The organism is Nocardia flavorosea NBRC 108225 (genome assembly GCF_001613385.1).
Lineage (GTDB): Bacteria > Actinomycetota > Actinomycetes > Mycobacteriales > Mycobacteriaceae > Nocardia > Nocardia flavorosea.
This window is the reverse complement of record NZ_BDCG01000010.1, coordinates 1-57,671: the sequence shown is the minus strand read 5'-3', so window position 1 is coordinate 57,671 and position 57,671 is coordinate 1. Positions and strand designations below refer to the sequence as shown.

Annotated in this window: 48 protein-coding genes and 4 tRNA genes (1 of these 52 running past the window's edge); 35 read left to right on the top strand and 17 right to left on the bottom strand. The window is 68.5% G+C overall.

Going from position 1 to position 57,671, the window contains the following annotated elements:
* Nucleotides 1–733: the final stretch of a 1-deoxy-D-xylulose-5-phosphate synthase gene (gene dxs, locus NFL01S_RS11530; protein WP_062974301.1), read on the top strand. The gene continues 1,166 nt to the left of window position 1, outside the view; 733 of the gene's 1,899 nt are visible here — the last part of the coding sequence; its start codon lies off the left edge, out of view; the stop codon is at nt 731–733.
* Between the two features lie 7 nt (nt 734–740).
* Here the strand turns inward: dxs and NFL01S_RS11525 are convergent, their stop codons facing one another.
* Together NFL01S_RS11525 and NFL01S_RS11520 are read right to left on the bottom strand one after the other, a co-directional pair.
* On the bottom strand, nt 741–2,111 hold the full coding sequence (locus NFL01S_RS11525; RefSeq protein ID WP_084492601.1) for a ribonuclease D: 1,371 nt from the start codon (nt 2,109–2,111) through the stop codon (nt 741–743).
* Nucleotides 2,112–2,149: 38 nt separating this feature from the next.
* The gene (locus tag NFL01S_RS11520; protein WP_084492600.1) at nt 2,150–2,785 is read right to left on the bottom strand and encodes a DUF3000 domain-containing protein; all 636 of its coding nucleotides are present in this window, start codon (nt 2,783–2,785) and stop codon (nt 2,150–2,152) included.
* A 197-nt stretch (nt 2,786–2,982) separates the two neighbouring features.
* Here NFL01S_RS11520 and hemE point away from each other — a divergent pair, with 197 nt between their 5' ends.
* The 3 genes from hemE to hemQ all read left to right on the top strand — a co-directional run bounded on the left by hemE (nt 2,983) and on the right by hemQ (nt 6,808).
* Complete coding sequence (hemE, locus tag NFL01S_RS11515) at nt 2,983–4,038, top strand: uroporphyrinogen decarboxylase (RefSeq protein ID WP_062974299.1); 1,056 nt, start codon at nt 2,983–2,985, stop codon at nt 4,036–4,038.
* A 545-nt stretch (nt 4,039–4,583) separates the two neighbouring features.
* A complete protein-coding gene (locus NFL01S_RS11510; RefSeq protein WP_062974297.1) occupies nt 4,584–5,951 on the top strand; it encodes a protoporphyrinogen oxidase in 1,368 nt (455 codons plus the stop codon).
* Nucleotides 5,952–6,112: 161 nt separating this feature from the next.
* Nucleotides 6,113–6,808 carry a hydrogen peroxide-dependent heme synthase gene (gene hemQ / locus NFL01S_RS11505; RefSeq protein ID WP_062974295.1) on the top strand — a complete coding sequence of 232 codons (696 nt, stop codon included), beginning with the start codon at nt 6,113–6,115 and terminating at the stop codon, nt 6,806–6,808.
* Between the two features lie 93 nt (nt 6,809–6,901).
* On the opposite strand, the gene msrB is transcribed toward hemQ, so the two are convergent.
* The 4 genes from msrB to NFL01S_RS11485 form a co-directional block, all read right to left on the bottom strand.
* Nucleotides 6,902–7,354, bottom strand: a complete 453-nt coding sequence (gene msrB / locus NFL01S_RS11500) for a peptide-methionine (R)-S-oxide reductase MsrB (RefSeq protein WP_084492599.1) — start codon at nt 7,352–7,354, stop codon at nt 6,902–6,904.
* 43 nt (nt 7,355–7,397) lie between these two features.
* Complete coding sequence (locus tag NFL01S_RS11495; protein ID WP_245670633.1) at nt 7,398–8,738, bottom strand: glycosyltransferase family 87 protein; 1,341 nt, start codon at nt 8,736–8,738, stop codon at nt 7,398–7,400.
* A 95-nt stretch (nt 8,739–8,833) separates the two neighbouring features.
* Nucleotides 8,834–10,384 (bottom strand): alpha/beta hydrolase, encoded by a 1,551-nt coding sequence (locus NFL01S_RS11490; RefSeq protein WP_062974293.1) that lies wholly within the window; start codon nt 10,382–10,384, stop codon nt 8,834–8,836.
* Nucleotides 10,385–10,656: 272 nt separating this feature from the next.
* The gene (locus tag NFL01S_RS11485) at nt 10,657–11,421 is read right to left on the bottom strand and encodes a pyrimidine reductase family protein (RefSeq protein ID WP_062974291.1); all 765 of its coding nucleotides are present in this window, start codon (nt 11,419–11,421) and stop codon (nt 10,657–10,659) included.
* 35 nt (nt 11,422–11,456) lie between these two features.
* Here NFL01S_RS11485 and zapE point away from each other — a divergent pair, with 35 nt between their 5' ends.
* On the top strand, nt 11,457–12,473 hold the full coding sequence (zapE, locus tag NFL01S_RS11480) for a cell division protein ZapE (protein WP_062974289.1): 1,017 nt from the start codon (nt 11,457–11,459) through the stop codon (nt 12,471–12,473).
* Nucleotides 12,474–12,577: 104 nt separating this feature from the next.
* A complete protein-coding gene (locus tag NFL01S_RS11475; protein WP_062974581.1) occupies nt 12,578–13,387 on the top strand; it encodes a tyrosine-protein phosphatase in 810 nt (269 codons plus the stop codon).
* Between the two features lie 11 nt (nt 13,388–13,398).
* On the opposite strand, the gene NFL01S_RS11470 is transcribed toward NFL01S_RS11475, so the two are convergent.
* Complete coding sequence (locus NFL01S_RS11470) at nt 13,399–13,932, bottom strand: GNAT family N-acetyltransferase (RefSeq protein ID WP_062974287.1); 534 nt, start codon at nt 13,930–13,932, stop codon at nt 13,399–13,401.
* A gap of 175 nt (nt 13,933–14,107) precedes the next feature.
* On the opposite strand from NFL01S_RS11470, the gene NFL01S_RS36440 reads away from it, so the two are divergent.
* The 3 genes from NFL01S_RS36440 (at nt 14,108) to NFL01S_RS11455 (ending at nt 19,378) form a co-directional block, all read left to right on the top strand.
* Complete coding sequence (locus NFL01S_RS36440; RefSeq protein WP_062974285.1) at nt 14,108–17,347, top strand: FAD-dependent oxidoreductase; 3,240 nt, start codon at nt 14,108–14,110, stop codon at nt 17,345–17,347.
* Nucleotides 17,348–17,356: 9 nt separating this feature from the next.
* Complete coding sequence (locus NFL01S_RS11460; RefSeq protein ID WP_062974283.1) at nt 17,357–18,310, top strand: LysR family transcriptional regulator; 954 nt, start codon at nt 17,357–17,359, stop codon at nt 18,308–18,310.
* A gap of 150 nt (nt 18,311–18,460) precedes the next feature.
* Nucleotides 18,461–19,378 (top strand): hypothetical protein, encoded by a 918-nt coding sequence (locus NFL01S_RS11455; RefSeq protein WP_245670631.1) that lies wholly within the window; start codon nt 18,461–18,463, stop codon nt 19,376–19,378.
* Here NFL01S_RS11455 and NFL01S_RS11450 read toward each other — a convergent pair.
* Nucleotides 19,368–20,618 carry a sigma-70 family RNA polymerase sigma factor gene (locus NFL01S_RS11450; protein WP_245670629.1) on the bottom strand — a complete coding sequence of 417 codons (1,251 nt, stop codon included), beginning with the start codon at nt 20,616–20,618 and terminating at the stop codon, nt 19,368–19,370. The genes NFL01S_RS11455 and NFL01S_RS11450 overlap by 11 nt on opposite strands.
* Before the next feature lie 311 nt (nt 20,619–20,929).
* Between NFL01S_RS11450 and NFL01S_RS11445 the strand changes: the two genes are divergently transcribed.
* The gene (locus NFL01S_RS11445; RefSeq protein ID WP_062974576.1) at nt 20,930–22,036 is read left to right on the top strand and encodes a baeRF11 domain-containing protein; all 1,107 of its coding nucleotides are present in this window, start codon (nt 20,930–20,932) and stop codon (nt 22,034–22,036) included.
* 77 nt (nt 22,037–22,113) lie between these two features.
* Here the strand turns inward: NFL01S_RS11445 and NFL01S_RS11440 are convergent.
* From NFL01S_RS11440 to NFL01S_RS11430, 3 genes are all read right to left on the bottom strand, one after another.
* A tRNA-Val gene (locus NFL01S_RS11440) sits at nt 22,114–22,188 on the bottom strand.
* Nucleotide 22,189: 1 nt separating this feature from the next.
* Nucleotides 22,190–22,260 (bottom strand) — tRNA-Cys (locus NFL01S_RS11435).
* A gap of 44 nt (nt 22,261–22,304) precedes the next feature.
* Nucleotides 22,305–22,377 (bottom strand) — tRNA-Gly (locus tag NFL01S_RS11430).
* Between the two features lie 312 nt (nt 22,378–22,689).
* On the opposite strand from NFL01S_RS11430, the gene NFL01S_RS11425 reads away from it, so the two are divergent.
* A tRNA-Val gene (locus tag NFL01S_RS11425) sits at nt 22,690–22,761 on the top strand.
* A gap of 690 nt (nt 22,762–23,451) precedes the next feature.
* On the opposite strand, the gene NFL01S_RS11420 is transcribed toward NFL01S_RS11425, so the two are convergent.
* Nucleotides 23,452–23,871: a MerR family transcriptional regulator gene (locus NFL01S_RS11420; protein ID WP_062974281.1), complete on the bottom strand. Its 420-nt coding sequence runs from the start codon at nt 23,869–23,871 to the stop codon at nt 23,452–23,454.
* A gap of 1 nt (nt 23,872) precedes the next feature.
* On the bottom strand, nt 23,873–25,393 hold the full coding sequence (locus tag NFL01S_RS11415; protein WP_062974279.1) for a SulP family inorganic anion transporter: 1,521 nt from the start codon (nt 25,391–25,393) through the stop codon (nt 23,873–23,875).
* Nucleotides 25,394–25,887: 494 nt separating this feature from the next.
* Between NFL01S_RS11415 and NFL01S_RS11410 the strand changes: the two genes are divergently transcribed.
* The 11 genes from NFL01S_RS11410 (at nt 25,888) to NFL01S_RS11360 (ending at nt 37,259) form a co-directional block, all read left to right on the top strand.
* A complete protein-coding gene (locus NFL01S_RS11410) occupies nt 25,888–26,871 on the top strand; it encodes a substrate-binding domain-containing protein (RefSeq protein ID WP_062974277.1) in 984 nt (327 codons plus the stop codon).
* A gap of 44 nt (nt 26,872–26,915) precedes the next feature.
* Nucleotides 26,916–28,430, top strand: a complete 1,515-nt coding sequence (locus NFL01S_RS11405; protein WP_062974570.1) for a sugar ABC transporter ATP-binding protein — start codon at nt 26,916–26,918, stop codon at nt 28,428–28,430.
* A 32-nt stretch (nt 28,431–28,462) separates the two neighbouring features.
* Nucleotides 28,463–29,479, top strand: a complete 1,017-nt coding sequence (locus NFL01S_RS11400) for an ABC transporter permease (protein WP_084492597.1) — start codon at nt 28,463–28,465, stop codon at nt 29,477–29,479.
* Nucleotides 29,480–29,541: 62 nt separating this feature from the next.
* A complete protein-coding gene (locus tag NFL01S_RS11395; protein ID WP_245670627.1) occupies nt 29,542–30,636 on the top strand; it encodes a zinc-dependent alcohol dehydrogenase family protein in 1,095 nt (364 codons plus the stop codon).
* On the top strand, nt 30,633–31,847 hold the full coding sequence (locus NFL01S_RS36870) for a DUF4380 domain-containing protein (protein ID WP_157116466.1): 1,215 nt from the start codon (nt 30,633–30,635) through the stop codon (nt 31,845–31,847). The genes NFL01S_RS11395 and NFL01S_RS36870 overlap by 4 nt, the downstream gene beginning before the upstream one ends.
* Before the next feature lie 55 nt (nt 31,848–31,902).
* Nucleotides 31,903–32,658, top strand: coding sequence for an SDR family NAD(P)-dependent oxidoreductase (locus NFL01S_RS11385; RefSeq protein WP_062974273.1), 756 nt, complete (start codon nt 31,903–31,905; stop codon nt 32,656–32,658).
* 52 nt (nt 32,659–32,710) lie between these two features.
* Nucleotides 32,711–33,430, top strand: coding sequence for a FadR/GntR family transcriptional regulator (locus NFL01S_RS11380; RefSeq protein ID WP_062974271.1), 720 nt, complete (start codon nt 32,711–32,713; stop codon nt 33,428–33,430).
* Nucleotides 33,427–34,575, top strand: coding sequence for a galactonate dehydratase (gene dgoD / locus NFL01S_RS11375; RefSeq protein WP_062974269.1), 1,149 nt, complete (start codon nt 33,427–33,429; stop codon nt 34,573–34,575). The genes NFL01S_RS11380 and dgoD overlap by 4 nt, the downstream gene beginning before the upstream one ends.
* A gap of 52 nt (nt 34,576–34,627) precedes the next feature.
* On the top strand, nt 34,628–35,254 hold the full coding sequence (locus NFL01S_RS11370; RefSeq protein WP_062974267.1) for a bifunctional 4-hydroxy-2-oxoglutarate aldolase/2-dehydro-3-deoxy-phosphogluconate aldolase: 627 nt from the start codon (nt 34,628–34,630) through the stop codon (nt 35,252–35,254).
* 71 nt (nt 35,255–35,325) lie between these two features.
* Complete coding sequence (locus NFL01S_RS11365; RefSeq protein WP_062974266.1) at nt 35,326–36,270, top strand: sugar kinase; 945 nt, start codon at nt 35,326–35,328, stop codon at nt 36,268–36,270.
* A 5-nt stretch (nt 36,271–36,275) separates the two neighbouring features.
* Entirely contained in the window at nt 36,276–37,259 is a 984-nt protein-coding gene (locus tag NFL01S_RS11360; RefSeq protein ID WP_210745130.1) for an SMP-30/gluconolactonase/LRE family protein, read from the top strand.
* A gap of 59 nt (nt 37,260–37,318) precedes the next feature.
* On the opposite strand, the gene NFL01S_RS11355 is transcribed toward NFL01S_RS11360, so the two are convergent.
* Entirely contained in the window at nt 37,319–37,999 is a 681-nt protein-coding gene (locus NFL01S_RS11355; RefSeq protein WP_062974261.1) for a helix-turn-helix domain-containing protein, read from the bottom strand.
* A gap of 227 nt (nt 38,000–38,226) precedes the next feature.
* Between NFL01S_RS11355 and NFL01S_RS11350 the strand changes: the two genes are divergently transcribed.
* Complete coding sequence (locus tag NFL01S_RS11350; RefSeq protein ID WP_062974259.1) at nt 38,227–39,429, top strand: cytochrome P450; 1,203 nt, start codon at nt 38,227–38,229, stop codon at nt 39,427–39,429.
* Nucleotides 39,430–39,434: 5 nt separating this feature from the next.
* Nucleotides 39,435–39,632 (top strand): ferredoxin, encoded by a 198-nt coding sequence (locus NFL01S_RS11345; protein ID WP_062974257.1) that lies wholly within the window; start codon nt 39,435–39,437, stop codon nt 39,630–39,632.
* Nucleotides 39,633–39,749: 117 nt separating this feature from the next.
* On the opposite strand, the gene NFL01S_RS11340 is transcribed toward NFL01S_RS11345, so the two are convergent.
* On the bottom strand, nt 39,750–40,532 hold the full coding sequence (locus NFL01S_RS11340) for a GTP pyrophosphokinase (protein WP_307615070.1): 783 nt from the start codon (nt 40,530–40,532) through the stop codon (nt 39,750–39,752).
* A 138-nt stretch (nt 40,533–40,670) separates the two neighbouring features.
* On the opposite strand from NFL01S_RS11340, the gene NFL01S_RS11335 reads away from it, so the two are divergent.
* Nucleotides 40,671–41,582 (top strand): D-alanyl-D-alanine carboxypeptidase family protein, encoded by a 912-nt coding sequence (locus NFL01S_RS11335; protein ID WP_062974564.1) that lies wholly within the window; start codon nt 40,671–40,673, stop codon nt 41,580–41,582.
* A 402-nt stretch (nt 41,583–41,984) separates the two neighbouring features.
* On the opposite strand, the gene NFL01S_RS11330 is transcribed toward NFL01S_RS11335, so the two are convergent.
* Entirely contained in the window at nt 41,985–42,737 is a 753-nt protein-coding gene (locus NFL01S_RS11330) for an IclR family transcriptional regulator (RefSeq protein ID WP_062974256.1), read from the bottom strand.
* A gap of 163 nt (nt 42,738–42,900) precedes the next feature.
* On the opposite strand from NFL01S_RS11330, the gene NFL01S_RS11325 reads away from it, so the two are divergent.
* From NFL01S_RS11325 to NFL01S_RS11315, 3 genes are all read left to right on the top strand, one after another.
* Nucleotides 42,901–43,716: an SDR family NAD(P)-dependent oxidoreductase gene (locus tag NFL01S_RS11325; RefSeq protein WP_062974254.1), complete on the top strand. Its 816-nt coding sequence runs from the start codon at nt 42,901–42,903 to the stop codon at nt 43,714–43,716.
* 27 nt (nt 43,717–43,743) lie between these two features.
* Entirely contained in the window at nt 43,744–44,655 is a 912-nt protein-coding gene (locus NFL01S_RS11320) for an NAD-dependent epimerase/dehydratase family protein (protein ID WP_062974252.1), read from the top strand.
* Nucleotides 44,656–44,744: 89 nt separating this feature from the next.
* The gene (locus tag NFL01S_RS11315) at nt 44,745–46,100 is read left to right on the top strand and encodes an MFS transporter (RefSeq protein WP_062974250.1); all 1,356 of its coding nucleotides are present in this window, start codon (nt 44,745–44,747) and stop codon (nt 46,098–46,100) included.
* 47 nt (nt 46,101–46,147) lie between these two features.
* On the opposite strand, the gene NFL01S_RS11310 is transcribed toward NFL01S_RS11315, so the two are convergent.
* Nucleotides 46,148–48,481, bottom strand: a complete 2,334-nt coding sequence (locus tag NFL01S_RS11310) for a molybdopterin-dependent oxidoreductase (RefSeq protein WP_062974562.1) — start codon at nt 48,479–48,481, stop codon at nt 46,148–46,150.
* A gap of 634 nt (nt 48,482–49,115) precedes the next feature.
* Here NFL01S_RS11310 and NFL01S_RS11305 point away from each other — a divergent pair.
* The 7 genes from NFL01S_RS11305 (at nt 49,116) to NFL01S_RS11275 (ending at nt 57,548) form a co-directional block, all read left to right on the top strand.
* Entirely contained in the window at nt 49,116–49,700 is a 585-nt protein-coding gene (locus NFL01S_RS11305) for a biotin transporter BioY (protein ID WP_245670625.1), read from the top strand.
* On the top strand, nt 49,693–50,814 hold the full coding sequence (locus NFL01S_RS11300; RefSeq protein WP_062974248.1) for an AMP-binding protein: 1,122 nt from the start codon (nt 49,693–49,695) through the stop codon (nt 50,812–50,814). The genes NFL01S_RS11305 and NFL01S_RS11300 overlap by 8 nt, the downstream gene beginning before the upstream one ends.
* On the top strand, nt 50,811–51,938 hold the full coding sequence (locus NFL01S_RS11295) for a thiolase family protein (protein ID WP_062974246.1): 1,128 nt from the start codon (nt 50,811–50,813) through the stop codon (nt 51,936–51,938). The genes NFL01S_RS11300 and NFL01S_RS11295 overlap by 4 nt, the downstream gene beginning before the upstream one ends.
* A gap of 51 nt (nt 51,939–51,989) precedes the next feature.
* Nucleotides 51,990–52,670 (top strand): energy-coupling factor ABC transporter ATP-binding protein, encoded by a 681-nt coding sequence (locus NFL01S_RS11290; protein ID WP_062974244.1) that lies wholly within the window; start codon nt 51,990–51,992, stop codon nt 52,668–52,670.
* Nucleotides 52,667–53,269 (top strand): energy-coupling factor transporter transmembrane component T family protein, encoded by a 603-nt coding sequence (locus NFL01S_RS11285; protein WP_062974242.1) that lies wholly within the window; start codon nt 52,667–52,669, stop codon nt 53,267–53,269. The genes NFL01S_RS11290 and NFL01S_RS11285 overlap by 4 nt, the downstream gene beginning before the upstream one ends.
* Nucleotides 53,262–54,821: an AMP-binding protein gene (locus NFL01S_RS34340; RefSeq protein WP_062974240.1), complete on the top strand. Its 1,560-nt coding sequence runs from the start codon at nt 53,262–53,264 to the stop codon at nt 54,819–54,821. Before NFL01S_RS11285 ends, NFL01S_RS34340 begins: the two co-directional genes overlap by 8 nt.
* 420 nt (nt 54,822–55,241) lie before the next feature.
* Nucleotides 55,242–57,548 carry a SulP family inorganic anion transporter gene (locus NFL01S_RS11275; protein ID WP_062974238.1) on the top strand — a complete coding sequence of 769 codons (2,307 nt, stop codon included), beginning with the start codon at nt 55,242–55,244 and terminating at the stop codon, nt 57,546–57,548.
* Nucleotides 57,549–57,671: the final 123 nt, after the last annotated feature.

Here is a 57,671-nt window from a genome sequence, read left to right as displayed (position 1 = left end):
CTATTCGACCTTCCTCAACCGCGCCTTCGATCAGTTGCTGATGGATGTGGCGCTGTTGAAACAACCGGTCACCCTGGTCCTGGACCGCGCCGGTATCACCGGCGCGGACGGTGCCAGCCACAACGGCATGTGGGACCTGTCGCTGCTGGGCATCGTGCCGGGAATGCGGGTGGCCGCACCCCGGGACGCCGCCACCCTGGCCGAGGAACTGACCGAGGCCCTCGCGGTCGACGACAGCCCCACCGCCCTGCGGTTCCCCAAGGACAGCGTCGGCGCCGATATCCGGGCCGTGGAACGTCTCGACGGGGTGGACGTGCTGTGGCTGCCGGACCGTGAGGGGCCTTCGGCGCGGGCCCAGCGTGGTGATGTGTTGTTCGTGGCGGTCGGCTCGCTCGTACCGGCCGCGTTGCAGGCGGCCGAACTGCTGGAGGCCGAGCAGATCAGTGCGACGGTGATCGACCCCCGCTGGGTGCTGCCGGTCTCGGACACCATCGTGAAACTCGCGGAGAACTATCGGCTGGTGGTGACCCTGGAGGACGGCGGTCTGCACGGTGGGATCGGTTCGACCGTATCGGCCCGCCTGCGTGGTGCCGGACTCGATGTACCGGCCCGGGATATCGGTATTCCCCAGGAATTCCTGGACCACGGCAGTATCGCCCAAGTACGTCAGGACCTGGGGTTGACGGCCCCCGATATCGCGCGCCGCGTCGCCGGCTGGCTGAACGCCGGCTGACAGCGGTTCACTGCGCCGGGGCCTCCGTGAGGGCCCCGGCGAGCGCGGCCGCCGTGAGTTCGCGCTGCCACGGCCGGGCGCCGTGCGATTTCAGGAAACCGTCGATCGTCGTGGCGACCTCGCGCGCCGACTCCGGTCCGAGCCGGTAATCGGGCAGTCCGTCCCAGCACAGGCGTCGCACCAGATCGGGTGCGAGCAGATTCTCGACCGGTACCGTGACTCGTTCCGAGATCTCTGTCATCGCCGCCCGGGCGCGGGTGAGCCGGGCGGCCGCGGCGGGGTCGCGGCGTTCCCAGCGGTTGACCGGCGGCGGGCCCTCATAGGGCTGACTCATCCGTGGCAGTTCCTCGTCGGAGAGGGCGCGGGCCCGTTCCACCGCCCCCAGCCACTCGCGTGAGTAGCGGCGCTGCCGCGGCCCACCGAACACCGGTAACTCGCGCAGTTGCCCGATGCTCTTCGGGTCCGCGTTCGCGGCGGCGATGATGGCCGAATCCGGGAGGATCCGCGACGGCGCGATATCGCGCCCGCGTGCCAAGGTGTCCCGGGTGGTCCAGAGTTCCCGGACGATCGCGAGCTGGCGGGCCCGGCGCAGGGTGTGGATTCCGGAGGTGCGCCGCCAGCGGTCCGGTTTGGGCGCCGCGGGTTCGGCGAGCCGGATATGCTCGAATTCCTGTGCTGCCCAGTCGGTTTTTCCCTGGTCGGCGAGGTCGGCGGCCACCGCTTCGTGGAGTTCGGGCAGTAGTTCGACATCCAGAGCGGCATAGTTCAGCCACGCTTCCGGCAGCGGCCGGGTCGACCAGTCCGCGGCCCCGTGTCCCTTACGCAGGGCCCGGCCGAGCAACTGCTCGACCATGGCGGCCAGACCGACGCGCGGAAATCCGGCCAGCCGCCCACCCAGTTCGGTATCGAACAGTTTCGCCGGTCGCAGCCCGAGTTCGGCCAGACCGGGCAGGTCCTGATCGGCGGAATGCAGAATCCACTCCAGGCCGTTGATCGCCTCGGCCAGCGGCTCCAGCGCCTCGGTGACCGGAATCGGGTCGATGAGGACGGTACCCGCCCCGGCGCGGCGCAGCTGGATCAGATAGGCACGGGACGAATAGCGGAAACCCGAGGCCCGTTCGGCGTCGACGGCCAGCGGTCCGGTGCCGGCGGCCAGGCGTGCCGCCGCCGCGGCGACCTCGCCGGGGGTCGCGCAGACCGGGGGGATCCCGTCGGCCGGGGCCAGCAGGGGTACCGCGGCGGGTGGTTCGGGCAGCCCACTCTCCGATATAGAACCTGCCTGTGTGCTGTCCACCCCCGGCCCGGGCGCCGATGACGGCGCGGCGCCACCGTCCGGGTGGCCACCGGACAGGTGTTCGGGCTCCTCTACTACCGGCATAAAGGGCCACTCTACGTGGCCGAGGCTACGGCCGATATTCAACCACGGTCGGTGTTGGTGGACTCCGACGGCCGTAGATCGGTGATACCCGCAGGTGGCAGACCTGCCGCATAGGCCAGTACTTCACCGAAAGCCTCTACGTGCGGAGCCATCTCGGTGGTCCGGGCGGTCCACGACGCGCGCAGTTCCAGCTGATGTGCCCGGGGTGGTCCGGCGATATCGCCGTAGCGCACCGAACTGGTCGAGGTCACCGTTCCGCCGAGCGCGGTGAACGGTTCGTCGTGGGATTCCAGGGCATCCACCAGCCAGCTCCACGCAACCTCCGGCAGCAGCGGATCGGCTGCCAGGGCGCCGTCGATATCGGCCTGGATATAGGCGACGAGCCGGAACACTCCGTGCCAGGCCTCGTCGCCGTTCGGGTCGTGTAGCAGAATCAGCCGGCCGAACGCATCACCCTCCGAATCGATGGGTACCACCGGCGAGTCCTCATGGATCACCTCGGCGCCGAGTGCGTAGGAATACGGGGCGAGACGCTGCGGCGGCCGGATCGGGGACAATTCGATCCGCGGATGTAGGGACGCGGCGCCCATCGCCGAAACGGCAGCGCGAAACGATGCGGGTTCGTCGCCGGGCCCATCGTTCGGTGCGCCGTCGCGGATATCGAGCGGTGTCACGGGAGTGACGGTAGACCTGTAGTAGCCGGGGCGTGCGGAGGCGCGCCGGGCGACCGTTGTTGCTGGGTGTTCGTGCCCCTTCGTGGTAAAAACCGCGCAACTGTCCTGTTGGTCATCCGGCCACGGGACGGGTCCGGCGTCGGGAGTGGTCCGGGCTTGCACGCCGTGGCGGGCGGGGCCGCATACGATGGCCGGTGATGAGCACTTACACGCGCCGCCAGTTGTCCGATGCCCCGTTCCTGGCCGCCGCCTCCGGGGCGGCACCGGCCCGGCGGCCGGTCTGGTTCATGCGGCAGGCCGGGCGGTCGCTGCCCGAGTACCGGGAACTGCGGGCAGGTATCGGGATGCTGCAGTCCTGCTTCGATCCGGAACTGGTCTGTGAGATCACAATGCAGCCGATCCGCCGGCACGGGGTGGACGCGGCGATCCTGTTCTCCGATATCGTCGTCCCGCTGAAAGCGGCCGGTATCGATCTCGATATCGTCCCCGGGGTGGGGCCGGTCGTCACCTCCCCGGTGCGGACCGCGGCCGATATCCAGGCGCTGCCCCGCCTGCGACCGGAGGAGGTCGGTGCCGTCACCGACGGGGTCCGTCTGCTGGTCGGCGAACTCGGGCAGACCCCGCTGATCGGATTCGCCGGCGCCCCTTTCACCCTGGCGTCCTACCTGGTCGAAGGTGGGCCCAGTAAGCATCATGAGCGCACCAAGGCGATGATGCACGGCGATCCGGCCTCCTGGCACGCGCTGCTCGGCGTGCTCACCGATATCACCATCGTATTCCTGCGCGCCCAGCTCGATGCCGGGGTGGATGCGATCCAGCTGTTCGACTCCTGGGCAGGTGCCCTGTCCCAGGCCGACTACCGCCGCTATGTCCTGCCCCATTCGGAACGGGTTTTCGCCGAAGTCGCCGACGCCGGGGTACCCCGGATCCACTTCGGTGTGGGCACGGGAGAACTGCTCGGCGCGATGGGCGAGGCCGGCGCCGATGTGATCGGTGTCGACTGGCGGGTACCGCTCACCGAGGCCGTCCGCCGCGTCGGTCCCGGAAAGGCTTTGCAGGGCAATCTCGACCCGTCCGTGCTGTTCGCGGGAGGGCCGGTCGTGGAGGCCGAGGCGCGGCGGATCGCCGACGAAGCGGACTCCGCGCTCGCGATGGGCGCCACGGGGCATATCTTCAACCTCGGCCACGGCGTGCTCCCCGATACCGACCCGGGGGTGCTGACGGCGCTGGTCGAGCTGGTCCACGAGCTGTAAGACCGCCGCTCGACCGACCGTTGCTGCGCACGTATCGGCGCCGGCGTGGCACCGCTCGTCGTTCCTCCACCGGTCCTATCGGGCTCGGCCGTGTACTTCACGTGATCGCGTAATCAGCAGTACCGAGCCCGGCAGCGATGTGCGGCGGCCGGCGCCCGCTCCACGGCGGATGCCGGCGGGATCGTGCTTCGGGGAACACTCCAGCAACACCCGGCGGGCCTGCCGGTCTGCGCTGTCCGTGCGCCCGGCTGGTCACGCCGTGGCGGGGCGCGCCGCCCGTCTACGACAACTCGGCGCCGGTCTCGATCTCGACGCGTGCCGCGCGCGGCCCCGTCCGCCGTGGGGAGCCGCATGGCCGGGTCGCCGGCCGCGTGCGCGGCCGCGTCGACAACTCCGCCTACCGAGTGACCTGCAGCGCGAAATCGACCGACCGCGGATCGGCCTCGGTCCACCGGCGGAACAGTTTCTTCCCGGCATGCGGTAGTCCGCCTCCAGTATCCCGAGGGCGTGCGGGTCGACGGCGCAGCAACGGTTACGGTCGGGGTATGAGAATCGCGGTGGTCGGTGGGGGAATCAGTGGGCTGGTCGCGGCGTACCGGCTGCGGCAGGCGCTGGGAGTTGCAGCGGACCTCACCGTGATCGAGGGGCGCGACCGGCTGGGCGGTGTGCTGCGGACGGGGTCGGTCGGTGGCGAACCGGTCGATCTGGGCGCGGAAGCGTTCGTGGGGCGGCGTCCGGAGGTTCCGGCATTGTTACGGGAGCTGGGGATCGCCGGCCAGCTGGTGCATCCGGCAGGGCTGCGGCCGCTGGTGTGGGCCGGTGGGCGGGCGCATCCGCTGCCCGAGCGGACGTTGATGGGGATCCCGTCCGGTCCCCACTCGGTTGCGGGACTTCTCGACGCGGATACGGTGGCGCGGATCGCCGATGAGCCCACCCGTGCCTTCGACTGGCGGCCCGGCGCCGATACCGATGTGTATTCCCTGGTGGCCGACCGGTTCGGCGCCCAAACCGTAGCGCGCAGTGTCGACCCCCTGCTCGGCGGCGTCTACGCGGGCACGGCCCGCTCCATCGGTCTCCGCGCGGCCCTGCCTGCGCTGGCCGCGGCCCTCGACCGGGGTGCCACCAGTCTCACCGCCGCGGTGTCGGCGACACTGCCGCCGCCGTCGGATGCCCCGGTATTCGGTGCGCTGCGCGACGGCTACGGGGTACTGATCCGGGCGCTGGCGGAACAGGCCGCGGCGACGACAGTCCGCGGTACCGGGGTCGACGCCCTGCACCGGATGCCCGGACGCTGGCGGGTGGATCCGGTCGGCGAGTTCGACGCCGTGGTCCTCGCGACCCCGGCGCCTGCGACCGCCCGATTGCTGACGGAGGTCGCCCCGGCGGCTGCGCGGGCGGCCGCTGGAATCGAACTGTCTTCGTCGGCGCTCGTCGTACTGGAGCTGCCGAAGGACACCGAGTTACCGCAGAACTCGGGGGTGCTGGTGGCGACGGGCGAACCGCTGCGGGCCAAGGCGTTCACGCTGTCGAGCCGGAAATGGCCGCATCTGGCGGCTCGTGACACCGCGGTGGTCCGGGTATCGTTCGGGCGCTTCGGCGACGACACCACGACCGCCCTCTCCGAGAGCGAACTCGTGGCCGCTGCCACCGCCGACCTCGCCACCGTGACCGGTGCCGCCATCACCCCGAATTCGGCGGTCGTCCAGCGTTGGCCCGGTGGACTCGCCCAATACGCTCCCGGCCACACCGAACGGGTCGCCGAAATCGACGCCGGGCTGGCGGGCCTCGACGATCTCGCAGTGACCGGTGCATATCTCAACGGTGTGGGCGTGCCGGCCTGCGTCGCCTCGGCCACCGCCGCTGCCCGCCGGATCGCCGCGGCGTGCGCTGATATGGCTTCCAGGAGTCGGTGACTGCGGACGTCGCCACCTCACCCGGTGGAATCCCGGCCCGCGCTCTGCAGGTGACCTGCGTGGAACCAGGCCGGTGCCCCCCGAAGGCGCTGTCACAGCCGGGCGACGCAGATTACCCACTCGGAGGCGGTCCGGTTCCGTTCAGGTGGCACGATAGGGGTATGGCGCGACTCGATTACCAGGCTCTCAACTCCACCATCCGCTATCTCATGTTCTCCGTGTACCAGGTGCGGCCGGGGGCGCTGGGTGAGGACCGGGCGGCGGCAATCAAGGAGGCCCGCGCGTTCTTCGACGGTCTCGCGGATCGGGATGTGGTGGTTCGTGGTCTCTACGACGTGGCCGGTATGCGCGCGGACGCCGATTTCATGGTCTGGACCCATGCCGAGCGGATCGAGGATCTGCAGGCCGCTTACGCGGATTTCCGCCGGACCACCGAACTCGGCCGGGCCGCCACCCCGGTGTGGAGCAATGTGGCGTTGCATCGCCCGGCGGAGTTCAACAAGAGCCATGTGCCGGCGTTCCTGGCGGGGGAGGATCCGGGGAATTACATCTGCGTGTACCCGTTCGTCCGGTCGTACGAGTGGTACCTGCTGCCCGACGAGGAACGCCGCAAGATGCTGGCCGATCACGGTAAGGAAGCACGCGGATACGCCGATGTCCGGGCCAATACCGTCGCCTCGTTCGCCCTCGGCGACTACGAGTGGATCCTCGCTTTCGAGGCGCCGGAACTGCACCGGATCGTCGATCTGATGCGGGATCTGCGGGCTACCGAGGCCCGTATGCACGTCCGGGAGGAGACTCCGTTCTTCACCGGCCCGCGAGTCGAGATCGAGCAACTCGTCGCCGCGCTGCCCTGACGGCCGATTCCGACCGCCCGGTAGGGCCCCGAAAAATGGGGGCATGTAAACCGGGCGGTCGTTACGTAACGTACCGATCGGCAAACGGGGAGCTCACTCCGCTGAGCTGGTCGAGGGGTGCAGCCGCAGCGAGATCGAGTTGATGCAATACCGCTTGTCGGTGGGTGTCGGATATCCCTCGCCCTCGAAGACGTGTCCGAGGTGGCTGTGGCAGTTGGCGCACAGCACTTCGACACGCCGCATCCCGAGCGAATCGTCGGCGCGCAAGAGCACCGCATCCGAATCCGCCGGATCGAAGAACGACGGCCAGCCGCAATGCGATTCGAACTTCTCGGAACTACGGAAGAGTTCGGCACCGCAGGCCCGGCAGCTATACACCCCTTCGGCTGTGGTGTCGGTGTATTCGCCGGTGAACGGCCGCTCGGTGCCGGCTTCCCGGAGCACGGCGTACTCCATCGGATCCAGCTTGGCCCGCCACTGCTGGGGGGTCAGCTGGATTTTCGGGGCGGGCAGGGAGGTATCGGTGGCGTCCGCGTCGGAACTCATGCCTCCACGCTAATACTCTCCCGCCGCCGCGTCTCGTACCGGTTCAGCCGCCCACGCTCTGGGGTTCGGCGAGCCGGGACGCAACCGGCACCGGATCGGCAGGCCGGGTGCCGGGCTGTTCGCCCCGGCCGCCGGGCACCGCGGGTGCATCGGTGGTCTCCCGGGAATCGGGTGCGGTGGCCATCCACTCCGGGTCCAGATGTGGTAGCCGGCCGGCCCGGCGGGCGGCCAGGTACCGATCACCGAGGACACAGAACACCACGATCAGCAGCAGCCCCCAGCCGAAGGTGATCCGCAGGTACTCGAGGTTGCGCCCGATATCGGGCCAGCGGTCCGACAGCCATTTGTCGTAGGACATGAACCCGAATACCGCCAGCCAGGCCGGCCAGTTGCGCAGTACCGAATTGCGCAGCACCACCGACATCAGGAACGGGAACAGCAGCATCGAGTAGTACATCTGCCCGAGCGACAGGAGCAAGAACTCGGCGGTGAGCAGCAGACCCGCAGCGGTCGTGACGAAGAACAACTCGTCGTTGCGGTAGTACCGGTACAGGATCCACAGCGCGATCAGCACCAGTACCGCCATGGTGCCCCGGATGCCCCACATCAACCACGGCGGCAACCCGTAGTACTCGGCATTGCCGGGGATCGAGCTGTTGAAGTAGTCGCGGGTCTCCATGAGGTACGGGGTGGTCCGGGAGAAGAATGCCTCCGGATCCTTGGACAGCGGCCAGGCAATGCCGGTGAGCGCGATGGGCACTGCCACCGCCGTGGCGACCAATGTCCACTGTTTGCGCACCAGAGCTATCAACAGCAGGGGCGCCAGGGTCGGTTTGACCGCCATACTCAAGCCGAGTATCACCCCGGCCCAGAGATCGCGTCTTTGTAGCAGCAGGATCAGGAACAGCATCTCGGCGAGGAGCAGGCATCCGTTGACATTGGTGAACACCAGGGTGTTGATCACCGTCTCGGACATGAACATTGCCAGCAGCAGCGCCGGTGCGGCGATCGACCGCAGCGTGTAGTTGAACAGTTTGAGCAGCAGATACCAGGCGATGAGGATCGCGACCGCATTGAGCAGGATGAACAGCCAGCGCGACTTCTCGTAGTCGATCACCGCGATCGGTGCGATCAGCAGGGTGCCGCTGGGCGGGTACAGGTAGTGCGGGTCGACCGAATCGAAATTCGCCGTGTAGACCTCACGCCCGTTCAGGAAGTCCAGCGAGGCCTGGTAGACCGGCTTGTAGTCGTCGGTGACGAAACCGTTGACAGCCTTGATGAACACCCGGTTGAGCACGGTCATGATTGCCAGCGGCCAGAGCGCGAACCGGATCACGTCGGCGGTGGTTCGAGCGGTGCGGGGCTCGAGCTGTCGAAGGAACACCACGGCACGGTACACCGGACGGTGCCGTGGTGTTGCCGGGACCCACCCTCGACGCGCCGGTCAGACGTACATCGGGCCCGCCGGGCGAACGGTTGTCAGGCCGGGCAGGCGGTTCCGTCGCCCGGGAGTTCGCCATCCTTCAGGTACTCGACGACAGCGGTCTGCGCGCAACCGGAATGGGCGCTGACCGGATGACCCCAGCCCTGCCAGATCATGGTCGAGTGCCGGGCGCCGGCGGCGCCGAGCGCACCGGTCACCGAGGCCTGGGCGGCGCCGGTGACCGGGTCGCCGGCACCGGACAGCACCAATACCGGCAGCTCCAGTTCCTCCAGCGCGGGCGGCGCCTCGGTCACCGGCCACGCCGAGCAGACCAGCATCGACACTGCAGCCGACCGCCCGAACGCGGGATACTTCTCGGCCCAGATCGCAGACAGATCGGTCACCTGGGGGGCGGGCGGCGGCTGCGGCATATCGGTGCAGCTGTTGACGAATTGGCCGTCCCCGGCGGTGGCGGTCTCCTGCCGGTCGATGATCGCCTGCAGCGGGCCCCGGTCACCCCGGTCCGCCGCGGACAGCGCATCGGCGAGTTCGGCGACCCGGCTCGACTGGTCGGCGCGCGGGCTGCCGAGGAAACCGGTCACCGCGGTACGGACCGCGTTTGCCGAAATGTCGCCGAGCTGTCCGGCGGCGGCCTTGCCGACCAGTTCGGTCACCTTCGCCCGCGGGTCGGGGCCGAGCGAACAGGCGATCCCGGCGCACTGTTGGGCGAACGCGCTCAGGGCCGCTTCCGCACCCTGCACCGCAGTTTCGGTGCGGGTGACCGCGTCCACGCCGACCGGCGTGGGGGAGTCGAGGACCAGCCGGGCGAGCCGATCACCGTATTTGCGCCCGTACTCGAGGCCGACCTGGGCGCCGCTGCCCGTGCCGAGAAGCGCGATACGTTCGACATCCCATTCCCGGCGCAGTTGCTCGATATCGTCGGCGGCATGGGCGGCATCGAAGGTGCCGTCATAGGGCTGCAGGAAATCCCGGCACGCGATCGTCCCGTTCCGGGACATGTCGACCATGGCGGCCACCGGGTCGCCCCCCGGCGCGAATTGCGCGTTGTCCTGCAGACCGGAACGGATCTCGTCGGGCAGGCAGTCGATCGCCTGAGAGCTTCCGATCCCGCGGCGGTCCACCGCGACCACAGGCTGTGCGGCCAGCAGCGCACCGGCGGGCCCGGTGACCATGCCTGCGAGGGTTGCGCTGGACGAGCGGTCCACTCCGGAGGTCAGGACCAGCGGAGGTGCGTCGGCTGGGGTCTGCGGGAGGCGTGCGCGCAACGCACCGGCACGGAAATTGCCGCGTACCGTCCCCGCGGTGTCGATCGGGGTGGAGAAATCCGCGCATTCCAGCACCAGGCCGGTGGGCCCCGGGCCCAGGCCGAGCTCGTCGAACGTCTCCCGGGTGCAGTCGCGCCAGGCCAGCTCGTTCTTCGGAACCTCTGCCGCGGGCGGCGGCGGAACCTCGGCCGAAGGGGCGGAATCGCCTGGTACCGGCGGACGTTCGACGGCGACATGCGGACGGTCCGAGGGTCCGGCGCCGCAGCCGGCGATCATGATCAAGAGTGCCGAGGCCGGCACCACTGCCCGAGTCCAGCGCATGCGTTACAGCCTGCCAGGTCCGCTCCGGGTGCGCCTGCGCGGGACACCACCGGCGTGCGCGACTCTGCCGGAGTCTCGCCCGTGCCGTGCCGGCCGGCGTGTGTATGCAGGCGCAACATGTCGTGCCCGCGTGCAGCCGGCATATCCCGCCCGCGTGCAGCCCGGCCTGCCTGGACCTGCCGGTGGTGCCCGGCGGCATCGCGTGGGGATGCCGGGTGTATTCGATCTCCATGGCTCGCATGGAGTCTCCCGCCGGGCCAGCGGTTCCGGGGTCAGGCCCGAATCCAGCGGGTGAGCACCGTTCCGTCGGTATCGAACAGCACATGCGCCGGGGTCATCCGGCGGGCGAATTCCTCATGCGATACGGCGATTCGCCGCGCCCCGCCGCCGATGAGCAGCGGTGCGGTGGTCAGGCAGAGTTCGTCGACAGCACCTGCTCCGGCCAGCGCACCGAACAACTGCGGCCCACCCTCGCACAGGACGCGCCGTAGCCCGCGGGCGGCGAGCGCGGCCGGCAGGGCATGCGGCTCGATGAGACGGTCCCCGACCTCGAGCACCTCCGCGCCCGCGTCCGTGAGCGCCCGCTTCCAGGCCGATGGTGCGGCGGCGGTGGTCAGGATCAGCGTCGGGGTGACGGCGGTGGTGATCACCCGGTGCGCCGGGTCCAGCGCGGCCGAGGCAGTGACGATCGCGATCGGCGGCGGGGTGCCGTCCGGATGGCCGCCCGCGCCCCGGACGTACAGATCGCGGCGGAAGTGCGGGTCGGTCTGGGCACCGCCGTAGTTCTCGGCGCGGACGGTCCCCGCGCCGACGAGCACTACTTCGGCGAGTTCGCGCAGTAGATGGAACACTCGCTTGTCGGCCGGTGTCCCGAGGAATTCCGAGACCCCGCCCGTGCCCGTCACCGCACCGTCGATACTGGCCACGAAATTGACGCGTAGCCAACTCCGTTCCGGTTCGGCCGGATAGGCGTACAAATCGGCCAGGGCCTCGTTGTCGAGGTCTGTGAGCTGGATCGCATCGGGACTACGCTGCATAACAACAGCTCATATCATGTCATTAGGCTGCATTCATGCAAGAACGCCTCGTCGACCGCCGCCCGGAGGTCCCCGCCGACCAGTTGGTCGCCCAGATGGTGCCCCCGCCCATGTTCGACGAGGTCGGTTTCGACACCTACATTCCCGACCCCGGCGAGCCGAGCCAGGCCGCGGCGGTGGCCGCGGGGCGCGCATTCGCCGGCAAGGTCGCCGCCATCCACAAGGCATCGCACAAGAAATCGCTGTTCGGCAAGAAGAAGCCGAGCCAGGGTGCGGGCCTGTACCTCGACGGCGGATTCGGTGTCGGCAAAACCCACCTGCTGGCCTCGATCTTCCACAGCGCCCCGGCGCCGAAATCGTTCGGGACCTTCGGCGAGCTCACCAATCTCGTGGGCGCGCTCGGCTTCACCAACGCCGTGGCGCGGCTGTCGGCCAACAGTGTCCTGTGCATCGACGAGTTCGAACTGGACGATCCCGGCGATACGATGCTGGTGTCGCGGCTGCTCACCGAACTTTCCGCGGCCGGGGTCTCCATCGCGGCCACGTCCAACACCCTGCCCGGGCAGCTCGGGGAAGGCCGCTTCGCCGCCCAGGATTTCCTGCGCGAGATCAAGAAACTGGGCTCGATCTTCGAAGCTGTCCGGGTGGACGGCCCCGACTACCGTCACCGCGATCTCCCGCCCGCTCCCGAACCGAGCAGTCCGGAACAACTGGCGGATCGCGCGGTGGCGACCCCCGGCGCGACGCTCGACGATTTCGATGCCCTGCTGCGGCATCTCAGCACCCTGCATCCGTCCAAGTACGGCGCCCTCATCGACGGGGTGCCCACGGTGCTGATCTCCGGCGTGCATCCGGTGACCGACCAGGCCGTCGCACTGCGCCTGGTGGTGCTGGCCGACCGGCTCTACGACGCCGGTACGCCCGTCACCGTCTCCGGGGCGAAACTCGATGAGATCTTCTCCCAGGAGATGCTCGACGGCGGGTACCGCAAGAAGTATCTGCGTGCGATCTCCCGGCTGCTGGCACTGTCCCGGTTCGAAGTCGCGGCCTGACGCGCGGCGCCACGCCGTTTCGCGGTTGACCTGGTGGCCCACGGTTGGTTTGCTGAACCGGGCGCCCTCGGGGGATGCCGTCGAATATCGAGGGGAGTTCGGCCATGATCGATCGTTGTGCGCGCGTACCGGCCGTGGTACTCGCGGGCCTGCTGGTTGCGTTCGGTTCCGCGACGGCGGTGGGCTTCGCCGATCCGCCGCCCGCCGCCGAAGTGCTCCAGGCGGACCGGTCGCTGCATCTGACCGGTGCCCCGAACGCCCGTGACATCGGCGGCTACCGCACTGCCGACGGCCGGACGGTGCGTACCGGAATCGCCTTCCGCGCCGATCAGCTCACCGATCTCACCCCGGCAGACCTCGCCGAACTGACCCGGTTGGGCGTCCGGGAGGTCGCCGATCTGCGCACGGTGTACGAGCGCGCCCTCGCCCCCGACCGGATTCCGGCGGGCGCCCAGGCCAACTGGTACGACGTGATCGGCGCCGCCCCGCTGCCGGAGCTCATGTCCACCCTGGCCGGCGGGGCCGATCTGTACCGGGCCTTCATCACCGCTCCGGGCGCGAACCAGGCGGTGGCAGCCGTCTTGCGGGATATCGTCGAGACCGGCCGTGATCCCCAGGGCGGAGCGGTTCTGTTCCACTGCACCGCGGGCAAGGACCGCACCGGCTGGGTGGCGGCGGTGCTGCTCACCGTTCTCGGCGTGGACCGCGATACCGTCACCGCGGATTTCCTGCTGTCGAATCACTACCGCCATGCCGCGCCCGGTGACGGGCTGGCCGGGGTCGAGCAGGAATGGCTCGATTCGGCGTTCGACCAGGTTCAGCGCAGCTACGGCAGTTTCGATCGCTATGTCAGCGAGGGCCTCGGATTGAGCACCGCCGAGATCGACGCGCTGAAAACGCACATGCTCGACTGATACCGCTGCGGTCAGAACGTCAGGCGCAACACGTAATCGTGGTATACCCGGCGGCCGACAGTGAAGGTTTTGGTGCCCACCTGCTCGAAGCCGTACTTGGCGTAGAAACGTTGGGCGCGCAGGTTGTGCTGGTTCACGCCGAGCCAGACACCGGCGTAGTCCGCACCGCGGGCACGTTCCAGCGCCGCCCGCATGAGCGCGGCCGACACCCCCGTGCCGTGGTGACCCGGCAGGACATACAGCTTGCTGATCTCCAGTGCCGGGTCGGGCCCTATCGCCGCTGCCACCTCGGGGTCGTCCGGCGTGCCCCCGTTCAGGATGGTGTACCCCACGATCTCGGCGTCGGCGACCGCTTTGAGTACGGTCCGTGCCGGATCGGACAGGTATTCACCGAAACGTTCGCCGGACAGCACGTCCGCGACGAATACGCCGATATCGTTGGGATCGGTACCTGGTGGGCAGGCGAGCGGGAAGGTCGCAGCAGCGACATCGCTGAGTGCTTCGGCATCCCACAGTCCTGCCCGGTCCACGGTGACAGTGGTCATAGTTCAATGAGACCACAGCGACCCGGTGAAATGCATGTGCGCAGGTCGCCCCACCGCAGCCGGTCATGCCGGTAACTGCCGATGCCGGTCGCGCCGCCTCCTCCCGACCTGCGGCGATGGCCGAAATGCGATCTCCGGCTTTGCTGCCGGACGCATCCGACGTAATCTCTCGCCCATGAGGAGCGGGAACCGCATCGCAATCGTCGGTGCGGGTATCGCGGGTCTGGTCTGCGCGAAGGTCCTGACTGAGGATGGGTTCGCGGTCGAAGTGTTCGATCGCGAACCCGATATCGGCGGCGTGTGGAGCGAGACTCGCCGTTACCCGGGCTTGCGGGCGCAGAGCACCAAGAACACTTACCACTTCTCCGACCATCCGATGCCCGCCGACTACCCACGGGTGCTCGACGGCGCACGGATGCAGGAGTACCTGTCGAGCTACGTACGTGCCTTCGGCCTGACCGATCGGTTGCGTCTGCGCACCGAAGTGGTGGCCGCGGATCCGGTCGAGGGCGGCTGGCTGCTCGAGATACGCGACGCCGACGGGGTACATCGCGCTTCCTGCGATCACCTGATCATCGCCAACGGTGTGTTCAGCGAACCCGAGATTCCGGACTTCGCGGGCGCGACCGCCTTCGCTCGTGCGGGCGGTCAGCTCGGCCATTCCACCCAGTTCCTCGATGTGGAGGCCGTGCGCGACAGGGCGGTGGTCGTGGTCGGCTACGGCGCCGCGGCCGCGGATCTGGCCACCGAGATCAGCAAGGTCGCCGCGGATACGACGATGGTGGCGCGTCGGCTGCTGTGGAAGATGCCGCGCCGTCTCGCCGCCGGCATCGACGCGGAGCGGATCCTGCTCACCCGCACCGGTGCCGCGCATTTCGGTCACCCCGAACCCGGCCGGATCGAACGCCTGCTGCACGGACCCGCACGTTCCTTCCGGGAGAGCAACCTCGATCTGATCGAAGCGCTGGTGGCGCAGCGCTCCGGCGCCGCCGAACTCGGGCTCGTTCCGGACGGCCGGTTCGAACAGGCCTATGACGCCGCGTTCGGTCTCGCCACGGAGGGTTTCGCCGAACAGGTAACCCAGGGACGTCTCACCGTGCGCGGCCAGACCAAGGTGATCGCGCTCGGCGGCGGACCGGCCGGGCCGTTCGCCGAACTGTCCGACGGGCAGCGAATCCGGGCCGATATCGTCGTCTGCGCCACCGGCTTCCAGCAGCGCGTCCCGTTCCTGACGCCCTACGTACAGCGGCAGCTCACCGACGACGACGGTAACTTCCGGTTGTACCGGCAGATCCTGCCGCTGGATGTACCGCATCTGACCTTCGCCGGTTACAACACCTCGCTGCTCAGTGCGGTGAGCACGGAGATCGGTGCGCACTGGACCTCGGCCCTGCTCACCGGGAACCTGGCGCTGCCGCCGGTCGAGACCATGAGCGAACGCATCGACACCCGGTTGCGCTGGCTGGACCAGCACACCGGCGGGCGCCACGCCCACGGCACGATCACACCGGACGCGATCCGCGATATCGACGAACTACTGGGCGATATCGGGGTCCGGTTGCCGTTCGGCGCGCGCACCGCACAGTGGCTGCGCCCGGTGCGGGCGGGTGACTACCGGGTGGTGTCGCGCCGCAAACGCGGGCCCGGCATGCAGGCGACCGCGCCCGCTGCCGCGGAACCGGCGGTGGCTCATCCCGCCACCGCCCCACGTGCGGTCGCCGCACAGGCTGCTCCGCACGGTCCCGCCGAAAACCCTGGCATGCCCTCCGGGGAGCCTCGGCCCGATGTGGCCGCGCCACTGCCGGCCGGAGCGCAAACCCCACAGCCCCAGGTCCCCGCAGCTGCCGCCGAATCACCGACAGTCCGGATCCCGGAGGCGGTCGCCGCGAGCGCGGTCCGGACGACCACCTTGCCGGCCGTGGACCCCACCGCCCGCACCCGGCCGGTTCCCCAGGTCGGCCAGCCCACCACCGCCGGCGGGGCCCGGCCGATACCCGCACCCTCCCAGTTCGTCCCGGCGACACCCGTACCCGCGGTAGTGCCGCGGCCTTCGGCCGTAGTCCCTCGGCCCCAGTCGATAGCGCCTCAGCCTTCCCCCGCGGCGTCCCGGACTCCGGCGGTGGCGCCTCGTTCCACACCCACGGCGCCGTCCGCAGCTGCCCGGCAGGCCGCTGCAGAGGCCGAGCGCAGGGCAGCCGCCGAACAGCGCGCCGCCGGCATCGCCGCCCGCTCCAACAATCCGACGGTGCGGATCGATATGCGTACCGCGCAGTCCCTCGCCGAGGGGCCGGCCGCGGCGCAGCCCGAATCGGTGCCGGCTCCCGGCCCTGCCGGAACGCCGGACGCCGCGGCCCCGAAGCCGCAACCCGCGGAGCCCACCGACGGGTCGGATGGTCGGCCCGCCGACTCCGTCGGCCGCGAACCCGGTCGGCCGGAGACCACTTCCGGCGGTGAACAGTCCCTTCCAGAGCAGAACGCCGAATCCCGCAGCCCGTTATCCGGCTCGGCAGGGCAGCGCGCCGGCACCGCCTCGGAAACCACCGAACCAACGAGTGATATCCGCCCACAGGACGGAACGACCGAGGCCCGCGGATGGGTCGCACCCGGACCGGCAGGGGAGCGTGCGAACGACACTTCGCATCCGACGGGGCAAGAGGGGGCGGGGACAACTGGGCCGGCCGGGCCGGAGGCCGGGTTACCCGAGGCAGAACCACAGTCCGCACCTGAAACTGCCGAGGATTCCGACCCGGCCTCCCCAGTGATCACCTCGGCCACAGCGGACGTGGCTGCGGAAAACACGACGACGTCCGCCACGCGGCCGACGGGGACGCCCGCCGGCGATGCGGAGGAGTCTGCCGACGAGGCAGGGGGTAATGCTGCGATACCGCCGCCCGCGTCCGACGCTGCGGGTTCCGCATCGGCCGTGCAGATATCCGCATTCGCTTCCGGTACCACGCGGCCGTCCGGAGAGGAACTCGGTGCGGCCGAGCCGTCGGGTCGTTCCGCTCCGGGGGATACCGGTGTGGCCGATGCCGGTAGCGGATCCTCGGAGCAACCGATCGACTCGGCTGCCGCGGATACGGGGACAAACGCGTCCGCGCCGATCGCCGGCGATATCGGCTCGCCGGAAACGGCCGCCGAAACGGTAGCTCCGGATCCCGGTGGGCAGTCGAACGAGACCGCAGCCGACGCAAGCGGGTCCGGAACCGAGGCCACGGCGCAGGCCGTCGCCGGCCCCGCAGTGGATACGTCCGGGACCGCTTCAGCGCCCGCCGGATCAGCAGCGTCCGCCGAGAAGACCGAGTCGACCGCGCCGGCCGAACCTGCGGGGCCCGGCACGAACTCCGCGGAGCCGAAATCCGGGGACGCGGCGGATACGGCCGCGCCGTCCCCGGGCACCGGCCCGCGAACCTGACCCGCGGCGGTGGCCGATCTCGACCTGAACCTGCTGGTGGCGTTGCACGCGCTGCTCGAAACGAACAGCGTCACTCGCGCCGCCGAGCGGCTCAACACCTCACCGCCCGCCATGAGTCGCACGCTGGCCCGGCTGCGCCGGGTCTACGGCGATCCGCTGCTGGTGCGCGCGGGCCGCGAACTCGTGCCGACCCCGCGCGCCCTCGAGCTGCGATTCGAGGTGAGCGCACTGGTCGAACAGGGCCGGGCGTTGCTGGCGAAACCGGATACCGTCGACCCCACGGCTCTGGTCCGCGGTTTCGCACTGCATGTGGACGATGCGGTGTTGCCCGAACTGGCGGGGCAGTTGCTGACCGAGGTCCGTGCGCACGCTCCGGGCGTGACGCTTCGTTTCGTTCCGGCCGATGCTGCCGGGGCCGCGAGCGCACTGCGGGACGGCCGTATCGATGTCGAGGTCGGAGTTGTCGACCGCGCCGATCCGCAGACCCGGGTGGAACGTATCCGCGGCGACCGGCTCATCGGTGTCGCCGCGCCCGGTCATCCACTGGTCGCGGACCGGGTCACTGTCGCCGCCTATGCTGCGGCCGCCCATATCAGTATCTCGCCGCGCGGTATCGCCCGCGGAGTTGTCGACGACCGCCTCGCTTTGCACGGCCGCACCCGTCGTGTAGTGGCGACCGTGCCGGATCTCACCACCGCGCTGCTGGCCGTGCGGTCCGGTGCGGTGGTCTGTCCGGCGCCGGCTGTTGTCGCGAACACGACACTGCCCGCATTGGGGCTGTATGCCTTCGAGATTCCGCTGCCGCTACCGGAAATGACGATTTCGCTGGCCTGGCATCCGCGCAATACACCCGATCCGGCGCATGCCTGGCTGCGCACGTTGATCCGCACTGTTCTGAGGTCCGGTGATCCGGTGACCGGGACAGCGCGGGCGGACGAGGTTCGGCGGATCCCACTTGGGTAACTGCTGGGCAGAAACCTGGCGCTGACCGGCAGTTGTGGCGCACTCTGGGAAATGCCGGTGTGGTGGTCGGGCCGGCGCGGTGGGACGGGTTAGATGGGTGGTCGCATGCAGACGAAGCGGCGTACGGATATACGGTGTGGGCGCCGGACAATGCTGTCCGACCTGGGGATTTCGGATGGTTCCGGGCGGGTGGAATCGGCCGAGGACAACACCGCACCCGGTTACGGCTGCCGCTGCGGCCGCTGCGCGGACGCCCAGTGGAACACTCAGCGCCTGAAGTACTGGCTGGCTGCCCGGTTGCTCGCCTTCGGTGCGGACGAGGCAGTGGTCGACCGGCGATGCGGACCGCTGACTGTCGATGTGTGGTGGCGGCGTGGTACCGAGCAGTTCGCGATCGAGGTGCGTTCCGGGCCACTGACTCAGGAGCTTGCACAGCAGCACACAGACCAGTTGAAGGCCCTCGGATATGCCGGGGTGCTGTGGTTGTGTGCGCCGGGTTTCTGGGTGGCGCAGCTGCCCGCACTGGGTATCGCCGATCTCGCGCCGGAGTCGTGTGAGTATCGCGCTACCAGCGGCATGCTCGATTTGGGCTCCGAGGGGTTGGTGGTGCCGGGGGAGCGCCCGTACGAACTGCGTGAGTTCCTGCGTGAATGGGTGGCGGGTGAGGTCGCGTGGGGTTACCGCGATCATTTGAGGAAAGGATGGGCGGCAGTGACCGACTGGGAGAAACACACTCGGACACAGGCGTTGCTGCTCGAACAGCAGCGGCAGGAGCTGATCCAGCAGCGCACCGCCCTCGCGGTCGCCCGGCAGGCGGTGCGGGAGAAGAAGCAGCAGCTCGACCGTGCGCATGCCCGGATGGAACGCACCGCGGCGAAGGCCCGTGAGCAAGCCGAGTCGGTGGCGGCGGTGGGGCGGCGGATCGCCGATCAGGAGCGGGTGCACCGGGCGTTGGAGGACACCATCCGCCGTCTGCACAAAACCATCGACAACTGGCAGGTGGTAACGGTTTTCGTGATGCTGCTGCTGGCCACCTTCATCGCGGCGACCATGTTCATCAAACCTTGACCGGTCCGAGTGCTTCCGGGTGCGGCTGGTTCGCGGCCGACAGCCGGAACGGTGCCCGCTCCCAACGCCATTCGTGACGGACAGTGAGTGCCAGCAGGTCGAGTGGTTCCAGCCCGTCGGTCTGCAGCTGCCGCAGCGCGTCGCGGCGCACCGGGCCGTCGGCGAGCAGTTCGGTCAGCCGGTCGCGGACGGCGGCGGCTACCGGATGGGCGGCGAGCTCCGGTTCGCCCAGCGCGCTACCGGTCCACAGCAGCCAGCCCCAGCCGTTCTCGTGCGCCCAGTCCCGGGCGGCGCGCGCCTTCTGCCGGTTCACATGGAAACCGATATGCCCCAGCGGCTGCACATCGATCAGGGTCCGGCGGCCGTCGGCGAGTTCGGCCACCAAGGTCGGGAAATGCAGATGCTCTTCGTCGTCGACCCGGTATCCGATGGCTTCGGGATACTCCTGGAACGTGCGGATCCTGTCGTCGGTATCGAGCAGTCGCATCAGGCGCGCCTCGAGCCCGGAGTCGAAGCCGATATCGCGCCCCGGTTTGTGCAGATAGAACCGGCCGCGGCCGTCGTCGTCCAGATCGAACGCACGCGCCGCAGAGGTCGGCAACGCGGCCGGCGACCCCGATCGGGCAGGCCAATCGATCCGGTGCGGCCACGGGGCGGGCGGCCCGGCCGGTGGGCCGGTCTCGCGGAGTCGTGACAGCAGGTGGTTGGTTTTCTTGCGCCAGCCCACGATGCGCTGGGTGACATATCCCGCCACTCGTTTCGCATCGGTCGCGTCGTGCCCCGCGAGGCGCAGTTTGAGATACGCCAGATCGTTCACGGCGATATCACCATCGGTGGCATAGGTTTCGGCCAGCAGCGCCCGCGTGAGCACCGAATCCCGGGTCCCCACGGGGTAGCGCCGGGCGTACTCCGGAACGGGGAGCCGCCCGGAGCGCGCGGTGTGCCGCAACAGTTCGCCGACAGCTTTGGTGTGCAACTGCCGGGCCCGGTCCCGGGAGAAATCGAACCGGGCCCCGATCCGCGTCAGCGTTTCGGGCCGCTCCCCGGCGATACCGAGGCGGAACCGCAGGATGGCCGCGGCGCGTTCCCGATCGGCCCCGTAATCGTCGACCAGTTCGCCGAGCGCGTGCGCGCACTCCTCCAATTCGAAGGAGAGATGATCCTGCAGATCATCCGGAAAGTCCGCCGCGTCGCTGCTCGCCGTCCCGGATGCCTCGGCACGCACCGGCTCCGCCTGCACACACACCCCCTTCGGGACTCCGGTTCACCGACCGGCTCGCGTTCGTGTGGGCCAGCTTAACGGCGGGCACCGACAGCGGCCGGCACAGCCACGGAATCCCAGAAGCGCGGGTATCGGCCCGCCGCCGCAGATCCGGTCGCTGCCGTTGCCGTGTGATCTAATGGGTTTGCCGAGAAAATGCTGATAGAGGACCGATCCGGGCGACGCTCCCCGCAGCGGCCGTCCGCACCGGGCGCCGACCGCCGCCGGAATTTCAGGTTCACTCCCCGGGCGTCGGCGTGCCGTTCCGACCGTCCGATGTGGAGGCGCTCGTGCTGCATACCGATATACCGACCCGCAGTGAGATCAAGGCCCTTGCCGATGTCACCGACACCTGGTGCGTATCCGTCTACACCCCCACCGAATCCGATACCGCCGACCCGGACCGCAACCGGATCGCCTTCTCGAACCAGGCCCGCCGAGTCCTCGACCTGGTCACCGACGCGGAGGCGCGCAGCGCGCTGGAGGAAGAATTCGACTCCTATATCGATGACGCCGCGTTCTGGCGTTTCCAATCCCGCACCCTGGTGGTGCTCGCGACGCCCACCCGTATTCGCACCTTCCGGGTTCCGAACCAGTTGAATGCCTCGGAGACGGTCGGCAACCGCTTCTACCTGAAGCGGCTGCTGCGCGCCGTGACCTTCCCGCAGACCGCTTTCGTCCTCGCCCTCGCCGAAGGGGGCGTCCGGCTGGTCGAGGTGAGCGCCGATCGCCCCGCCCGGACCGTTCCGGTTCCCGGCCTGCCGACCAGCGCCGCCGACCACGCCGGTAAGGCGAGCCTCGGCGATCGCGCCCCGAAACGCCGCGTCCAAGGCGACGAAGGCCGCAAGATGCGGGCGCGGCAGTTCGCCCGCGCCGTCGACACCGAGCTGCGTGATCTGCTCGCCGGCCGCGACACCCCCTTGATCCTCGCCGCGACCGAACCGATCACTTCGCTGTTCCGCTCCGTGAACAGCTACGACAATCTGCTCGACGAGAGCATCCCCGGCAACCCGGAACACACGACCGACCATGAGTTGGCCGACCGCTCCCGCGAAGTCCTGGACCGGCACTACGCTGCCCAGCTGGCCGATCTGGTCGAGCTGGTAGAACTCCGCCGCGGCGAGGGCCGGGCCGCCACCGATATCTCCGATCTGGCGCGGGCGGCGTCCGCCGGATCCGTCGACACCTTGCTGGTGGATATCGACGCCTCGGTTCCCGGCACCGTCTCCCCAGAGGGCGCAGTCACATTCGCCGATTCCGCGGCCGACGACTCTCCGGGGATCCTGGACGAGATCAGCCGCCGCGTCCTCCTCACCGGCGGCGAAGTCCTCGCCGTCCGCGCCACGGACCTCCCCGACGGCGCCCCGCTCGCAGGCATCCTCCGCTACGCGCCCTAGCCTGCCCCATAGCGACCCCGGACAGCGGAAAAGGCGCTTTCGATAATCCCGAAAGTGCCTTCTACCTGCTGATACGATGGTGCGCGATACTGGGATTGAACCAGTGACCTCTTCCGTGTCAGGGAAGCGCTCTCCCGCTGAGCTAATCGCGCGAGGTGGAGACGGGAATCGAACCCGTGTGCACGGCTTTGCAGGCCGTTGCCTCACCACTCGGCCACTCCACCGCGCAAAGGGGGAAGGCATTCTATGCGCCTGGCCCTACCTCTCGAGCGGATGACGGGATTCGAACCCGCGACCCTCACCTTGGCAAGGTGATGCGCTACCAGCTGCGCTACATCCGCATTTGCATCCTCGGTGGCTCGCTGTCCTCCGTGGTGCGAGACAGAACATTAGCCGACGTACGCCGCAACCTACAAATCGCCTGGTAGAAGGGCATGAATGACAAGGTTGTCATTCGGCTGTCCTCGGGACGGCGGGAGTTGTCTTGCGGATGCCCGGGATAAGTAGCCTCGGCGCCGTGCGGATGCCGCCGAAGCATCATGGGCGTGCCGCCGAAGTGAGTGACATGGGGGTGATTTGGTGGCGGGTGGGTGGTGCGTGTTAAAGTTCCATCTCGTTCGGAGGGCATCGAAAGAAGCCGTCGAGCAGTTCCCGGTCTCATAGCTCAGCGGGAGAGCGTCCGCCTCACACGCGGAAGGTCGCTGGTTCGATCCCAGCTGGGACCACTCGAATACGCCCTGATCTGTGCAGGTCAGGGCGTATTTCTGTGTTGTCCGACTGTGCGGGAAGTGGGGCCGTGGAAGACCGCGGACACCGACCTGACCAGAACCTCACGTCGGCGGCGGGGATTCCTTGGTCGACCGGAACTCGTCGAGCAGGCGGAAGAAGACATCCAACGATGTCTCGCCACCACTGGGATTGTTCTCTATAGCGGCTGCCCACCCCAGGGCCATCGGCCACCCATATTCCGATTCCAGTCAGCGCGCGAACGGTCCGTTGCTCGAATGAAGATTCGGCCACAGAGTGCACCTGCAGTGCCACCCAGTAGCCGTAGAAGAGTGTCTGGAGGTCTTGCGAAGAGTTGCGCCGGGCCCGCATTCCCGGTCGCGGCCGGATGTTGTGATCGATGAGGTCGTACACGTCACGGAAATCCGCAAGGTGCTTGACGGTCGGTCGCCGGTCGCCGGTTCGCTGGGAACCCGTTCGGGGTGGTCGATCATATCGGCATGATTGCAGACCGCCGGGGCGGTGTCGGGCGACTGTGGTGGTGGCGACAGTCGTACCGTCAGACCAGCTGCCGAGAGCATGGCGCCGACCGGAGGCTCGATGGCATCGAGGTAACCGGAAGGCGGCTTCTCGCGCTGTCCCCGCTGCTGCGGTGCTGAGGCAGCGGGGACCGGTATGCGACCCTGCGTTCAGGGATGCTCTGCGTCCGCCGCGCCGCGTGCGGTGAGTAGGCCGGTGAATTCTTCCGCATAGGCGAGCTGGCGGCGCAGCCGCTCGCAGCTGTCCTCGGCTTCGGCTCGGCATATGCTCACGAATTCCGTTGCGCGGGCGCGCTCCTCGGCGGTGGCCGTGGGGTTGTCGAGGGTGTCGAGTGAGTCCAGAAGCTGTTTCATCTCGGCGAGGGTGAAGCCGAGCGGTTTCATGCGCCGGATCACCAGTAGCCGTGCGATATCGGCGTCGGTGTAGAGGCGGAAACCCCCAGCGCTTCGTGCCGACGGCGTCACCAGTCCGGCCTCGTCGTAATGGCGGATCGTTTTTATCGACAATTCGGTGCGTGCGGCAACCTGGCCGATCTGTAGGTGCGTGCCGGTGGCTGTTTCCCGGGGCATCTCAGTGTGCTCCGGTGAGGTGTCCGCTGAGGCGGCCGTGGCGTTCTTCGGATGCTTGGTCGAGTCCGATGATTTCCACGTTCTTGCCCTTGGCCGCGTACTTTGTCGTGATCGCGTCCAGCGTGGCCACGGTCGAGGCGTCCCAGATATGGGCTTCGGACATATCGATGATCACGTTGGGTGGGTCACCGACGTAGTCGAATTGGTAGATCAGGTCGTTGCTGGAGGCGAAGAACAGCTCGCCGCGCACCCGGTAGACGCGGGTGCCGGTATCGCCGTCGGCGCCGATATCGGCTGCGCGTACCTTGTCGACCTGGGTGAAGTGCGCGACTCGGTGCGCGAAGGCGACCATCGCGGTGAGGACCCCGGCGACGACGCCGTAGGCGAGGTTGTGGGTCGCGACGGTGACCGCGACTGTGACCACCATGACCAGGGTTTCCGCGATCGGCATCCGCCGCAGCGTTTTCGGGGCGATGGAGTGCCAGTCCATGGTGCCCACCGACACCATGATCATCACCGCGACCAGTGCGGCCATCGGGATCAGTGCGACCACATCGCCCAGGCCGACGACCAGGATCAGCAGGAACAGTCCGGCCAGGAAGGTCGAGATCCGGGTGCGGGCGCCGGAGGATTTCACGTTGATCATGGTCTGGCCGATCATCGCGCAGCCACCCATTCCGCCGAAGAACCCGGTGACCACATTCGCCACACCCTGGCCCCAGCCCTCACGGGTTTTATCGGAGTGCGAATCGGTGATGTCGTCGACCAGCTTGGCCGTCATCAGCGATTCCATCAACCCGACCAATGCCATCGCCAGCGCGTACGGGGCGATGACGCCCAGCGTTTCCAGGTTCAGTGGCACGTTCGGGATGAGCAGCGACGGCAGGCTCGACGGCAGCTCGCCCTCGTCGCCGACATTAGGCACGTTCAGCGAGAATACGACGACCGCCGCGGTCAACAGCACGATCGCCACCAGGGGTGCGGGAACCACCGAGCTCAACTTCGGCAGGAACACAATGATCAGCAAACCGATGGCGACCATCGGATACACCAGCCACGGCACGCCGAGCAGATGTGGTACTTGCGCCATGAAGATCAGGATCGCCAGCGCGTTGACGAATCCGACCATGACGCTGCGCGGGATGAAACGCATCAGTTTTGCTACGCCTGCGGCACTCAATGCCACCTGGAACACGCCCGCCAAGATCACGGTGGCGATGAGGTGGTCGAGGCCGTGTTCCTCGACCACCGGGGCGATGACCAGCGCGACCGCCCCGGTTGCCGCGGAGATCATCGCCCGGCGTCCGCCGGTGATCGCGATGGTGACCGCCATGGTGAAGGAGGCGAACAGCCCCACGCGCGGATCCACCCCGGCGATAATGGAGAACGAGATCGCCTCCGGGATCAGCGCCAGCGCCACGACCAGTCCGGCCAGTACCTCCGTCCGCAACCGTTTCGGGCTGCGCAGGGCGGCCAGGACCGAACCCTCATCGCTATCGGGTCGATGTGTCGTCGACACCATCGGCTCTCCGTTCCATGTGGTCGAGCGCACGCGGGCGCGTCCGGGCGAGCGCAGCGCTCGCCGGTGAGAGGTTCGAGAAGGGGACCGAGCGGGAAATTCGATTCGGATCGACGCCGATGCCGCCCGGCTGCACTGCCGGAGGAATCGAGATCAGCAATCACTCAGCGAAGGAAACAGTACTCTCCCGTAGGGGGAGAGTTGCAAGCTGCGGCGGCGCACGGTGTTCGATGTCTCACTTCTGCGTAGGCGGAATGTAAGCGATGGTGACCCGTCGAAGGTGTTATGGGCTACGTCGGCGAGCTGTTCGGCCTGGGGCGGGGCGGCCGGTCTCGGGCGCCGGCGCCGGCCGGAGGGGCCGGTCGCGAGGGGGCTTCGCGGCTGACCGGTCCGGGATCGGCTCTGTCAGTAATAAATAATAATTTAGTATTGACACCGTCGGGTGTGGTCGGCGACTCTGATCGAAGCGAAGTTGCCCAGTGAGACATCGAGGTCACATGCAGGTCAAGTGGAAGTGGGGCGCCATCCTCGGCGCGGTGCTGATTGCCGCTGCCGTCGCGGGCTGCGCGGGCAAAGTGGGGGAGAACGGCCGGGTCGGGGTCGTCTACCTGAATGCCGAGGGGTACTACGCCGGGGTCGCGCGGGGCTTGAACGAGACGTTCGCCGAACAGCCCGACGCACCGCAACTGCTCGAATCGAACATCCAGTCGGATGCGTCCAGGGAGAGCACATTCGTGGATACCGTCGTCTCGGTGAAGGCCGGCGCGCTGATCATCTCGCCGTCCTCCGCCACCGCTTCCGTTCCCGCACTGCGGCTCGCGCACGAGAACGGCGTCCCGATCATCTGCTACAACACCTGCGTCGAGGACGCCGCCGCCCGGGAGCTCGTTTCGGCCTATGTGCTCGGCGATCCCGAGGAATTCGGTGCCGCTTCGGGACGCCAGATGGCGGCGTACTTCAAGGAGCACGACATCACGGCACCGAAGGTGGCGGTGATCAACTGCGAACAGTTCGAGGTGTGCGTCCAGCGCCGGATCGGTTTCGAAGAAGCGCTCACCGCAGAAGTTCCCGGTGCCACCATCGTGGCCAATCAGCAGGGGCTGACCCTCGACGAGGCGGTCCAGCGTTCCGAACAGGTCCTTACCGCCCAGCCCGATATCGACGCGTTCTACGGCGAGGCCGGCTCCCAGATGATCGGTGCGGCACGGGCTGTCCAGGCCCGCGGTAAGGCCGGTGAGGTGGTGGTGTTCGGCGGCGATATGTCCACGCAGGCGGCCGGGATGTTGCGGGACGGCACCATCCTCAAGGGCGTCACCGATATCTCCGGCATCAAGGTCGGCGATCTGGCGGGCCGTGCGGCCGTCGACATTCTCGACGGTAACCCGCCCGCCGAATTCGTGATCCCGGCACCGGTCGACGAATACGTCGGAGCGCAGGCCGGCGCCGAGTGGATCGCGACGCATCCGGACGGTATCCCGTGACCGCCGCGCCCGCTCGTGACCCGCACCATTCCCGGAAGGACACCATGGACAACCGTACGGACGGTCCCGACGGCGCCGTAGTCGTCGAGATCGACGGTTTGACGAAGCACTATGCCGGCGTGCAGGCGCTGACGGACGCGTCCGTGACAATCCGTGCCGGTGAAGTGCGGGCGCTGCTCGGCCGCAACGGTGCCGGTAAGTCGACGATGATCCGGCTGCTGGCCGGTGTCGAAACCCCGGACCGGGGAACCATCCGTATCGGCGGCGAACTACTCGGCCGAGGCGTCCGGCGATCGACCGCGCTCGGTATCGAAACCGTCTACCAGGAACTGAGCCTGGTCCCCGAGCTGACCGTTGCCGAGAACATGTTCCTCGGCGTCTGGCCCCGCACCGCGGGTCGTGTCGACTACGACACCATGCGCCGCGAAACCGCCGCCGTGCTGGAGGAACTCGCACTCGATATCGACCCGCTCAGCCGGGTGGAATCGCTCCCGCTCGCCGAACAGCAGCTCGTCGAGATCTGCCGTGCCGTCCGGCGTCGCCCGCGGCTGCTCATCCTCGACGAACCGACCAGCGCACTGGCCGCCACCGAGGTCCAGGCGGTCCTGAAGACCGTCGACCGGATCGCGGCCGCCGGCGTCGCGGTCGTGTATGTCAGTCATCGTCTCGACGAGATCCGGCAGGTCGCCTCGACCGCGACCGTCATGCGCGACGGCCGGGTCGTCGACACCGTAACGCTCGAGGACGTCAGCACCGCCCACGTCGTGGCGCTGATGGTCGGCTCGGTGGAGCCGGCCGTGGAGGAACGCGCCGAGCGCGCCGTGGACCGCTCCGGAACGCCGTTGCTCTCCGTGCGGAACCTGGCGTTGCCGCCGAAAATCCGGGCGGTGACCTTCGACGTCCATGCGGGCGAAGTGCTCGGGATCGCCGGTTTGATGGGCTCCGGCCGCAGCGAGCTGCTCCGGGCCGTCGCGGGCTTCCATCCGATCTCGTCCGGTTCCGTCGCGGTGGCCGGGACCGATGTCCGCAACGTCGGTGCCGCCCGGATGAAAGCTCTGGGCGTGGGGATGACTCCCGAGGACCGCAAGGGCGCGGGTATCGTGCCGTTGCTCGGTGTCGACGAGAACATGCTCATCTCGGACTATCGGGCGGTCAGCTCCGGACCGACCATCGTGTACCGCCGCTTCCGTGCAGCCGCCGCCGGTTTGATCTCGCGGCTGTCCATCGCGACCGCTCGCGCGCAGACGCCGATCGTCAATCTCAGCGGTGGTAATCAGCAGAAGGCGGTTATCGGTCGCTGGCTGCACGCCGGCAGCCGGATCCTGTTGCTCGACGAACCCACCCGCGGTGTCGATGTCGCCGCAAAGGCCCAGATCTATCGCCTCGTCAGGGAACTCGCCGACGGGGGAGCAGCCGTCGTATTCGTCTCGGGCGAGCTCGAGGAACTGCCGCTGGTCTGTGACCGGGTGATCGCGCTGCGCGGCGGCGAAATCACCGAGGAGCTGACCGGCTCCGATATCACCATCGACTCCGTCCTTTCCGCCGCGATGGCGGCCTGACCACCACGAAGCACAGACGAGAAGAGGACCCTGTGGTCATCACCGAGAACAGTCTCCAGCCGGGGGATTCCCGCACAGCGCGCAGCCGGCTGGGCTCGCGTAGTCATCAGCTCAACGAAATCGGCCTGGTGGTGGCGATCGCGGCACTCTACGTGGTGCTCGGTCTGACGGCGTCGGGATTCATGGACGGTTCCAACCAGCTGGGCATCCTGCGCGATGCCGCGACGATCGGCATCGCCGCCTGGGGGGTGACGCTGGTGATCATCGCGGGCGATATCGATATCAGCATCGGGCCGGCCGTCGCGTTCGCGTCGGTGCTGGTCGCGATGGGCAGTGCGCAGTGGGGTCTCGGTGTGTTCGGTGCCGTGCTCCTGACTCTGGTGGTCGGTGCGGCCTGGGGGGCGCTGGCCGGTTGGCTGCGGGCCGGCTTCAATGTGCCCTCCTTCATCGCCACTCTCGGCCTGTGGAGTGTCCTCGGCGGTCTCGGCCTCTATCTGACCGACGCCCTGCCTGTTGTGCTTCCCGAGAGCGGCCTGTTCGACCTGCTGGGCGGCTCGATCCTGGGGATCCCCACGTCCGCGGTGGTGATGCTGGTCCTTTTCGCCGTGTTCGTCTACATCGCCAAGTTCACCGCATACGGTCGTTCGGTGTACGCCATCGGCGGTAACGCGGCCGCCGCCCAGCTGGCCGGTATCAACCTCACCAAAGTACGCATCCTGTTGTTCGCGACCACCGGTCTGCTCTCCGCGATCACCGGCGTGCTGCTCGCCTCCCGGCTGGGCGCGGGCTCCGGCAGCGCCGGTGCGGGACTGGAGTTCGATATCATCGCGGCCGTCGTCATCGGTGGTGCCGCCCTCGCCGGTGGTCGCGGCACGATGCTGGGCACTCTGCTCGGCGTCGTCTTCATCACCGTGATCGGTAACGGACTGGTCCTGCTCGGGGTGAACTCTTTCCTGCAGGACGTTATTCGCGGCGTGATCATCGTCGGCGCCGTCCTGATCAACGCGCTCGTCGTCCGCCGCGGTGCCGCGGCCGTCCGCACCGCATGACGGGCTCCCATATTCGTGCGGGTCACCATGCGGTCCCGACCCGGCCGCCCACAGGAGGAATCGTGACCACAACAGAGCCGCAGACCTCGGCAGTTCCCGAGACGATGCCGGGCATCTATCTTCCCGGCAACTCCACCACCGAGATGCGGCAGGTCCCCGTGCCGGCGCCCGGTCCGGGGCAGCTGCTCGTCGAGGTGGGCGCCGCCGGTATCTGCGGTACCGATATCAGCTACATCTACCGCGAGTACAAGACTCACCGCGGTATCGACGGCCCCGCCTACCGTGGCGTCGTCTCCGGCCACGAGCCGTCCGGTCGCGTGGTCGCCGCCGGACCCGGTTGCGCCCGCTTCGGCACCGGCGACCGGGTCATCGTCTACCACATCGCGGGTTGCGGGCTCTGCGACAACTGCCGGCGCGGCTTCTACATCAGCTGCACAGCACCGTCACGGGAGTCGTACGGCTGGCAGCGCGACGGCGGCAACGCCCGGTACGTCCTGGCGGAGGAACGCACCTGCGTGCCGCTGCCGGCGGAACTGTCCTATGTCGACGGTGCGCTCATCGCCTGCGGATTCGGCACGGCCTACGAGGGACTGCGCCGCATCGGTGTCAATGGGGAAGGCGACCTGCTCGTCGTCGGTCTCGGCCCCGTCGGCCTCGCAGCGGGCATGATCGGCCGTGGGATGGGTGCCCGCCGCGTCGTCGGCGTCGAACTGTCCGGCGTGCGACGGGAATGGGCCGATTCGCTCGGTATCTTCGATACCACCGTCGCGCCCGACGATGCGGACGCCGAACTCGGCCGGTTCACCGGCGGAGCGGGTTTCGCCTTCACCATCGACGCGTCCGGTTCGGCGCCCGGCCGGTCCACCGCGGTCGAGCATGCGGCCGAGTGGGGTCACGTCTCGTTCATCGGCGAGGGCGGACGCTTCGACACCGAGGTCTCGGATACGTTGCTGCACAAGCAGTTGACGTTGCACGCGTCGTGGGTGACCTCCCTGCAGGCGATGTCGGATCTGGCGGCCAACCTGGTCGCGTGGGGTCTGCGTCCCGAGGCAGTGGTCAGTGATCGGTTCACCCTCGACGAGGCCGATGAGGCGTTCGCGCTCGCCGCGGGCGGCAGTCGCGGCAAGGTCGTCTTCGTCGCGGATTCCCTGCCGTGACGCCTCGGCTGCCCTCCACCGGGCCCCTCGTCGAGATCGATGAGGGCGCCGGGCGTCGTCCGGACATCGTGTGGCTCGACAACGCGCTGTTGCGGCTCGGGTTCGTCCCCGCACTGGGTGGACGGCTGCTCTCGGTCCGGCTGCGTGGCCGCGAAACACTGTGGCGAAACACCGATCTGCTGGACGATAACCTGCACCCGGTGCCGCCGCACGTGCCCGCGCCGGTGTCGGGACCGATGAGTGCTTGGCACAACTACGGCGGCGACAAGACATGGCCCGCGCCGCAGGGCTGGTCCGGCCCGGCCGAATGGGCGGGCCCGCCGGATCCGGTGCTGGACTCCGGACCGTACGACCGGCGAGTGGAGCGCACCCCGGGCGCGGTGACTCTGACGATGACCAGCGGCCACGATCCGCGCACCGGCCTGACCCTGACTCGGGCGGTCACGTTGCGGGACGGGCAGAGCGGATACGACGTGCGTCTCGAGGCTCGCAATACGTCGGCGCGGCCGGTGCGGTGGGCGCTGTGGAACGTCACCCAGCGCGCCGCGGGCGAACCCGGCAGCGGGGGTGTATACGTCGGCGTCACCGAGGGCGACCACCGGGCGGTGCCGCTCGCGGTCGGCACCGGGGCGCCCCGGCACGAGGCTCTCGCTTCAGATCGGGTGCTGGTGCCGCACCAGGATGTCGTCGGCAAAGTCGGGTTTCCCGGTGCGAGTGGATGGCTGGCGCATGCCGCGCACGGCATCACCACGACCCAGACCTTCCCGGTCGATCCATCCGGGGACTACCCGGACGAGGGTTCCCGGGCGGAGGTGTGGATGGAACACCCGCTGCGCGAACCGATCGAGCATCTGGGTGGTCTGCACCCGACAGCGCGGATCGTGGAGATCGAACTCCTCGGCCCGTCGGCGACGCTGGCACCGGGCGAGCACACCGCACTGGAGTACCGGTGCGCGACCGCCGCCGGTACGGGTGAGATCCGCGCCGTCACCTCGATCGGACACTGGGCGAACGATGCCCGGTTCTTCGCGTACGCCGACGGCGACCTGCTGGCCGGCGGCGTGGCCTTCGGCGGAGTACGGGCCGGTACGGCGATTGCGCTGGACGCCGACCTGGTCGGGACTCCGATCACGTTGCGCGAGAACGATAACGGTGCCGAACACGATCTCGGTCCCGTACCCGGGGAGCCCGACCAGGAGGAGGCACAGTGATCGAAGAACCCGGCACGATGCCGATCACCGGCGCGACCCGGCGGAAGGAACTGCCGTGACCGCAGGACCCGATACCGCCACGGTATTGATCACCGGCGCGGCCAGGGGGATAGGCGCCGCAACCGCGCGCCGCCTGGCGGCCTCCGGTTGGTCGGTGGTGCTGTTCGACCGTGACGAGGAGGTCGCCGAAGCGGCCACATCGATCGAATCCACCGGCGGCCGGGCACTGGCCTGCCGCGGTGATGTGACGGCCGAATCCGACTGGGCGGCAGCGATCGAACACACCCACTCGACGTTCGGCCCGATCGACGCGCTCGTGTGCAACGCGCTGGTCACCGATCACGCCCCGCTGCACGAGATGGCGCTCGCGTCGTGGCAGCGGCAACTGGACGTCAACCTCACCGGCGCCTTCCACGGGATCCGGGCGTGCCTGCCCGACCTGCGCCGCGACCGGCGTGGCGCGATCGTCATCGTCTCCTCCGTCCACGCCGGCTTCGGTCTTCCCGGGGTGCCCGGCTACGCGGCGACGAAGGCCGGACTGACCGGCCTGACCCGGCAGGTGGCTACCGAATACGGCGGTGAGGTCCGGGTGAACTGTGTGCTTCCCGGTCCGATCCTGACGGCGCAGTGGGACGGGATCCCGGAACAGGATCGCGCCGCCAGCGCCGCGGAGACGGTGATCGGACGGCTCGGTGATCCCGACGAGGTGGCCGGTCCCATCGAGTTCCTGCTCGGTGCGTCCGCATCCTTCGTCACCGGCGCCACCCTCACCGTCGACGGCGGGTGGAGTATCACCAAGAATTCGTCCTGACCGCCCGGTGCGGTGTGACACATATTCACGGAAAGCGGAGTCGAGGGTAGAGATGACAGGCTATGCGGGTCGCGGAGTCCACGGTACGACAGTGGAACTGCTCGGTTCCCGAATCGTGGACGGCACCATGGCGCCCGGCGAGGTCCTCGATCTGCGGGAGATCGGCTCGCGGATGGACCTGTCGCTGACCGCGCTGCGCGAGGCGATCAAGGTGCTCGCGGCCAAGGGGCTGGTCGATTCCCGCCAGCGCCGCGGAACTTTCGTCCGGGAACGGGCCGAGTGGAATGTGCTCGACAGTGATGTGATCCGCTGGCGGCATTCCGCCGGTGACGCGTCCGCGATGCTCGACGAACTCGCCGAGGTGCGGGCGATCATCGAACCGTCCGCCGCCGGACTGGCCGCCCTGCGCCGCACCGACGAGGACCTCGCCGACTTCGAGCAGGCCCTCGCCGATATGGCCGCCGCCGCCACGGGAACCGCTGAGCAGGCCGCCGCCGCCGATCTGGCCTGGCACGGACTGCTGCTGCGGTCCGCGCACAACGAAATGCTGGCCAGTATGAATGTGCTCGTCGAACCTGCGTTGAGGGTCCGGGACTCGCTGGTACACAACCACACCACCGACGACCCGGTGCCGAGCCACCGCGCGGTCGTCGACGCTATCCGCGCGGGCGATCCCACGGCGGCGGTGGCGTCGACCCGGGCACTGCTCGACAAGTCCGCAGACGACCTGTCGCGCGTGCTGAATCTTCTCGACAGTAAGGAATCCGGGTGAAGATCACCGCTATCGATACCTTCGCAGTCGCGCCACGATGGCTGTTCTGCCGCATCGCCACCGATGCCGGCATCGTCGGCTGGGGCGAGCCGGTGGTCGAAGGCCGGTCCGATACGGTCCGCGCCGCGGTCCACGAACTCGCCGGACTGCTCATCGGGAAGGATCCGCGCACGGTCGAAGCACACTGGCAGGTCCTCACCAAGGGCGGCTTTTACCGCGGCGGTCCCGTGCTGTCCAGCGCCGTCGCCGGTATCGATCAAGCGCTGTGGGATATCCTCGGCAAATCGCTGGGCGTACCGGTACATCAGTTACTCGGGGGAGCGGTCCGCGACCGGGTACGCGTGTACGGGTGGATCGGCGGCGACGAACCGAACGAGGTCGCCGATGCCGCCCGCGCCCAGGTCGAGGCCGGGCTGACAGCGCTGAAGATGAACGCGTGCGGACGATTCGGCCGGTTGGCGACGCCGGCGGAACTGGACGGCGTCGTCGCGCGCGTCGGCAAGGTCCGGGACGCGATCGGCGACCGCAACGATATCGCGGTCGATTTCCACGGTCGGGTCGGAGTTGCCGATGCGCGCCGGCTCGTACCGATGCTCGAGCCGATGCGGCCGCTGTTCGTCGAGGAACCGGTCCTGCCCGAACTGAGCCACCGGCTACGCGACGTGGTGGAGTCGACGACCGTACCGATCGCGACCGGCGAACGCCTGTACTCCCGAAGCGAATTCCTGCCGGTGCTCGAGTCGGGCGTCGCGATCGTACAACCGGACCTCTCGCACGCCGGCGGTATATCCGAGGTCCGGCGCATCGCGGCCCTGGCCGAAACCTTCGGCGCGCTGCTCGCTCCGCACTGCCCGCTCGGCCCGCTGGCGCTGGCGGCCAGTTTGCAGGTCGCGCTCGCGACACCGAACTTCCTGTTGCAGGAGCAATCCATCGGAATCCACTACAACGAGGGCAGTGCCGAACTGCTCGACTACGTCCTCGACCGCTCCCCGTTCCGGTTCGTCGACGGGCATATCGAGCGCTGGGACGCACCGGGTCTCGGCGTCACGATCGACGAAGCCGCGGTCCGTGCCGCGGATGCGGTCGCCACCGGCTGGCACGGGCCGATCTGGCACCACCCCGACGGGTCGTTCGCCGAATGGTGACCCCACCCGGTGGCAGCCGCCGATACGAGAACCGACGAAATCGAGGCATCTGATGACCCTGCTCGACGATCTACGTGCACACCGGCTTCTCGGGATCATCCGTGGTACCGACGCCGCCGCGTCCATCGACACCGCGCTGGCGCTCGCCGACGAAGGCGTCCGGCTGTTCGAGGTCTCCCTCACCTCGGCCGGCGCGCTGCGGGTGATCGAGGAGGTCGCGACGAGGCTGAACGGACGAATCCAGCTCGGCGCGGGTACCGTCCTCACTCCCGGCGAGGTGATCCGGGCGCGGGACGCCGGTGCCACCTACATCGTCACCCCGGGCCTGGCGCCTTCGGTCCCCGCCGCGATCGACGACGGTGTCCCGGTGCTCTGCGGTGCTCTGACACCCACGGAAATCATCACGGCGGTGGGTCTCGGTGTGGATGCGGTGAAGATCTTTCCGGCGTCCACGATGGGATCCGGGTACTTCAAGGATCTGCGCGCACCGTTTCCCGATATCCCGCTGATCCCGGTCGGCGGGGTCGGCGCGGACACTGTGCCGGCGTACCTGGCCAACGGCGCGGTCGCGGTCGGTGTCGCGAGCCCGCTGTGCGGCGACGCACCCAACGGCGGGGACTTGGTGGCGCTGCGGCTGCGGGCGCGGTCGTTCCTCGAAGCTGTGCGGGAGCAGGTATGAGCGGGTCCGGCCCGGAGGAGGTGGCGAAGCGTAACCACGCGGGGCCCTCGCTCATGCCCGAGAGACAGAGCATGAGCGTGGCACCCGAGCGGGCGCTCGACGTCGTCACCCTCGGCGAGACGATGGTCGCGGTACGCGTCGCGGAGCGAATCCGGTTCGGTGGTGACGCCACCCTGGCGGTCGCCGGTGCGGAGTCCAACGTGGCGATAGGTCTTGCCCGCCTCGGTCACGGGGTGCGGTGGGGTGGCAGGCTGGGCGCCGACGAGTCCGGGGAACTGGTACTGCGCACCCTGCGCGCGGAGAACGTCCTCGTCGACACCGTCTCCCGCGATACCGACCGAGCCACGGGGCTGGTGCTGTTCGAACAGCGGCTACCGGACGTGACCCGCGTCGAATACCATCGCCGCGATTCCGCGGGCTCCCGAGTTCGGGCAGCGGATTCCGTTGCGGCACTGGCGGACATGCCGCGTATCCTGCATATCACCGGCGTGACACCGGCCTTGTCCGCGAGCGCCGCCGAGGCCGTGACCGAGGCCGTACGCATCGCCCGCGGCGGCGGCGCGCTGATCTCGTTCGACGTGAACTACCGCTCGCGGCTCTGGGATCCGGATACTGCCGCGGCAACGCTGCGCCCGCTGGCCCGCGCCGCGGACGTGGTGATCGCTTCGGAGGACGAACTAGGTCTCGTCGCACGGGATCCCGGGGAGCTCATCGACTGCGGCGTATCGGAAGTGATGATCAAGCTCGGCGCCGACGGAGCCGCCGCGCACACGGCCGCGGGCGTGAGGACGGGCGAAGGACACCGGGTGAGTGTCGTCGACTCGATCGGCGCCGGCGACGCCTTCACCGCGGGATACCTGTCCGCGCTGCTCGACGGCGGCGATATCGCCGAACGGCTCGCGCGCGCAAACACGCTCGGCGCGTTCGCGGTGTCGAGCCGCGGCGACTGGGAAGGGCTGCCGAGTCGCGAGGAATTGGGCCTGATCACGGCGGGTTCCGGGGCGGCACTGCGATGAGCGCGGTGGGCGAGTGGACCGCGCTGGGCGGAGCACGGTACGAACTCGGTGAGGGGGCGCGGGCGACCGCGGCCGGATTCGTGTTCGTCGACCTTCTGGCGGGAGTGTTGCTGGAGACCGAGGGCAGCCCCTCTGTAGCCACCGACGGCGGGCTGCCTGTGGGCACCGGCGGTGGGATGTCCGGCGGAATCGGCGGCAAGCCGTCCAGTGAGCCGGCGGCCGATTCGGCGGACGCCGTACGGGAACGACTGCGGCTCGACGTCCCACTCGGTGCCGTCGCGCCGCGCGCCGGCGGCGGCTGGATCGCCGCAGCGGGCCCCGGTATCGCGCTGCTCGACGTATCCGACGGTGCCGGGTCCGGCAGTGCCGATATCGAGATCGACTGGCTGGCCCGGCCTTTCGACAACAGCCTCGTTCCGATGCGGATGAACGACGGTGTCGCCGACCCCGCCGGGCGGTTCTGGGCCGGCGCGATGCCGTATGACGGCACCACCGGCGCCGGCAGGCTGTTCCGGGTCGACCCCGACGGCAGCGTCCACGCGGTTCTCGAGGGGCTCACCGTCCCCAACGGCCCGGCATTCAGTTCCGACGGCACCACCATGTACCTCGCCGACAGTGCACGCGGGGTGATCCTGCAGTACCGGGTGGGGGAGGACGGCGGTATCGACGGGCCCGCGGCGGTCTTCGCCACGGTCGACGATGCGAGTCCCGACGGTATGACCGTCGACGCGGACGGATACGTGTGGTCGGCGCTGTGGGGTGGCCGCAGACTGCACCGGTACAGCCCCGGTGGCAGCCTGGTCGACGTGGTGCCTGTGCCGGCGGCGCAGCCGACGAGCATCGCGTTCAGCATCCGTGCTCCGCACCGATTACTGGTCACCACCGCGACGCACGGGTTGACGGAACCGGGTCTGCTCGACGGTGCCACGTTGGTCACTTCGACGACAGTCGCGGGGCTGCCCACGGCAACCTTCGGCGCTCAGGTGTGACCGATCGGAGCGGAGAATTCAGCGGCGCGAATCCTCGCTGCCCGGAAAGGGGTTTCCGGTCAGGTCAGCAGCTTTGTCCATCGTTGGGCCGAGGCGGTCAGGTCGCGACCGACATGGTCGAGGAAATCGGCCATACCGGACAGCCGTTCGCCGGCGGCTGTGGTGGCGCCGACCACCGCCGCGCCGCTGCGGGCCGCGGAGGCGATCGCCGCATTCTGGCGCACGCCCGCCATAGTGGCGCGCGCCCAGGCGGTTTCGTCGATGAAGTAGCGGTCGCGGCGCCGGGGTGCATCTTGTTTCCGGTAGATCAGTTCCTGTGCGTGCAGATAACCGACCGCGGCGGAGATGGCCGCCGGACTCACGCGCAGTGTCGCGGAGAGTTCGGCGGCGACCGAACTGCCGTCGTCGGCGGTCATCAGGCACGCCAATACGCCGGCGGCGGTGCGCGGCATCCCCGTCTCGACGAACAGCGAAGTGAGACGGTCGACAACGGGTAGTACGCGGGTGTCGACGGTGCTGTGTGCGTGTCCGGGGTGTGCCTGCCGGCGAGATCGTTGCCGGCTGACTCGGTGTGCCCGGTCGGGACGGTAACGCCCGGGGCCACCGTTGCGGTTGACCTCCCGGCTGATCGTCGATGTCGGCCGGTCCAGTTGCCGTGCTATCGCGGCGTAGCCGATTCCGGCTCGCAGGCCGGCGGCGATCTCTCTGCGGTCCTCCGCGGACAGTCTGGATCCCGGCATCGGGGAGGGGCCCTCTCTCTGTGATATCCGGTCGGCAACAGCGTTCATCGGCAGTGCGTTGCAACGATAGCTCCCCAAGGAAGCATTAATCCGCACGGCAATTGCAACCAATTTACCTAAACTGAGCTGCATACAGCCAAGTTTGCGCAAATTTATCGTTGAGCACATTCTTAATGCAATTTAGCGTTCGTCTTGATCTGTACGAAACGGCGAGATCGGGAGCGACGATGACACAGTCACAAGAAGCAGCTGAGAACACCGCAGCGGCGCTGCACACTCGGAGACCGCCGGGACACCCCTTCGATCCTCCGATCGAACTGTCCGAGCAGCGCGAAAAGTGTCCACTCACGCGCTGGACCTTCCCCGACGGTCACCACGGCTGGCTGGCCACCGGCCATACCGAAGTCCGGGCCGTGCTCGCCGACCGCCGGTTCAGTTCCCGCTACGAACTGATGCACAACCCGGTCGCCGATCTGGGTCCGCTGTCGCCCGCTCCGCTCGGCGACCTCCTGGGTGTGGACGCACCGCAGCACACCCGATATCGCAGCCTGCTCATCGGCCGGTTCACGGTGCGCCGGATGCGGCAACTCACCGCCGGCGTCGAGGAGATCGCACACTCCTGCCTGGATGCGATGGCGGACTCGGGTGGGCCGCTGGACCTCGTCGACAAGTTCGCGCACCCGATCCCGGCACAGGTGATCTGCGAGCTGCTCGGGGTACCGTTCGCCGACCGCGCGACCTTCGAACACCACGCGCTCGCCGTCAACAGCGCCGGCAGCAGTCAAACCGATCAGCTCACGGCCTTCGCGGCGATCGAGGAGTATGTGCGCGGTCTGGTCGCCGCCAAACGAGCCGCTCCGACCGACGATCTGCTCAGTGATCTGACCGCCACAGATCTCGACGACGACGAACTCGCCGGAATAGGCACGTTTCTCCTCGGCGCCGGACTGGACACCACCGCGAACATGCTCGGTCTGGGTACCTTCGCCCTGCTCACCCACCCGGACCAGTTCGCCGCGCTGCACACCGACCCCGACCTCGCGGACCGCGCAGTCGAGGAACTCATGCGCTACCTGACCATCGTGCACACCAACTCGCGTGTGGCACTCACCAATATCGAGCTGGCCGGCCGGACGATCTCCGCGGGCGAAACCGTCGCCCTCTCGCTGCAGACAGCGAACCGCGACGCCCGCCGATTCGATGACCCCGATACGCTGGATATCCACCGCAACGCCACCGGCCATCTGGGCTTCGGGTACGGCCTGCACCAATGCCTGGGGCAGCAACTCGCCCGCGTCGAGATGCGAGTAGCGTTACCCGCCCTGGTATCGCGCTTTCCGGAGCTTCGCCTCGCGGTGGCACCCGACGCCGTACCGCTGCGGCACGGCGCGGATGTCTACGGCGTGCACAGCCTGCCGGTCACGTGGTGAGCCGGATGCGGGTATCGGTGGACCGCCGGTCGTGTATCGGTGCGGGAATGTGCGTACTGGCCGCATCCGAGGTTTTCGAACAAGCCGGCGACGGCAGGTCGGTGGTGCTCGACACGGACCCACCACCGGAGCTGCACGTCAGGGTGCGGGAGGCCGAACAGGAGTGCCCCGCTGCTGCGATACAGCTCGCGGAGAGTCCATGACCGGACGTGTCGGAGGGACCACATCCTGACCAGAGGGAGTGATGGCCACCCGGCGCCCGTCGTCGGGCGGCAGACGGACGGTCGAGCGTGTCGAGGTGGCGGGAGCCCGGTGGACCGTCACCGTTCGGGCGGGCCGGGCCGGGCGGAACGCTCTGCCGCGAGGCTCTGATACAGCCCGGTGAGGTCCAGGGAATCGGCCGGACCGGTGCGGACGTGGCCGGTGCGGTCCACTTGGCGGTGCAGCGTTTCCATCTTCTCGTCGAGCTGGGTGGCGACCTCGGCGGCCTGCGCGAGGTCGCTGCGCAGATTCGGGGGCACCTCGCCCCGGTACTTGTAGTAGATCTTGTGTTCCAGGCTGGCCCAGAAATCCATGGCGATGGTGCGGATCTGGATCTCGACCGGTATCCGTTCGGTGCGTGCGGAGCGGAACACCGGGATGGACACGATCAGGTGCAAGCTCTGATAGCCGTTCGGTTTGCGGTAGGTGATGTAGTCGCGTTCTTCCAGGACGGTGATGTCTTCCTGGCCGGCCAGCATATCGCGGATCTGGGCGATATCGGAGATGAAACTGCAGACCACCCGGACCCCGGCGATATCGAGTACATTTTCCCGGATCGCCGCCAGGTTCATCGGGTAGTTCTTGCGCCGCACCTTTTCCAGCACGCTTTCCGGCGATTTCAGCCGCGATCCCACATGCTCGATGGGGTTGTACTCATGGGTACTGTTGAAGTCCTCGCGCAGGATATTGATCTTCGTGGTGATCTCGTCGATCGCGAACTTGTAGCCGAGCATGAAGTCGACGAACTGTTCGCGCAGCGTCTGGACGTGCTCGAGATCGATTCGCCCCGGTTCGCCGGATGAACCATCGACGGCTGTGGTGTCCGGATGCCAGGGCTTCATTGCGCCCATTGTGCCTTCACCAGCGATTTCCCCGCCACATCGAGTGATATCCACCATGATTCCGGTCATACCGCACCGCGGCGACGCCTCGGGCCGGATATCCCACCGTTGGACCAGGTCAGGCGACAGAATGTGGCGATGCGAACCTATACCCGTGTGCTGCCGGCGGTCCTTGCCGGAGTGCTCGTCGTCTTCGCGCCTACCGTCGCGGCCGCCCCGGTTCCGGGCGGCTCGGCTCAGCTTCCGTTTCCGCTGACTCTCCAGCCGGAGGACGTACAGGCGCCCGCGGCGGCGCTGGCGGAGGCCCATACCGGATTGATCGTATGGTCGCGGCAGCCCGACACCCGGCTGCCGATCGCCAGCCTCACCAAAGTGATGACGGCGGTGGTCGTACTCGAATCGGGTGATCTCGAACGACCGATCACGGTGTCGCAGGCGGCCGTCGACTCCGCCGCCGCCCACGGGGGCAGTACCGCGGGCCTGGTACCGGGTGAAGTACTCACAGCGCGGCAGCTGCTGTACGCGATGATGCTGCCGTCCGGTTGCGACGCCTCGTACGCCCTCGCCGAAGCATTCGGCCCCGGCCGGGACGCTTTCGTCGCCAAGATGAATGCCACCGCGCACCGGCTGGGTATGCCGAATACGCATTTCAGCGACCCCAGCGGCCTGCCCGTCCCCGACGATTTCGCCACGTACTCGACGCCCGCGGAGCTGGTGCGGCTGGGCCGGCACGCGATGGCGAATCCGGTGTTCCGGCAGATCGTCGGCACACCGGTCCAGCACCAGCCGGCCGGGCCTGCGAATCGGCATCATGTCTGGGAGAACACCAACGGGCTGCTCCAGGAGTATCCGGGCACCGCCGGTATCAAGACCGGATCCACGAACGCCGCCGGGACCTGTTTGCTGTTCGAGGCGACCCGCGGCGGCCAGCGGTTGATCGGCGTGGTCCTGAACAGTTCACCGCACGACCTGGACGCCGCGACGGCGGACGCCCGGCGCATCATGGACTGGGGTTTCGTCCCGATCCTCAGCTCGCTGCCCGCCGGCTGACCATGGGAACCCGCTGTCCCGCAGTCGGCGAACCGGCGCCCGCAGCTCGTGTTCGAGAATTTGCCCGTGGCATGGCGGGGGTATTTCCGGCAGGCAGATATACCGCTCGAGAATTGTGTAGCGGGCCGGCCGCTCACCGAGGAACGCAGCGATATCTGTGTCGATACCCTCGAATCCGTCGTCCGGCACGATCGCCGCGACACCGACCGCGCCTACGAGGCTACGCACGGCTCCGGGGTGGCCACTGAGGTGACGATGTGGCCGTCGACCGTTACCGGCGGGGAATGCCAAGAAAGAGGTGGCCGGCCTGCCCGGGTTCAGCAGGCGGCCGGCCGAGTGGCGGCTCGTATTCAGCGTGGGAGGCGCTGCCGGAGCTCCGACAGCGATAGCGCGGAGTACCTGCTAGGCACCCAATCGGCTCTGCCGGGATCGGGCAGGGCGCTGCTGAGCCGTACCGGATCGGGGCAGATCGAGCCGCCGCCCGATTTCGGCGGCCGCGGTCTGCACCGACAGGTGTATCCGCTGGTCCGCGCGGATCTTGGCGACCGAACCGAAAACCGAGACCGCGGCGGGCTCCCCGTGGCCCATCGTCCCGATCGGGGCCGCCACACAGCTGAAACCTTTCATGCACCGCTCGTGCTCGTAGACCACGCGCAGTTCCCGGGCCCGGTCGATATCCGGCGAGCCGGTATGGGCAGGCCGGTCGAGGGCGAGCAGCGCTTTGCCGATCGCCGAGGTCTCCGCGCGCATCCGGCTGCCGACACGCGATCGGATACCGGCCACGAGTTCTCCGCCGACCTTTTCCAGATAGACCACCTCGTCGCCGTCGAGGACGCCCAGGTGCACGATGCAGCCGGTTACCCGGTGCAACCAATGCAGGCTGGGTAGCGCGGCCCGGCGCAGCGCATTCTGCTGAGAAGCGGCCGAACCGAGCTCGATGATGCGCATACCCAGCTGGTATTTCTTGCCGTGCCGGTGCACCCAGCGCAACCCGACCAGCTGTTCCAACGCGCGATGCGCCGACGACAGCGGTAGCCCGGTGGCCGCGACGATCTGCGACAGGTTCATGGGTTCGGCACCGTCGAGCACATCGAGGATCGAGGCCGCGCGCTGCATGACTCCGGTCGGGGTCTCGCGGGTGTTCTGCGATCGCATCCGGTCTCCTTCCTCGCTCGGCCGATGCGGCGGGATAACACCACGTCAGGGTGTCGCATCGCCCCTCGCACCATAGAACGCGCCGCGGCCGGCGGGGGACGAATACTTCCACTGTCCGGAAACTCCGCTGTCGGGTGCGATGCCGGCGGGTTGTAATCCGTGGATGACCGAACTCTGCTCATTCACCCCCGGTGCGCTGCTCGCGGGCCGGCGGGCCGTGGTCACCGGCGGTACCGCCGGTATCGGCGCCGCCGTCGCGCGGGCATTCGCGGCGCACGGTGCCGATGTCCTGGTCGCCGATATCGAGCCGATCGGTTCGGTCGAATTCGATCCCGCCGCCGGCGGCTCGATAACGCAGGTGGAATGGGATGTGCGGGTATCGCCGTGTCCGCCCGGAATCGTCGAGCACCGGCCCGACGTACTCGTCAACAACGTCGGCCACTATGTGCAGCCGCCACATACCTTCGCCACCAACGCGCCGGCGTTATGGGACGAACTGCACGACATCAATTTCGGGCACGTCCTGCGCCTGACCCATGCGCTGCTCCCCGGGATGACCGAGCGCGGCATCGGTTCCATCATCAACCTCACCACGGTCGAAGCCCATCGTGCGATCCCCGGCCACGCAGTGTATTCGGGGTACAAGGCCGCACTGACCGGATTCACCCGCTCACTTGCCGCGGAGACCGGCCCCGCCGGTATCCGCGTCAACGCCATCGCCCCGGACCTCATCGAATCGGTCCAGGTGCCCTACGCCGCACTCGTTCCCGAGGAGGACCAGCACCTGTGGCCGACCTGGTCGCCGCTCGGCGGTCCCGGACAGCCCGACGATGTGGCCGGTGTGGCGCTGTTCCTCGCCTCCGACCTTTCTCGTTTCGTCACCGGCGGCACCATCCATGTCGACGGCGGAACCCACGCCGCCGGTGGCTGGGTGCCGCGCCACTCCGGCGGCTGGACCAACCGTCCCCGCAACCCCTGACCCGACGCACCGAAAGTTCTCTCTGTGATGAAAATTCTGATCATCGGCGGCACCGGCATGATCGGCGCGCACGCCGCGCTGCACCTGCGCGAACACGGCGACGATGTCACCGTTGCGGCGCGTGGGGCGATCCCCGAGAACTCGCCGGTCACCGGCTTTCCGTTGCTGACAGGCGATTACACCGTTCCCACCTTCAGCCGGGAACAGCTGTCGCGGTTCGACGGCATCGTCTTCTGCGCCGGCCAGGATGTACGGCACAAGAAAGCCGGCGACGACCCTGGGCAGTTCTGGACGGATACCCAGATCGTTGGCGTGCCGCGGTTCGCCGAACTCGCCAAACAGGCCGGTGTGGGCCGTTTCGTCCAGGTCGGCAGCTACTACCACCAGCTGCGACCGGACCTCGCGGACGACAACCCGTATATCGCGGCCCGGAAGGCGGCCGACGAGGGGGCTCGCGCCCTCGCGGACGAATCGTTCAACGTGTGCACGCTGAATCCGCCCTCGATCATCGGGGCGGTCTCCGGTGCCTCGGCCCGCCGCTATCGGCGGATGGTCTCGTGGGCGGCCGGAAACGAGCCCGATATCCCCGATTTCGCCCCGGCAGGCGGTACCAACTACATGTCCGCCGGCGCGCTGGCCCAGGCGATCCGCGGTGCCCTGCGCGACGGGGAGTCCGGTGCGGCGTATCTCATCGGCGACCAGAACCTCTCGTACCGGCAGTTCTTCCAGATGATGGTCGACGCGGCCGGCGGCGCGCGGGAAATCACCGAACGCGATGAACAGCATCCGCTGCTGCCGGACGCCGCCATCGTCCAAGGTCGCGGCAACACATTGGCATACGAGCCCGATGCCGGCGTGGTGCAGCGGCTGGGTTACGACCGCAACGACTGCGCTCGCGCCGTCGCAGCACTCATCGACGTGGTCACGGCCGCGCACTGAACCATCCGATGTCCGCGCGCCTGGCTACGGCGAGATCTTCGCCGTAGCCAGGGCGGCGCCCAGGCTTGATCACCGACGCTGGAGCCCCCATGTACACAGAGAAACAACCGCCGCGAGCCGAAACCCCGTCGGGGGCAGATACACCCGGTGACAACACCCAGTTGCGTAAAGTTGCGCTGTCGAGCCTGCTGGGCACCGTCCTCGAGTACTACGACTTCCTTCTGTACAGCACCATGGCCGCGCTGGTCTTCGGCAAGCTGTTCTTCCCGTCGTCGAACTCGGCCGCCTCCACCATCGCCGCCTTCGGCACGCTCGCCGCCGGTTACGCGGCCCGGCCCATCGGCGGGATCCTGTTCGGTCATTTCGGTGATCGACTCGGGCGGAAATCGATGCTGATCGTGACGATGGTGATGATGGGCGGCGCCAGCTTCGTCATCGGCCTGCTCCCGGATTACGCGACGATCGGTGTGCTGGCTCCGATTCTGCTGGTCGCGCTCCGCCTCATCCAGGGCATCGCGATCGGCGGCGAATGGGGCGGGGCGGCACTCATGGTGATCGAGCACGCCGACAAGGATCGCCGCGGTAAATGGGCCGGAATCATGCAACTCGGCTCTCCGATCGGCTTCCTGCTCTCCACCGTGGTGGTCATGGTGGTGACCATGCTTCCGGACGAGAGCCTGTACTCCTGGGGCTGGCGCCTGCCCTTCCTGCTCAGTGGACTGCTGGTGGCCGTCGGCCTGTATGTGCGCCTGGGTGTGGTGGAGAGCCCGGTCTTCCGGGAGGCCCTGGAACAGGCCGAAGCCGAGTCCGAACCGAAAGCCGCAACACCGCTGGTACAGCTGCTGCGTAATCCGCGCCCGCTCCTCTTGGCGTGCGCCGCCGGAATCGGGCCGTTCGCACTCACCGCGCTCACCACCTCGCACATCATTGCCTACGCCACCGATACCGGATACGACGAATCCGAGGTGATGCGCACGCTGGTCGCGATGTCGGTGGTATCGCTGGTCTGTATTCCGCTGTTCTCCGCGTTGTCGGACCGGCTGGGGCGCCGGACCGTCACCATGGCCGGCGCCGTCGGCGCCGTGGTTTTCGCGCTCCCGTTGTATGCGCTGGTGAACACCGGGTCGGTACTCTGGCTGACCGTCGGCCTGTTGATCGCACAGGTGGTGCAGAACCTCATGTACGCACCGCTGGCGCCACTGCTGGCGGAGATGTTCGGTACCGAGATGCGATACACCGGGGTATCGCTGGGCTATCAGATGGCCAGCCTGATCGGGGCCGGATTCGGTCCGCTGATCGCGAGCAGTTTCGTCGCCTCGACGGGTGGCTCCAGTCTGCCGCTCAGTGCGATCATCGGCGTCACTGCGCTCGTCACGGCCACGGCGATCTGGCGTATGGCCGAAACCCGCGGGCGTGATCTGACTGCGGAGTTCGTTCGCGAGTAGGCCGCTGCACGGCGTCGTGAGGGCCGGAAGCGGGCGCCGGCGGGCGATCATCGGATCGAGCCGGCGTCCACCAGCGGTGGTGGTGTGCCGGCCGACAGCGGCGGGAGTTCGCCGTCGTAGCGCTCGGCCTCCACCAGACAACTGTTGGCGGAGGACCCCTGGGCCAGCGAACTGGTGCCGATATCGTTGGTGACCGTATTCGGATTGCCGTGTACATCAAGCGATTCGGGGTCGGCCGGGTCCAGTGGGTCGTACCAGGCGCCGGTCGCCATATGCACCACGCCGGGCCGTAGCGCATCGCTGATCCGGACCCCCGCGAGCAGAGCGCCGCGATCGTTGTGGATCCGCGCGATATCCCCGTCGTGCAGGCCACGCGCGGCGGCGTCGGCGGGATTCATCCGCAGCGGCTCGCGACCGCGGACCTTGGTTTCCCGGCTGGTGGCGCCGTGATCGAGCTGGCTGTGCAGGCGGGTCGCGGGCTGGTGGGAGAGCAGGTGTAGCGGAAAGCGCCGGGCCGCCGGGCCGCCGAGCCATTCCCGCGGCGGGAGCCATGCGGGATGGCCGGGGCAGTCCGGATAACTGAATTCGGCGATGGTCCGGGAGAAGAGTTCGATCCGGCCCGACGGGGTCCGCAACGGGTTCCGCCGCGGATCGTCGCGGAACAGTTCGAGAACATGGCGGGACTCGGGCAGCTGCGGCCGCAGATCGAGAGGCCCGCCGGCATGGAAATCCGCGTACCCGGGTAATCGGATCCCGGCGGCCGCGGCATTGTCTACGGTGGTACGCCACAGCTGCTCCACCCATTGCCGTGCGGTACGCCCTTCGGTGAATTGTTCCGCGAAACCGAGTCGTTCGGCGAGACCGGTGAAGATCGCGTAGTCGTCGCGCGCCTGGCCGTACGGTGCGAGGGTCTGATGCATGGGCGTCAACCAGTGATCGGTGCGTCCACCGGTGAAATCCTCCCGCTCCGCGGACGCGGTGGTCGGCAGGACGATATCGGCCAGCCGGGCGGTCGCGGTCCAGCTGATCTCGTTGACGATCACTGTGCGCGGCCGTGACCAGGCCCGCCGCAGCCGGTTGAGATCCTGATGGTGGTGGAACGGATTACCGCCGGCCCAGTAGATCAGGTCGATCGGCGGATAGGTGAGGACCCGTCCGTTGTAGTCGACCGTCCCGCCGGGGCGTTCCAGCATCTCGGTGAGCCGGGCGACCGGAACGATATCGGCGACCGGGTTTCCCGGCTGCGGCAGCGCACCGATCTCGAAGGGCAGATAGCGGCGCTGCAGATTATTGGTCATCCCGACCCCGGTACCCATGAGCACCCCGCCGCCCGGCAGCCCGATATGGCCCAGCGCGGCCGCGAGCGCCCAAGCGGCCCAATAACTCTGCTCACCGTGCTCGGCTCGCTGCAGCGCGTACGGCAATCCGATCAGGCAGCGTTCGCGTGCCATCAGCCGGGCCAGCGCACGGATCTCGGCTGCCGGGACCTCGGCGAGTTCCGCGGCCCATTCCGGTGATTTGGGTACGCCGTCGCTGCGGCCGGTGAGGTATTCGGCGAGCCGGTCGAAACCGGTGCAGTAGCGGTCGAGGAAGGCTCGGTCGTGCAGGTCTTCGGTGATGAGAGTGTGCAACAGGGCGAGCATGATCGCCGTATCGCTGTGCGGGCGGCACGGTATCCAGCGGGCACCGAGGGCCGGGTCGCAATCGTCGCGAGCGGGTCCGATATGGACGATATCGATACCGGCCCCGCGCAGTGCAGCCGGCCGGTCCGGGCCCGGATGTGCCCCGATCCCACCGGGGTTGACCTGGGTGTTGCGTTGGGGGGCGCCACCGAAGAACACGATGCGGGCGCAGTGCCGGGTGATTTCCTCGGTACTGGGGGCCTGCCGGGCGGCGACGTAGGCGTTCATACCCAGGACGTGGGGAATGAGCGCCTCGGCCGCCGCGAACGAATACGTGTCCACCGACGCGGTGTAACCGCCGAAAAGTTGCAGGAAGCGGTGGACCTGCCCTTGGGCGTGGTGGAACCGGCCGGCTCCGGCCCACCCGTAGGAACCGCCGTAGATGGCACGGTTACCGCCGGTCGCGCGGGTTGTGCGCAATGCGTCGGCGGCGATATCGAGCGCCTCGTCCCAGTCGACCTCGACGAAGGGTTCCTGTCCGCGGAGGGCGGGGTCGGCGGCGGCCCGGTTTCGGTAATAGCCGAGGCGTATCGCCGGCCGGGCAATGCGGTGGGCGGGATCGTGCAGCGCCGCCAGTGACCGCCCGATGGGGGAGGGGTGTGGGTCGTCGCCGTGCGGTGTCACCGAGAGCTTTCCGTCGGCGGCGGTGCCGATGAGGTAGTTCCCCCAGTGGGTAGCGGTGGGTCGGGCCCGCGTCATCGTCATCCTTTCCGGCGCCGGGCGGCCGGTTACCCCGTCGGCGGGTGCGGTTCCGGCCCGGTGTCACCGTCTGCCACGCCCGAACCTCTCGGCATCCGGCGTGTCTCGGGTTTCCAGTGTGCACGCGGGGTCCGGGTACCACGGATACGCGTCCGGAAGCGTGGGGATTGCGAGCGGTGCTGCCTGTGCACGAACGGGACGGATATGGCCCCACAGCGTCACTGGCCGGTTCGGCGCAGCCGGGTATGCGAGTCCGGGAACGCTCGAGGGCGCAGATGCCGCGTGTCCGGTCGGCCGGTCGCGATCCGCCGTGCACCCGCCGCCACTTCGTGCCGGGCGGGATATGCCCGGCACCCGCCGTGCAGGCGCCCGCCCGTCTGCCGGAGGGCGCGACGTCGACGCTGGATCCTGATAGGTGTGCCCTGCTACTGCGTGCGTCGACCGGTTCGGGAGGCCTAGTGGCGGACTCGTGCACAGCGAGCACGGTCCGCGGTGCGCGGGCTGGTGTGCCGTCCGCGAACCGGCGGTCGTTCGGCCGGCCGAGCGGGCGCCGAGACGGGCCCGCGTCTGTGGGTGACGGGCGCGTTGCTATCTTGAACGACGTTCAAGCTCGGTTGTTGCGAAGGATGGCGTCATGAACGGTGTCGAGGACTCGCGGGCGCCGAAGACTCGCACCACGGCGCGGGATATGGCGCAGATCGCGGTATTCGCCGCGCTCATCGCCGCACTCGGCCTGCCCGGCGCGATCACGGTCGGCTTCAGCGGCGTGCCGATCACCGTGCAGACCCTCGGCGTGATCCTCGCTCCAGCGGTGCTGGGAGCGCGTAAGGGCACCGCGGCGGTCGCGGTGTTCATCGCCCTGACGATCATCGGCCTGCCGCTACTGTCCGGCGGGCGCACGGGCCTCACCGCCCTGGCCGGTCCCAGTGCCGGCTATCTGGTCGGCTGGATACCGGCCGCCCTGGTCATCGGCCTGCTCACGGCGCGGATCGTTCCCAAGTACCCGCTGGTACCCGCGCTGCTGGTCAACGCGGTCGGCGGTATCGCGGCCATCTACCTGTTCGGCACCCTCGGCCTGCTGCTGCGCACCGATCTCGGAGTACTGGCCGCGATCCAGGCCAACGGGGTTTTCCTGCCCGGTGACCTGCTGAAAGTGGTCGTCGCCACGATCGTGGCCAAAGGCGTGCACCGTGCCTACCCGGGGTTGATCCGTGGATAGCGGAGCACTCGGCGGTGCCGCCGCGGCGCCGGCGCTCGACCTCGCCGGCCGCACCTTCACCTATGCCGAGCTCGACCGCGCCGTCGATGAGTGGATCGACCGGTATCCACCGGGACCGCGTGGTTACGATGCCTCCCCGCTGCCGGTCGCCGAGGCCCTCGTCTGTATCTGTGCGGCCGCGCGGCTCGCAGTGCGGGTCGCCGTCGAGGATCCGGCCGCCCGCCCGCATCGGTCCGCCTGGCCTGCGGAAGCGTTCCTGCTGGTCGCTACCTCCGGCTCCACCGGCCGGCCGCGGCCGCTGGCCCGTACAGCGGCCTCCTGGTACGACAGCTTCCCGGTTTTCACCGAGATCACCCGGGTGACCTCGCAGGACCGCGTGCTGCTCACCGGCCCACTGCACGCCACCATGCACCTTTTCGGCGCCCTGCACGCCCTGTGGAGCGGTGCCTGCGTCACCGACGACCCGGCCCGGGCCACCGTTGTGCACGCCGTTCCGGCGGTCCTGCGTGAGCTGGTACCGCGGGCGCCGCGGCTGCGGACCGCGATCGTGGCCGGGATCGCGGCCGATCCGGGCGCGCTGGCCGCGGCCCGCCACCTGCGCGTCGTCGAGTACTACGGTGCCTCCGAAGTATCGCTGGTCGCGGCCCGGGAGGTTCCCGCACCACTGCGCGTGCTCCCCGCGGTCGAGACACGGATCCGGGAAAGGATGCTGCACGTGCGGTCCCCGTACACCGTGCTCGGCGCGCCCGAGTGGTTCTGCGTCGGCGATATCGCCGAACTCGGCGACGACGGTGAACTACGGGTGCACGGTCGCGGGGAAGCGGTGATCAATGTCGGGGGCACCACGGTCGTCGCGGAGGATGTGGAGCGGGTCCTGGGTGGTATCGACGGCGTCGCGGTAGCGGCGGTGATCGGCAGCCCGCATGCGGTATTCGGCGAAACCATCACCGCAGCAGTCCAATTGGATGGCACCGATATCGACGAGGTCCGGCGGCGGGCGCGCGGACTGCTCACCCGGGAAGCGATGCCGCGGCGCTGGGTGCCGGTCCGGGAAATGCCCACCACGGCCGCCGGGAAGATCGCCCGGGGCCGGTTGAAAGACTTGCTCGTATGAATCTCGACCCCGTATTCGTCGCCGCCCGGCGCACCGCCATCGGCACGGCCGGTCACGCGTTCGCCTCGCTCACCGTCACCGATCTGGCGGCGCCGGTGCTCGCCTCGGTGGCCGGCACACTGCGCGATGCGGGTGTGAACCTCCCGATCGACGATGTAGTCCTCGGTAACTGCCTGGGACCCGGCGGCGACCCGGCGCGCGTCGCGGCGCTGCAGGCGGGACTCGGCCCGCAGGTGCCCGGGGTGACCGTCGACCGGCAGTGCGGTTCCGGGCTGGACGCGGTGATCCAGGCGGCACTGCGGATCCGCAGCGGAGCCGACCGGCTCGTCCTGGCCGGTGGCGCCGAATCCGCCAGTACCGCACCTTGGCGGTTCTGGCCGCCGGTGGCCGGGGCAGACCCGGTGCGCTACACCCGGGCGCCGTTCGCCCCGGCCGGCTTCCCGGACCCCGATATGGGTGTCGCCGCCGATGACCTCGCCCGGGTCCGGGGCATCTCGCGGGAACGTCAGGACGAATACGCGGCCCGCTCGCACACACTGGCCGCGGCCGCCGATTTCACCCCGGAGATCGTGCCGGTGGCCGGAGTGAACCGCGACGAACGGATCCGCGCGGGGATGACCACCGCGCGCCTCGCCCGGCTCCGGCCCGGTTTCGGACCCGGCGGTACCGTGACCGCCGGAAACTCCTGCGGTATCTCCGACGGCGCGGCCGTGGTCGCGGTGACGACCGCGCAGGAGGCGGCCGGGCTCCCGGCGCTACGTATTGTGGCCACCGCCGTCGCTGCCGGTGATCCGGCATTTCCCGGCCTCGGGCCGGTACCGGCGGTCCGGGCGGTCCTGCGCCGGGCGGGCCGCACGATATCCGATGTGGGGGTGGTCGAGATCACCGAGGCGTTCGCCTCGGTGGTGCTGGCGGTGGCGGACGAGCTCGATCTCGACGAATCGCGGATCTGCCCGGACGGTGGCGCGATCGCGATGGGGCATCCGTGGGGTGCTTCGGGCGCGGTTCTGCTGGTGCGGCTGGCGAGCCGAATGCTGCGCGCGGACGGTCCGGAACTCGGCCTCGCCGCTTGCGCTATCGGTGGCGGTCAGGGAGTCGCGATGCTGGTGGAGCGTGTGGCGTGAACGAGTCGGGGCGGCACGCCGGAGCGCCGCGCGCTCGGTCGGAGGCGCCGAGTGAGTGAGATCGTTTTCGACTCGGTGCAGCATTCGTTCGGTGAGCGGCAGGTGTTGCGGGGTATCGACCTGCGGATCGAGGAGCGTCGTGTCGGGATCGTCGGCGCGAACGGTTCGGGGAAATCGACCTTGGCCCGCATGATCAACGGCCTGCTCACCCCGGTCTCCGGCACCGTGACGGTGGACGGTGTCGACACCGCCCGAAAAGGGGCGAAGGTGCGGCGCAAGGTCGGATTCGTGTTCACCGACCCCGATACCCAGATCGTCATGCCCACGGTCGCCGAGGATCTCGCGTTCTCGCTGCGGCGCAGCGGTCTGGCCAAGGCGGAGGTCGCCGCGCGGGTGGCCGAGATCCTCGACCGGTTCGGGCTCGCGGGGCATGCGGAGCATCCGTCACATCTGCTCTCCGGTGGGCAGAAACAGTTGCTCGCCCTCGGGGCGGTATTGATCCGCCGGCCGGAGGTGATCGTCGCGGACGAACCCACGACCCTGCTGGATCTTCGCAATGCCCGGATCATCGCCGAGGCGCTAGACGCCGTCGACCAGCAGGTGATCGTGGTGACCCATCAGCTGTCGTTGTTGGCCGGGTTCGACCGGGTGATCGTCATCGACGACGGTGCGGTCGCCTTCGACGGCGATCCCGAGGCGGCGCTGCCGGCCTATCGGGAGCTGGTCGAGTGATCGGGCTGTACCGGCCGGGTGATTCGCCGGTGCACCGCACACCGGCGGGGATGAAACTGGTGCTGCTGCTGATACTCATCACGGCGGCCACGGTGTTCGCGCGTACTCCGTTACATCTGGGTGTGGCCGCCCTGGTCGCTGCGGGACTGTTCGTCCTGGCCCGAATCCCGTGGCGCATCGTCCTGGAACAGCTGCGCCCCATGGTGTGGATGCTGGCGATCATCGCGGTATTCCAGGTACTGACCACCTCGCCGGCGCGGGCGATCGTGGTGTGCGGGTTGCTGCTGTTCTCGGTGGCGCTGGCCGCGCTGGTCACCCTCACCACCCGGGTCACCGACATGCTGGACGCGGTCACGCGGGTGCTGGGGCCGTTACGGCGGGTCGGAGTGGACCCGGACCGGATCGGGTTGCTTCTGGCGCTGGCGATCCGCTGCGTCCCGCTGCTGGCGACGATCGTGCGCGATGTCGCCGAAGCACGGCGGGCCCGGGGCCTGCAATGGTCGATGACCGCACTGGTCACCCCGGTTCTGGTGCGCTCGTTGCGGACCGCCGACGCGATGGGGGATGCGCTCGCGGCTCGTGGGGTCGACGATGACTGAACTGCTCGCGGAACGTATCGGACGGCAGGTGCTGTCGCGGCCCGCGGCGCCCGCCGTCCGCACCGCGGGCGAGTGCGTCGGTTATCACCGGTTCTGGGCGCGGGTCGCGCGGGTCGGCGGCGGTTTGGCCGGTATGCGGCGGGTGGCCGTCCTGCCGACCTCGGATATCGATTCGCTGGTCATGGTGGCGGCGGCCATGCGGGCCGGGGTCTGTGTAGTGCTGTTGCACCGGCATCTGTCGCCGGACCAGTTGCGGCGGGTGCTGACCGTGACCGAACCCGGCGCCGTGGTCGCCGTGGCGGCGCAGCATCGGCCGTTGCGGCGGATGGGGTTCGACGGCGTACCGCGTACTGCGGCCGAGCTCGAATGCGCCGGCGCCGGCGCCGGCGCCCGGCCCGATTCCGAACTGCTGGTGGGCGTCACCTCCGGAACCACCGGCGAACCGAAACTCTTCGTCCGGGACCAGGCGTCCTGGGCGGCCACCCTGGATCGATCCGACCGGACCTTCGATATCGGGCCCGGCGATACGGTCGCAGTACCCGGGGTACTGGACCATACCCATTTCCTCTACGGAGCCCTGCATGCCTTGACCCGCGGCGCGGCGGTCGATCTGCGGCCGGCCGTCGACGCGCTCGCGCACGGCGCGACCCACCTGTACTCGGTGCCGACCCTCGCCTGGGACGTCGTGCGTTCGGCGGGTGGCCCGTATCGCGACGTGCGGGAAGTCCTGTCCTCTGCGGCGCGGTGGCCCCGGAACGGGCGGGCCGCGCTGCGCGAAGTGCTGCCGAATGCGGCGCTCACCCATTTCTACGGTGCCTCCGAACTCAGCTTCGTCTCGTTCGACCGCGGTCTCGGCGGATCCGACGACGGTGGCAGCGCCCGAGCCGGTGGATACGGCACCGCCGCAGTCGGCGAATGCGAGGCGATCGGAGCCGGAGTGGGCGGCGCCGGCGCGGCGCACGGCGAAAATGTGGACGGCAGAGCGTACAGCGCGGGCGTGGACGGCGGAGCCGGATCCGGCGATGATTATTCGGTGGGGGAGCTGTTCGACGGGGTCGAGGTGGAAATTCGCGACGGCCGGGTGTTCGTGCGCAGCGATATGGTTTTCCGCGGTTATCTCACCGAAGCCGGCGTCGTCGACGGCCCGGTGGACGGGTGGGTTTCGGTGGGGGATCGCGGTGCCCTGGACGGCCGGCGGCTGCGGTTGTTCGGCCGGGACAGCGAGATGTTCATCCGAGGCGGTTTGAATGTGGAACCGGCGGCGGTGGAGGCCGCTCTGGCCGCGATTCCCGGTATCACCGAGGCCGCCTGTCTCGGGGTCGCCGACGACCGCTGGGGGCGGGTTCCGGTGGCCGTGGTGGCCGTGGACCGGCGGGCGCCGGATCCGGCCGGGATACGCCGGCGGTTGCGTGCGGTGCTGCCCGGTCCGAGTGTGCCGGTGCGGATTCAGGTGCTCGACGCACTCCCGCGGACGCCCCGCGGCAAGGTGGACCGGCGGGCGCTGCTCGCCGCGCTCGGCGCCCACGGCCGCCGCGACCATGACTCGCCGTGACACGTTGCGATTTCGCAGCGATTGTCATTTTCGACACGCCAGATCTATTGCCAAGCTTGGGTAGTTCTTTACTATAAGAGGAGTTGACGAACAGTTGCGCCGCACGAGGGCCACCGGGTTCCGGCCCTCCGTACGGATTATGTTCGTCTACTCATAATCTCCTGCTCTGCAAGTGTTTTCGGCGGTATCAGGGCTCGGAAGCGATCGGACGAATTGGTTCGGTGACATATCACCAGCAGTGGAGGCGCCCTCTCAGGCTTTGCTAAGTCTTTACTATTACGGTGGCTACGGTTTAAGTCTCGGTCCGTTGCTGTGCCGAGTACCTACTTCACCGCGAGATGCCGGTTCGCGGTCTGTGCCCGACTGGACATATTGATCGTCAACCGACCTCGGCTCCGGCCGAGTCGGCGAAGGAGAGCGATGGCAACCAAAAGCTCGAATCCACCTGGTACGCAACCTGGTCCGGATCCGGAGGGCGCGCCGCCCGCCGGGTCCGGGACCCGTTTAAGATCCCCTCGCCTCGCCTCGATCCTGCGCCATGACGTACCGGCCTCGATCGTGGTCTTCCTTGTCGCGCTACCGCTTTCGCTGGGTATCGCGATCGCCTCCGGCGCCCCCGTGGCGGCCGGGCTCATCGCCGCCGTTATCGGCGGTATCGTCGCGGGTTCCCTCGGCGGCTCCGCGCTACAGGTGAGCGGTCCCGCTGCGGGCCTCACCGTGATCGTCGCCGAATCGATCCATCAATTCGGCTGGAAGGTAACCGGTTTCATCGTTGTCGCGGCCGGTGTCCTGCAGATCCTCTTCGGGCTGAGCCGGATCGCCCGGGCCGCACTGGCCGTGGCGCCGGTGGTGGTGCACGCGATGCTCGCGGGTATCGGTATCACCATCGCGCTGCAACAGTTGCATGTACTACTGGGCGGGGAATCCAACAGCACCGCCTGGAACAACCTCATCGACCTTCCCGCCCAACTGCTTTCGCTGCACGGGCCCGCCACACTGCTCGGCCTGATGGTTATCGCCATCATGCTCGGCTGGAAGTACCTGCCCGAACGGGTCCGGATCGTTCCCGGCGCGCTGGCCGCGATCGTCGTGGCCACCGTGCTGTCGCTGGTGCTGTCCATGGACGTCAAGCGGGTCACCATCGACGGGTCGCTGTTCGATGCGATCGGCCTGCCCGAACTGCCCCGCAGCGACTGGGCCGCGATCGTGGTGATGATCCTGACCTTCGCCCTCATCGCCAGCGTGGAGAGCCTGCTGTCGGCGGTCGCGATCGACAAGATGCATACCGGTCCGCGCGCCGATTTCGATCGCGAGATGATCGGCCAGGGGTCGGCGAACGTCCTGTCCGGACTGCTCGGCGGTCTGCCCGTCACCGGTGTGATCGTCCGTAGCTCCACCAATGTCGCCGCCGGTGCGCGCAGCCGTGCCTCGGCCGTACTGCACGGCGTCTGGGTGCTCATCTTCTCGGTGGCCCTGGTTTCGCTCGTGGAACAGATCCCGCTGGCCGCACTGGCCGGTCTGCTGATCGTCATCGGCGTGCAACTGGTGAAACTGGCCCATATCCGGCTCGCCCATCGCACCGGCGATCTGCTCGTCTACGCAGTCACGCTGCTGGCGGTGGTCTTCCTGAACCTGCTCGAAGGCGTGCTCATCGGTCTGGCGCTGGCCTTCGCGCTGCTGATCTGGCGCGTGGTACGGGTCGCGGTCACCGTCGAACCGCTCGGCGGCACCGACCGCTGGCTCATCCGGATCGACGGCTCCTGCACCTTCCTGTCGCTGCCGAAACTGTCCAGCACGTTCGCGACGGTGCCGCAGGGCGTTGCGGTCACCGTGGAAATGACGGTCGACTTCCTCGACCACGCCGCCTACGACGCCATCACCGACTGGGCCCGACAGCACGAGAGCAACGGTGGCACAGTCGACTTCGTCGAAATCGGCGAAGCGCGGATGGCGCGCGCCGAGGCAGCGCCACCGTCGCGCAGCCTCGGTCGCGTGGTACTCGACGACGTCCTCGGGCCGTGGCGGGTCGATCGCAGCGGATCGGCGGGCGGGTCCGGTGACAACGATGATCCACTGGTCACCGGTATCGCCGCCTACCACCGCGGCCATGCCCACCTGATACGGCCGCACCTCGACGAACTCCGCGACGGACAGGACCCCGACTCGTTCTTCCTCACCTGCTCCGACTCCCGGATCGTGCCCAATGTGATCACCAACAGCGGTCCGGGCGATCTGTTCACCGTCCGCAATGTCGGCAATCTGGTACCCGCACACGGGGACGCTTCCGTCGAAGCCGCCCTCGTCTTCGCGCTCGAGAAACTCAACGTCCGGTCGGTGGTGGTGTGCGGGCACTCGTCCTGCGGTGCGATGAACGCCCTGTACTCGGGTGAATCCGCAGGCCCCGGAATCGACAACTGGCTCGAACACGGACAGGCCAGTCTGGCCCGCTACCAGGTCGGCCATGCGGTGGGCCGTGCCGCCGAAGCCGCCGGATTCGGGCCGGTGGAACAGCTGAGCATGGTCAACATCGCCGTTCAGCTGGAGAATCTGCACCGGCATCCGTCCGTCCGCCGCGCCGTCGCGGAACGCGGGGCCACCGTGTCCGGGCTGTTCTTCGATATCGCCAGCGCGCGCCTCATCGAGGTCCGCGTGGACGGCATCGCGCCGATCGAGAACGACGGTGTGCTCGCACAGTTACATCGCGAACCGGCTTCGGCCGGACAGTAATACGGCCGCACCGTGAGGCCGGGATCTTTCCGCACAACGGAGAAGGTCCCGGCCTCCGGCATCTCCGGAAGACTGCCCTGAATTCAGGGCAGTCTTCCGGGTGCCGACCGGGTGCCGACCGGG

Bases quoted from the DNA above. Each gene is read 5' to 3' on its own strand.
- NFL01S_RS11350 (WP_062974259.1), top strand. From the start codon at position 38,227: ATGACACAGTCACAAGAAGCAGCTGAGAACACCGCAGCGGCGCTGCAC.
- NFL01S_RS11485 (WP_062974291.1), bottom strand. From the start codon at position 11,421: ATGCAGCGTAGTCCCGATGCGATCCAGCTCACAGACCTCGACAACGAG.
- NFL01S_RS11490 (WP_062974293.1), bottom strand. From the start codon at position 10,384: ATGCGCTGGACTCGGGCAGTGGTGCCGGCCTCGGCACTCTTGATCATG.
- NFL01S_RS36440 (WP_062974285.1), top strand. From the start codon at position 14,108: ATGAGGAGCGGGAACCGCATCGCAATCGTCGGTGCGGGTATCGCGGGT.
- NFL01S_RS11335 (WP_062974564.1), top strand. From the start codon at position 40,671: ATGCGAACCTATACCCGTGTGCTGCCGGCGGTCCTTGCCGGAGTGCTC.
- NFL01S_RS11410 (WP_062974277.1), top strand. From the start codon at position 25,888: ATGCAGGTCAAGTGGAAGTGGGGCGCCATCCTCGGCGCGGTGCTGATT.
- NFL01S_RS11275 (WP_062974238.1), top strand. From the start codon at position 55,242: ATGGCAACCAAAAGCTCGAATCCACCTGGTACGCAACCTGGTCCGGAT.
- NFL01S_RS34340 (WP_062974240.1), top strand. From the start codon at position 53,262: ATGACTGAACTGCTCGCGGAACGTATCGGACGGCAGGTGCTGTCGCGG.
- hemQ (WP_062974295.1), top strand. From the start codon at position 6,113: ATGGCGCGACTCGATTACCAGGCTCTCAACTCCACCATCCGCTATCTC.
- NFL01S_RS11370 (WP_062974267.1), top strand. From the start codon at position 34,628: ATGACCCTGCTCGACGATCTACGTGCACACCGGCTTCTCGGGATCATC.
- msrB (WP_084492599.1), bottom strand. From the start codon at position 7,354: ATGAGTTCCGACGCGGACGCCACCGATACCTCCCTGCCCGCCCCGAAA.
- NFL01S_RS11405 (WP_062974570.1), top strand. From the start codon at position 26,916: ATGGACAACCGTACGGACGGTCCCGACGGCGCCGTAGTCGTCGAGATC.
- NFL01S_RS11295 (WP_062974246.1), top strand. From the start codon at position 50,811: ATGAATCTCGACCCCGTATTCGTCGCCGCCCGGCGCACCGCCATCGGC.
- NFL01S_RS11305 (WP_245670625.1), top strand. From the start codon at position 49,116: ATGAACGGTGTCGAGGACTCGCGGGCGCCGAAGACTCGCACCACGGCG.
- NFL01S_RS11475 (WP_062974581.1), top strand. From the start codon at position 12,578: ATGATCGATCGTTGTGCGCGCGTACCGGCCGTGGTACTCGCGGGCCTG.
- NFL01S_RS11355 (WP_062974261.1), bottom strand. From the start codon at position 37,999: ATGCCGGGATCCAGACTGTCCGCGGAGGACCGCAGAGAGATCGCCGCC.
- NFL01S_RS11340 (WP_307615070.1), bottom strand. From the start codon at position 40,532: ATGAAGCCCTGGCATCCGGACACCACAGCCGTCGATGGTTCATCCGGC.
- NFL01S_RS11325 (WP_062974254.1), top strand. From the start codon at position 42,901: ATGACCGAACTCTGCTCATTCACCCCCGGTGCGCTGCTCGCGGGCCGG.
- NFL01S_RS11420 (WP_062974281.1), bottom strand. From the start codon at position 23,871: ATGCCCCGGGAAACAGCCACCGGCACGCACCTACAGATCGGCCAGGTT.
- NFL01S_RS11330 (WP_062974256.1), bottom strand. From the start codon at position 42,737: ATGCGATCGCAGAACACCCGCGAGACCCCGACCGGAGTCATGCAGCGC.
- NFL01S_RS11510 (WP_062974297.1), top strand. From the start codon at position 4,584: ATGAGAATCGCGGTGGTCGGTGGGGGAATCAGTGGGCTGGTCGCGGCG.
- NFL01S_RS11470 (WP_062974287.1), bottom strand. From the start codon at position 13,932: ATGACCACTGTCACCGTGGACCGGGCAGGACTGTGGGATGCCGAAGCA.
- NFL01S_RS11315 (WP_062974250.1), top strand. From the start codon at position 44,745: ATGTACACAGAGAAACAACCGCCGCGAGCCGAAACCCCGTCGGGGGCA.
- zapE (WP_062974289.1), top strand. From the start codon at position 11,457: ATGCAAGAACGCCTCGTCGACCGCCGCCCGGAGGTCCCCGCCGACCAG.
- NFL01S_RS11365 (WP_062974266.1), top strand. From the start codon at position 35,326: ATGAGCGTGGCACCCGAGCGGGCGCTCGACGTCGTCACCCTCGGCGAG.
- NFL01S_RS11320 (WP_062974252.1), top strand. From the start codon at position 43,744: ATGAAAATTCTGATCATCGGCGGCACCGGCATGATCGGCGCGCACGCC.
- NFL01S_RS11525 (WP_084492601.1), bottom strand. From the start codon at position 2,111: ATGCCGGTAGTAGAGGAGCCCGAACACCTGTCCGGTGGCCACCCGGAC.
- NFL01S_RS11345 (WP_062974257.1), top strand. From the start codon at position 39,435: ATGCGGGTATCGGTGGACCGCCGGTCGTGTATCGGTGCGGGAATGTGC.
- NFL01S_RS11310 (WP_062974562.1), bottom strand. From the start codon at position 48,481: ATGACGCGGGCCCGACCCACCGCTACCCACTGGGGGAACTACCTCATC.
- NFL01S_RS11415 (WP_062974279.1), bottom strand. From the start codon at position 25,393: ATGGTGTCGACGACACATCGACCCGATAGCGATGAGGGTTCGGTCCTG.
- NFL01S_RS11380 (WP_062974271.1), top strand. From the start codon at position 32,711: ATGACAGGCTATGCGGGTCGCGGAGTCCACGGTACGACAGTGGAACTG.
- hemE (WP_062974299.1), top strand. From the start codon at position 2,983: ATGAGCACTTACACGCGCCGCCAGTTGTCCGATGCCCCGTTCCTGGCC.
- NFL01S_RS11455 (WP_245670631.1), top strand. From the start codon at position 18,461: ATGCTGTCCGACCTGGGGATTTCGGATGGTTCCGGGCGGGTGGAATCG.